General features: G+C 57.5%; 53 protein-coding genes and 5 pseudogenes (1 of these 58 only partly in view). 32 read left to right on the top strand and 26 right to left on the bottom strand.

Going from position 1 to position 56,699, the window contains the following annotated elements; genetic code table 11:
* The 9 genes from ABIE49_RS29095 to ABIE49_RS29055 form a co-directional block, all read left to right on the top strand.
* Positions 1-35, top strand: partial view of a response regulator gene (locus tag ABIE49_RS29095; RefSeq protein WP_192740492.1) — the 3' end only. 355 nt of this gene lie to the left of the window's left edge; only the last 35 of its 390 coding nucleotides appear in the window; its start codon lies off the left edge, out of view; it ends in the stop codon at positions 33-35.
* The gene (locus tag ABIE49_RS29090) at positions 32-1,339 is read left to right on the top strand and encodes an Hpt domain-containing protein (protein ID WP_354067039.1); all 1,308 of its coding nucleotides are present in this window, start codon (positions 32-34) and stop codon (positions 1,337-1,339) included. Before ABIE49_RS29095 ends, ABIE49_RS29090 begins: the two co-directional genes overlap by 4 nt.
* Positions 1,281-2,231: a chemotaxis protein CheA gene (locus ABIE49_RS29085; RefSeq protein WP_354067038.1), complete on the top strand. Its 951-nt coding sequence runs from the start codon at positions 1,281-1,283 to the stop codon at positions 2,229-2,231. Before ABIE49_RS29090 ends, ABIE49_RS29085 begins: the two co-directional genes overlap by 59 nt.
* Positions 2,228-2,500, top strand: a complete 273-nt coding sequence (locus ABIE49_RS29080; protein WP_192740494.1) for a hypothetical protein — start codon at positions 2,228-2,230, stop codon at positions 2,498-2,500. The genes ABIE49_RS29085 and ABIE49_RS29080 overlap by 4 nt, the downstream gene beginning before the upstream one ends.
* Positions 2,501-2,556: 56 nt before the next feature.
* Positions 2,557-2,940: a response regulator transcription factor gene (locus tag ABIE49_RS29075; RefSeq protein ID WP_192740495.1), complete on the top strand. Its 384-nt coding sequence runs from the start codon at positions 2,557-2,559 to the stop codon at positions 2,938-2,940.
* The gene (locus ABIE49_RS29070; protein ID WP_354067037.1) at positions 2,937-3,473 is read left to right on the top strand and encodes a chemotaxis protein CheC; all 537 of its coding nucleotides are present in this window, start codon (positions 2,937-2,939) and stop codon (positions 3,471-3,473) included. Before ABIE49_RS29075 ends, ABIE49_RS29070 begins: the two co-directional genes overlap by 4 nt.
* Positions 3,474-3,571: 98 nt before the next feature.
* Positions 3,572-5,899 (top strand): hybrid sensor histidine kinase/response regulator, encoded by a 2,328-nt coding sequence (locus tag ABIE49_RS29065; RefSeq protein WP_192740497.1) that lies wholly within the window; start codon positions 3,572-3,574, stop codon positions 5,897-5,899.
* 99 nt (positions 5,900-5,998) lie between these two features.
* Complete coding sequence (locus ABIE49_RS29060) at positions 5,999-6,370, top strand: response regulator (protein ID WP_192740498.1); 372 nt, start codon at positions 5,999-6,001, stop codon at positions 6,368-6,370.
* 239 nt (positions 6,371-6,609) lie between these two features.
* Positions 6,610-6,828 (top strand): hypothetical protein, encoded by a 219-nt coding sequence (locus tag ABIE49_RS29055; protein ID WP_192740499.1) that lies wholly within the window; start codon positions 6,610-6,612, stop codon positions 6,826-6,828.
* Between the two features lie 430 nt (positions 6,829-7,258).
* Here ABIE49_RS29055 and ABIE49_RS29050 read toward each other — a convergent pair whose 3' ends face one another.
* Both ABIE49_RS29050 and ABIE49_RS29045 read right to left on the bottom strand, forming a co-directional pair.
* The gene (locus ABIE49_RS29050; protein WP_192740500.1) at positions 7,259-8,434 is read right to left on the bottom strand and encodes a zinc-dependent alcohol dehydrogenase; all 1,176 of its coding nucleotides are present in this window, start codon (positions 8,432-8,434) and stop codon (positions 7,259-7,261) included.
* Positions 8,435-9,365: 931 nt separating this feature from the next.
* Positions 9,366-11,344: pseudogene (locus tag ABIE49_RS29045) on the bottom strand (AI-2E family transporter).
* 505 nt (positions 11,345-11,849) lie between these two features.
* On the opposite strand from ABIE49_RS29045, the gene ABIE49_RS29040 reads away from it, so the two are divergent.
* From ABIE49_RS29040 to ABIE49_RS29020, 5 genes are all read left to right on the top strand, one after another.
* Positions 11,850-12,203: a hypothetical protein gene (locus tag ABIE49_RS29040; RefSeq protein ID WP_192740502.1), complete on the top strand. Its 354-nt coding sequence runs from the start codon at positions 11,850-11,852 to the stop codon at positions 12,201-12,203.
* Positions 12,204-12,214: 11 nt separating this feature from the next.
* A complete protein-coding gene (locus ABIE49_RS29035; RefSeq protein ID WP_192740503.1) occupies positions 12,215-12,358 on the top strand; it encodes a hypothetical protein in 144 nt (47 codons plus the stop codon).
* 271 nt (positions 12,359-12,629) lie between these two features.
* On the top strand, positions 12,630-13,088 hold the full coding sequence (locus ABIE49_RS29030) for a TspO/MBR family protein (protein ID WP_192740504.1): 459 nt from the start codon (positions 12,630-12,632) through the stop codon (positions 13,086-13,088).
* A gap of 249 nt (positions 13,089-13,337) precedes the next feature.
* Positions 13,338-13,661: a hypothetical protein gene (locus tag ABIE49_RS29025; protein WP_192740505.1), complete on the top strand. Its 324-nt coding sequence runs from the start codon at positions 13,338-13,340 to the stop codon at positions 13,659-13,661.
* 1,132 nt (positions 13,662-14,793) lie between these two features.
* The gene (locus ABIE49_RS29020; protein WP_354067036.1) at positions 14,794-15,255 is read left to right on the top strand and encodes a DUF421 domain-containing protein; all 462 of its coding nucleotides are present in this window, start codon (positions 14,794-14,796) and stop codon (positions 15,253-15,255) included.
* 202 nt (positions 15,256-15,457) lie between these two features.
* Here the strand turns inward: ABIE49_RS29020 and ABIE49_RS29015 are convergent.
* Together ABIE49_RS29015 and ABIE49_RS29010 are read right to left on the bottom strand one after the other, a co-directional pair.
* Positions 15,458-15,613: pseudogene (locus ABIE49_RS29015) on the bottom strand (L,D-transpeptidase); the annotation flags it as partial.
* A gap of 593 nt (positions 15,614-16,206) precedes the next feature.
* A complete protein-coding gene (locus ABIE49_RS29010; protein ID WP_192740506.1) occupies positions 16,207-16,704 on the bottom strand; it encodes a DUF4142 domain-containing protein in 498 nt (165 codons plus the stop codon).
* A 388-nt stretch (positions 16,705-17,092) separates the two neighbouring features.
* On the opposite strand from ABIE49_RS29010, the gene ABIE49_RS29005 reads away from it, so the two are divergent.
* The 4 genes and pseudogenes from ABIE49_RS29005 to ABIE49_RS28990 all read left to right on the top strand — a co-directional run bounded on the left by ABIE49_RS29005 (position 17,093) and on the right by ABIE49_RS28990 (position 19,854).
* A complete protein-coding gene (locus ABIE49_RS29005) occupies positions 17,093-17,542 on the top strand; it encodes a phosphatase PAP2 family protein (RefSeq protein WP_354067035.1) in 450 nt (149 codons plus the stop codon).
* 58 nt (positions 17,543-17,600) lie between these two features.
* Positions 17,601-18,027 (top strand): annotated as a pseudogene (locus tag ABIE49_RS29000) (pyridoxamine 5'-phosphate oxidase family protein).
* A 220-nt stretch (positions 18,028-18,247) separates the two neighbouring features.
* On the top strand, positions 18,248-19,222 hold the full coding sequence (locus ABIE49_RS28995; protein ID WP_192740507.1) for a tripartite tricarboxylate transporter substrate binding protein: 975 nt from the start codon (positions 18,248-18,250) through the stop codon (positions 19,220-19,222).
* A 195-nt stretch (positions 19,223-19,417) separates the two neighbouring features.
* Positions 19,418-19,854 (top strand): annotated as a pseudogene (locus ABIE49_RS28990) (Dps family protein).
* A 71-nt stretch (positions 19,855-19,925) separates the two neighbouring features.
* Here ABIE49_RS28990 and ABIE49_RS28985 read toward each other — a convergent pair.
* The 3 genes from ABIE49_RS28985 to ABIE49_RS28975 form a co-directional block, all read right to left on the bottom strand.
* Positions 19,926-20,933, bottom strand: coding sequence for a transglycosylase (locus tag ABIE49_RS28985; protein WP_192740508.1), 1,008 nt, complete (start codon positions 20,931-20,933; stop codon positions 19,926-19,928).
* Between the two features lie 458 nt (positions 20,934-21,391).
* Complete coding sequence (locus ABIE49_RS28980) at positions 21,392-21,793, bottom strand: response regulator (protein WP_354067034.1); 402 nt, start codon at positions 21,791-21,793, stop codon at positions 21,392-21,394.
* A 415-nt stretch (positions 21,794-22,208) separates the two neighbouring features.
* Complete coding sequence (locus tag ABIE49_RS28975; RefSeq protein WP_192740510.1) at positions 22,209-22,529, bottom strand: hypothetical protein; 321 nt, start codon at positions 22,527-22,529, stop codon at positions 22,209-22,211.
* A gap of 87 nt (positions 22,530-22,616) precedes the next feature.
* On the opposite strand from ABIE49_RS28975, the gene ABIE49_RS28970 reads away from it, so the two are divergent.
* From ABIE49_RS28970 to ABIE49_RS28950, 5 genes are all read left to right on the top strand, one after another.
* Positions 22,617-22,820: a hypothetical protein gene (locus tag ABIE49_RS28970; protein WP_192740511.1), complete on the top strand. Its 204-nt coding sequence runs from the start codon at positions 22,617-22,619 to the stop codon at positions 22,818-22,820.
* A gap of 460 nt (positions 22,821-23,280) precedes the next feature.
* Entirely contained in the window at positions 23,281-23,697 is a 417-nt protein-coding gene (locus ABIE49_RS28965; RefSeq protein WP_192740512.1) for a hypothetical protein, read from the top strand.
* A gap of 665 nt (positions 23,698-24,362) precedes the next feature.
* Entirely contained in the window at positions 24,363-24,563 is a 201-nt protein-coding gene (locus ABIE49_RS28960) for a hypothetical protein (RefSeq protein WP_192740513.1), read from the top strand.
* Between the two features lie 55 nt (positions 24,564-24,618).
* Entirely contained in the window at positions 24,619-26,205 is a 1,587-nt protein-coding gene (locus ABIE49_RS28955; RefSeq protein ID WP_192740514.1) for a recombinase family protein, read from the top strand.
* Between the two features lie 58 nt (positions 26,206-26,263).
* Positions 26,264-26,467, top strand: coding sequence for a hypothetical protein (locus tag ABIE49_RS28950; RefSeq protein WP_192740515.1), 204 nt, complete (start codon positions 26,264-26,266; stop codon positions 26,465-26,467).
* Positions 26,468-26,537: 70 nt separating this feature from the next.
* Here the strand turns inward: ABIE49_RS28950 and ABIE49_RS28945 are convergent, their stop codons facing one another.
* Positions 26,538-26,825 carry a PilZ domain-containing protein gene (locus tag ABIE49_RS28945; RefSeq protein ID WP_192740516.1) on the bottom strand — a complete coding sequence of 96 codons (288 nt, stop codon included), beginning with the start codon at positions 26,823-26,825 and terminating at the stop codon, positions 26,538-26,540.
* Between the two features lie 266 nt (positions 26,826-27,091).
* On the opposite strand from ABIE49_RS28945, the gene ABIE49_RS28940 reads away from it, so the two are divergent.
* Positions 27,092-27,352, top strand: coding sequence for a hypothetical protein (locus tag ABIE49_RS28940; RefSeq protein ID WP_192740517.1), 261 nt, complete (start codon positions 27,092-27,094; stop codon positions 27,350-27,352).
* Positions 27,353-27,858: 506 nt separating this feature from the next.
* Here the strand turns inward: ABIE49_RS28940 and ABIE49_RS28935 are convergent.
* Positions 27,859-28,575, bottom strand: coding sequence for a hypothetical protein (locus tag ABIE49_RS28935; protein WP_210337569.1), 717 nt, complete (start codon positions 28,573-28,575; stop codon positions 27,859-27,861).
* Between the two features lie 238 nt (positions 28,576-28,813).
* On the opposite strand from ABIE49_RS28935, the gene fabI reads away from it, so the two are divergent.
* Together fabI and ABIE49_RS28925 are read left to right on the top strand one after the other, a co-directional pair.
* Complete coding sequence (gene fabI, locus ABIE49_RS28930; RefSeq protein ID WP_192740525.1) at positions 28,814-29,620, top strand: enoyl-ACP reductase FabI; 807 nt, start codon at positions 28,814-28,816, stop codon at positions 29,618-29,620.
* Between the two features lie 303 nt (positions 29,621-29,923).
* A complete protein-coding gene (locus ABIE49_RS28925) occupies positions 29,924-30,145 on the top strand; it encodes a methyltransferase (protein ID WP_192740518.1) in 222 nt (73 codons plus the stop codon).
* 144 nt (positions 30,146-30,289) lie between these two features.
* Here the strand turns inward: ABIE49_RS28925 and ABIE49_RS28920 are convergent, their stop codons facing one another.
* From ABIE49_RS28920 to ABIE49_RS28885, 8 genes are all read right to left on the bottom strand, one after another.
* Entirely contained in the window at positions 30,290-31,276 is a 987-nt protein-coding gene (locus ABIE49_RS28920; RefSeq protein WP_192740519.1) for an ABC transporter substrate-binding protein, read from the bottom strand.
* 239 nt (positions 31,277-31,515) lie between these two features.
* Positions 31,516-32,496 (bottom strand): ABC transporter substrate-binding protein, encoded by a 981-nt coding sequence (locus ABIE49_RS28915; RefSeq protein WP_192740520.1) that lies wholly within the window; start codon positions 32,494-32,496, stop codon positions 31,516-31,518.
* Positions 32,497-32,790: 294 nt separating this feature from the next.
* Positions 32,791-34,551 carry a B12-binding domain-containing radical SAM protein gene (locus ABIE49_RS28910; RefSeq protein ID WP_192740526.1) on the bottom strand — a complete coding sequence of 587 codons (1,761 nt, stop codon included), beginning with the start codon at positions 34,549-34,551 and terminating at the stop codon, positions 32,791-32,793.
* A 182-nt stretch (positions 34,552-34,733) separates the two neighbouring features.
* Positions 34,734-36,173 (bottom strand): IS1182 family transposase, encoded by a 1,440-nt coding sequence (locus tag ABIE49_RS28905; protein WP_192740893.1) that lies wholly within the window; start codon positions 36,171-36,173, stop codon positions 34,734-34,736.
* A 177-nt stretch (positions 36,174-36,350) separates the two neighbouring features.
* The gene (locus ABIE49_RS28900; protein ID WP_354067033.1) at positions 36,351-36,479 is read right to left on the bottom strand and encodes a hypothetical protein; all 129 of its coding nucleotides are present in this window, start codon (positions 36,477-36,479) and stop codon (positions 36,351-36,353) included.
* A 108-nt stretch (positions 36,480-36,587) separates the two neighbouring features.
* Positions 36,588-36,812 (bottom strand): hypothetical protein, encoded by a 225-nt coding sequence (locus ABIE49_RS28895; protein WP_192740873.1) that lies wholly within the window; start codon positions 36,810-36,812, stop codon positions 36,588-36,590.
* 316 nt (positions 36,813-37,128) lie between these two features.
* Entirely contained in the window at positions 37,129-37,467 is a 339-nt protein-coding gene (locus ABIE49_RS28890; protein ID WP_192740874.1) for a helix-turn-helix domain-containing protein, read from the bottom strand.
* A 73-nt stretch (positions 37,468-37,540) separates the two neighbouring features.
* A complete protein-coding gene (locus ABIE49_RS28885) occupies positions 37,541-38,296 on the bottom strand; it encodes an outer membrane protein (protein ID WP_192740882.1) in 756 nt (251 codons plus the stop codon).
* 551 nt (positions 38,297-38,847) lie between these two features.
* Here ABIE49_RS28885 and ABIE49_RS28880 point away from each other — a divergent pair.
* Together ABIE49_RS28880 and lpxD are read left to right on the top strand one after the other, a co-directional pair.
* The gene (locus ABIE49_RS28880) at positions 38,848-39,579 is read left to right on the top strand and encodes a hypothetical protein (protein WP_192740875.1); all 732 of its coding nucleotides are present in this window, start codon (positions 38,848-38,850) and stop codon (positions 39,577-39,579) included.
* A 404-nt stretch (positions 39,580-39,983) separates the two neighbouring features.
* Positions 39,984-41,054: a UDP-3-O-(3-hydroxymyristoyl)glucosamine N-acyltransferase gene (gene lpxD / locus ABIE49_RS28875; RefSeq protein WP_192740876.1), complete on the top strand. Its 1,071-nt coding sequence runs from the start codon at positions 39,984-39,986 to the stop codon at positions 41,052-41,054.
* 221 nt (positions 41,055-41,275) lie between these two features.
* Here the strand turns inward: lpxD and ABIE49_RS28870 are convergent, their stop codons facing one another.
* From ABIE49_RS28870 to ABIE49_RS28850, 5 genes are all read right to left on the bottom strand, one after another.
* Positions 41,276-41,596, bottom strand: coding sequence for a hypothetical protein (locus ABIE49_RS28870; RefSeq protein WP_354067032.1), 321 nt, complete (start codon positions 41,594-41,596; stop codon positions 41,276-41,278).
* Positions 41,597-41,835: 239 nt separating this feature from the next.
* Complete coding sequence (locus ABIE49_RS28865; RefSeq protein WP_502915931.1) at positions 41,836-42,252, bottom strand: response regulator; 417 nt, start codon at positions 42,250-42,252, stop codon at positions 41,836-41,838.
* Between the two features lie 61 nt (positions 42,253-42,313).
* A complete protein-coding gene (locus ABIE49_RS28860) occupies positions 42,314-42,532 on the bottom strand; it encodes a hypothetical protein (RefSeq protein ID WP_192740878.1) in 219 nt (72 codons plus the stop codon).
* A gap of 83 nt (positions 42,533-42,615) precedes the next feature.
* The gene (locus ABIE49_RS28855) at positions 42,616-42,912 is read right to left on the bottom strand and encodes a GlsB/YeaQ/YmgE family stress response membrane protein (RefSeq protein WP_192740879.1); all 297 of its coding nucleotides are present in this window, start codon (positions 42,910-42,912) and stop codon (positions 42,616-42,618) included.
* Positions 42,913-43,510: 598 nt separating this feature from the next.
* Complete coding sequence (locus ABIE49_RS28850; protein WP_192740880.1) at positions 43,511-44,719, bottom strand: sensor histidine kinase; 1,209 nt, start codon at positions 44,717-44,719, stop codon at positions 43,511-43,513.
* Positions 44,720-44,854: 135 nt separating this feature from the next.
* Between ABIE49_RS28850 and ABIE49_RS28845 the strand changes: the two are divergent.
* Positions 44,855-44,944: pseudogene (locus ABIE49_RS28845) on the top strand (Hsp20 family protein); the annotation flags it as partial.
* Positions 44,945-45,029: 85 nt separating this feature from the next.
* Here the strand turns inward: ABIE49_RS28845 and ABIE49_RS28840 are convergent.
* Both ABIE49_RS28840 and ABIE49_RS28835 read right to left on the bottom strand, forming a co-directional pair.
* Positions 45,030-48,131: a DEAD/DEAH box helicase gene (locus ABIE49_RS28840; RefSeq protein ID WP_354067648.1), complete on the bottom strand. Its 3,102-nt coding sequence runs from the start codon at positions 48,129-48,131 to the stop codon at positions 45,030-45,032.
* A gap of 643 nt (positions 48,132-48,774) precedes the next feature.
* A complete protein-coding gene (locus tag ABIE49_RS28835; protein ID WP_354066552.1) occupies positions 48,775-50,145 on the bottom strand; it encodes a transposase in 1,371 nt (456 codons plus the stop codon).
* 410 nt (positions 50,146-50,555) lie between these two features.
* On the opposite strand from ABIE49_RS28835, the gene soxC reads away from it, so the two are divergent.
* From soxC to ABIE49_RS28820, 3 genes are all read left to right on the top strand, one after another.
* Entirely contained in the window at positions 50,556-51,827 is a 1,272-nt protein-coding gene (gene soxC / locus ABIE49_RS28830; protein WP_192740789.1) for a sulfite dehydrogenase, read from the top strand.
* Entirely contained in the window at positions 51,814-52,353 is a 540-nt protein-coding gene (locus ABIE49_RS28825) for a c-type cytochrome (protein WP_192740790.1), read from the top strand. The genes soxC and ABIE49_RS28825 overlap by 14 nt, the downstream gene beginning before the upstream one ends.
* Positions 52,354-52,545: 192 nt before the next feature.
* Entirely contained in the window at positions 52,546-53,784 is a 1,239-nt protein-coding gene (locus ABIE49_RS28820) for a vanadium-dependent haloperoxidase (RefSeq protein WP_192740791.1), read from the top strand.
* 526 nt (positions 53,785-54,310) lie between these two features.
* On the opposite strand, the gene ABIE49_RS28815 is transcribed toward ABIE49_RS28820, so the two are convergent.
* Both ABIE49_RS28815 and ABIE49_RS28810 read right to left on the bottom strand, forming a co-directional pair.
* Complete coding sequence (locus ABIE49_RS28815) at positions 54,311-55,999, bottom strand: caspase family protein (RefSeq protein WP_192740792.1); 1,689 nt, start codon at positions 55,997-55,999, stop codon at positions 54,311-54,313.
* Complete coding sequence (locus ABIE49_RS28810; RefSeq protein ID WP_192740793.1) at positions 55,902-56,513, bottom strand: DUF3592 domain-containing protein; 612 nt, start codon at positions 56,511-56,513, stop codon at positions 55,902-55,904. Before ABIE49_RS28810 ends, ABIE49_RS28815 begins: the two co-directional genes overlap by 98 nt.
* Between the last annotated feature and the right edge of the window lie 186 nt (positions 56,514-56,699).

The raw sequence follows: 56,699 nt of genomic DNA, 5'->3' as shown, positions 1-56,699 counted from the left end.
AATACGCTGCCATTTTCTGCGGGGCGGCGCGATGAATGAGTTCGTCGAACAGTTTCTCCTCGAGTCGAGGGAGCTTGTCGCCCAAGCAACCGACGATCTGATGGCACTTGAGGAGAAGCCCGGCGATCGCGAAAGGTTAGATGGTGCGTTCCGGGCTTTTCATACGCTGAAGGGCGCTGCTGGGATCGTCGAGTTCGCCGCCATGTCAAGAACGCTGCATGCCGCCGAAGACATTCTGGCGAAGCTTCGCGCATCCCATGAGCCAGTTGCCTCAATGGTCCTTGACGAATGTCTGACGTGTCTCGATCTCACCTCGCGATGGTTAGATCACATGCAGGCAAGCGGCGAGATGCCAACTGCCGCGGACATCGAGGCGGACGATATGATCACTCGACTGGTCAGTTCGATGGACATCGGTGAGGGCGAGAAAGGCGTCGCGCTTCCAGCGAACAACGATTGGTTGGACCGGCTTCGCGGGGCCGCGGGAGGCCATTTCCCGGAGGCAGTCTCAGCAGTGCGCTACTTGCCGGATCCGGACGCCTTCTTTCAAGAAGACGATCCGCTTTTGGTAATCGCGTCCCTGCCCCAACTTTTGACCGTCGAGTTAGCGCTTTCAAATCGAACGGTCTCTCTTGAGAACATGAATACGTTCCGTTGCGACCTAGAAATCTTGGCGTTGACAAAAGCGCCCGCCGCGGAAATTCGAAGCGCACTCCTGGCTGTCGCTGAAAGGGCGGAAATCCGCGAGTTAACGGCGGCTTCGGTTTCCACAGTAGCGGAAGATTATCTCACGCAAGCAACATCGGTTCTCAAGGCGCAGGTAGTTCTGTTGCGTAATAGCGGCGTCGAAGGGCTTTTAGGTCGCCTTTCTTCTGCGGGGCGTACCGCCGTCAACGCTCTGCACTACCTTGGCAGCAAGGAAGCGATTACCAAGGTAGAACTCGCAACTTCTGCCGCACAAGCACAGCGAAATGTTGAACCCTTGATTGTGGCTATCGAACGCGCCTTAGAAAGCAAGGCCGACTCCCAAACAATCATCTCTCCAGCACCGATCGTAGCGCCACGCGCATTGCGGATCGACATGAACCGGATCGATGCCCTCGTGAAGCTTACGGGTGAGTTGATCATTGTAAAAAATGCGATAGGACACGCAGCGAAGCGAATGCAGGGCAATGAAGATCTAGCAACCGTTAAATCGATCTTGCGCGATCAACATGCCCTGTTCGATCGATTGGCGAGCGAACTGCAAGGGGCCGTTCTTCGCATCCGAGTTCTTTCCGTTGCGCACCGTCTTTCGCCGTTTTCCGAGGTTGGTACGCGAAATCGCCGGCAGCGTTAACAAGACCGTGAGACTGATCACGGAAGGCGAAGACACTGAAGCCGACGCCACCATCGTCGATGCCCTTTTTGAGCCGTTGCTCCATGTGCTGCGCAATGCAGTAGACCACGGCATCGAGGCATCGGAGCGTCGCATTTCGATCGGCAAACCATCTATGGGGACGCTAATCCTGCGCGGCCGACGCGTCGCCGAGAATGTCCGGATCGAAATCGAGGACGACGGTGGCGGGATTGACGTTGACCGGGTGCGCGCGGTCGCCAGCGCTCGAGGCGTTGCTTCAGAGGAAGCTTTGGCGGCCATGGCCGACGGCGAGATAATTGACCTGATCTTTGCGGCCGGCTTTTCTACCGCGGAAACTGTGACAGATTTGTCAGGCCGCGGGGTCGGCATGGACTCCGTCAGGACGGCCGTGGAACGTTTGGGCGGATCGGTTACCCTGCAAAGCGAGCCTGGAAAGGGCACTGTTGTCAGTCTGATTCTACCTTTCAGTCTGATGATGACGCGAGTAATGACCGTGGAAGTAGTCGGTCAAGTATTCGGGCTGCCGCTCGACAGCGTCGTGGAAACCACAATTGTCAATCGCGACATGATCGTCGCGATCGGATCGGGCCGAGCATTCATCCTGCGCGATCGGACGATCCCCCTGCTCGATCTCGCAGAGACACTTGGCCTCGCCCGCGTTCCACAAAGGGAACTTCCGGCGAAGATAGTCGTTGTGACGGCGGCCGGGCAGATTGGCGGAATTGAGGTCGACCGGTTAGGGGAGCGCTTGGACGTTATGCTTAAGCCCATGGAGGGCCTGTTGGGAAGCATGCGGGGCGTCGCAGGTACAACGCTACTGGGCGACGGGCGCGTTCTGGTCGTGCTGGACGTACAGGAGATGTTTAGATGACCGTTGTATTGCACGACGCGCAGACCATCCGGCTCATCGGCGCTTGCCCCGCCGAGGACGGAGAAACCCTTTTGCAGCAACTGCTGGCCAATCCAATGGCCCAGGTTGACTGGCACGGCTGCGAGAGCGCCCACGGCGCCGTGGTCCAAGTTCTTCTAGTCTCCGGCCGACCACTTCAGGGGCCCCCAGCCGGCGAGTTCCTCCACCGCTTCATCGGCCCCGCTCTAGAGCGCCGGAGCACCCAGTTTAACCTTTCGCCTTCACGCTAAAGATGCGAAACCATTGATTAATTTGGAAACCCTACGGGTCCTCTGCCGGAGAATTCATGCCCTACAAGCTCCTGATAGTCGACGACAGTAAGCTCGCCCGGATGTCCGCGGCCAAGGCGTTGAACACCCTGTACCCGGACTGGAGTCGCATAGAGGCGGCCAATGCTGACGAGGCCCTCTCGCTTGCCAAGCAGACTGCATTCGACGTTGCCCTTTTGGATTTTAACATGCCCGGGCGAGACGGGCTTGAGCTCGCTGCGGAGTTGCTGGCGCTTCACCCTTCGACGCCGCTTGCCGTAGTCTCAGCCAACCACCAGCAGGAAATTGTAGGGCGGGCAAGAGAAATCGGAGCCGTTTTTCTCATGAAGCCCCTGAACGAGCAGGCATTGAGCGCGTTCCTACAAGACGCGGTGCGACGGCTCGAACAGGCGAAGGCATGACCGCGGGGTCCGCAGAACTGCTTAGTGAGCTACAACTCGACGCACTGACCGAACTCGTGAATATCGGTGTCAGCCGCGCCGCATCCAGCCTGCGTGAGATGGTCGGCTCACAAGTGCATCTGTCCGTGCCGAACGTTTCGCTCGAGTCGCGGGCCGGCGCTATAGCCATTCTGGCCGAAAGGGAAATTTCGAACCTGGTCGCGGTCCATCAGGTCTTTGAGGGAGATATTACCGGCCGGGCGCTCCTGATCTTTCCTGAAACAAAAAGCCTGGAGCTGGTCCGGGCAATCACCGGCGGTGACCTGCCACTCGAGGATATCATCGAGTTGGAACAGGAAAAAAGCATTGGCGGAAACAGGCAATATTCTTCTCAACAGTTGCCTGGCGACGATTGCGAACATGCTCCAGCGCAGTTTGAAAATGTCGCTTCCCGAAGTGCTCCGCGGCAACGCCGAAACCTTTTTCAGTCTCGCGCCTCCTCCAGAGGCGGGCGACGTCGTAATGTTCCTGTACATCAACTTTGCCGTCCGTGAGCGCGACATCAGCGGCTATATCGCGATGATTATGGATCTCCCGTCCCTAACTGCTTTAACGCATCTGCTGGACGACTTCATCCGACGAGCAACCCTCAATGATTCGGCTTGAAGACGAGCAGCTAGTTGCCGCTTTCGACGCCTTGGATTCTGGCGTCGTCGTGTTGAACCGCGACAAGCGTGTCGTCTGCTTCAACTACTGGTTTGAGTCCGCGAGCGGTATTTCCTCCCAGGAGGCCGCCGGCAAGACACTGGAAGAGTTGTTTGCAGGGCGCCCTCTGGCTCGCCTGACAACCTCGATCTCCGAAGCGTTCACCTTAGGCTCGTCTGCCTTTCTGACCTATATGCTCAACCGGGATCTACTGCCGCTTCGGACGAGAGCTGGTGTGCCGTTGATCCACAACGTTTCCGTGCGTCCTTTCGGGCCGCCCCCCTACCCTCACTGCCTCCTCCAAATTTCCGATGTCACCGCTGCCGCTCATCGCGATCGCATCCTTCGCGAGCGCCAAAACGCGCGCTATGATGCTGTCGTCGAAAGCGCATCAGATGCCATCCTTACGTTGGATGCGAGCGGCGTGGTTCAGTTCGCCAATTCCGCATCGCTTCAAGAAACGAGTTTCGAGCGCGCCGAATTGGTGGGGCGTCCGTTGGATCATTTGTTCGATGACCCTCGGCGATGGCAGGAACTTTGGGACCAGGTCCTGTCTGGAAAAGCGTCGTTGCGGGCAGTTGAATTGGTTGCGCGCCGCAAGGATGGTTCGCGCACTTTCCTTGATGTGTCTGCCTCTCGCTGGTTGAGCGACGGGCGCGTGTTCGTAACCGCGATACTGCGGGATATCAGTGAGCGACACGCCGCAGAAGAAGAGCTTCACGAATTGAATGCGAGCCTTGAACAACGCGTCGCGGACCGGACGCAGGAGCGCGACAGAATCTGGCAGGTCAGTCGGGATATGCTCGGCGTCGCAAGCACCGACGGCACCTGGATAAGCATTAACCCAGCCTGGACAACCGTCCTGGGATGGTTGCCAGACGAGATTCGCGGGAAGACGTCGGAATGGCTTGAACATCCAGACGACCGGCGCAAGATGCGGGACGCTGTTGCTTCCCTCGCACTTCCCGAAGAAAGCGCGATGTTCGAAAGCAGCTTTCGCACGAGGCGGGGTGAATACCGCATACTGTCGTGGACTGCAGTGAACGTTGACGGCCTTCTTTACTGCGTGGCGCGCGATGTGACGGAGGAACGCCGCCAGCAGGAGGCGCTGCACAATGCGGAAGACGCATTAAGGCAAGCCCAGAAGATGGAAGCCGTAGGGCAGTTAACCGGCGGCCTAGCGCACGATTTCAACAATCTCTTGACAGGGATTTCAGGTTCTCTTGAACTTCTTCAGATTCGGATAAGCCGTGGCCGGTACAATGATGTCGAACGCTACATCTCGACGGCGCAAGGAGCTGCAAATCGCGCCGCCGCGCTCACGCACCGTCTGTTGGCCTTTTCCCGGCGTCAAACGTTGGATCCGAAAGCAACGGACGTAAACCGGCTGATCGAGAGCATGACGGACCTCATTAACAATACGTTGGGTCCGGAAATTGCGATGACTATGACAGTCTCACCAGATCTCTGGACAACGCTGGTTGATCCAAACCAATTGGAAAATGCCCTTCTCAATCTTTGTATCAACGCCCGCGACGCGATGCCGGACGGCGGCAAATTGAAGATCGAAACGGCAAATCGTACGCTCGACAATTCCGATGCGTTTCTGTTTGAAATGCGTCCCGGCGACTACGTCGCTTTGAGCGTGACCGATACGGGAACAGGCATGAGCGATGAGGTCGTCCAAAGAGCCTTCGACCCATTCTATACGACCAAACCTCTCGGGCAAGGAACCGGTCTTGGTCTCTCAATGATCTACGGCTTTGCGAAGCAATCCGGCGGGCAGGTTCGCATTTCATCCTCCCTTGGCCACGGCACGACAATTTCACTGTTCCTGCCCCGCCACTCAGAGCAGGAACAGATCGCACACGAATCCATCGATTTTTCATTGGCACCGCGGGCTGGTGCCGGCGAAACCGTACTTATTGTCGATGACGAACCTTCGGTCCGCATGCTTGTCGCAGAGGTTCTTGGCGAACTCGGATACACTGCAATTGAATCAGCAGACGGAGCGAGCGCCTTACAAGTCCTCCGCTCCGATACGCGTATCGATCTCCTCGTGACCGACGTAGGTTTGCCCGGTGGCATGAATGGACGTCAGCTCGCTGATTTCGGCCGGATTGCGCGACCGGCATTGAAAATCCTGTTCATTACGGGTTACGCCGAAAAAGCGGCCATGGGTGTTGATGGTCTGGACAACGGAATGGCTATCGTCACAAAGCCGTTTGCGATGGAAGGTCTGGCGGCCCACGTAAAGGAACTTCTGCTGCGTTAGGCTTCTTAGAGGCAGCCCTCTGACCGTATGGGCTCGGTTGAGGCGGGAACGCGGACGCTTCGTCGCCCAGTCTACCTACTGAAACGGATACGATTAAGAATGACGAGCCCACCAAGCTACTCAGTGTTACTCGTCGAAGACGAAGTAATGATCCGAATGATGGTGGCCGACATGCTCGAAGAGCTTGGCCACGCCGTAGCAGGCGAAGCGGGTGAGATTGGCCAAGCCATCCAGCTCGTCCAATCGATAGAGTTTGATCTTGCCATCCTCGATGTGAACCTCAATGGGCAGATGATTACGCCAGTGGCCGACGTCATCAAAGAAAATAGGCGTCCGTTTATTTTTGCCACCGGGTACGGCGCGGCCGGCGTCCCTGACGGCTACCGTGATCAACCAACTCTTCAAAAGCCATTCACGATAGAAAAGCTCGCCGAAATGATAGACGAAGTGCTGAAGGGCTCGGTCGCCTAAGTGCGTCTTAGACAAACTGCTTTTAGTCCACCATCAGTCCCGGCATCAGAATGGGATGTCTTCTTCACACCTGACACCTCGGTGCCCAAGCTGCCGCCACGAAGCTTGACTGCACGCTAGAGTTCAGCGGCTCCAAGCCATGTATAGCGGATCCCCACACCGTTCCAATCAGGCGTTGGAACCCTTGCCATTTTTTCCCGTTGTATAAAGTAATTCCACCCTTGCTCGCGTTAAGAACCATGAAGGACTTTGCGGATGCGTCATTTTCTCCGGAAGCGATCCAGGTGATGGATATCGCGCTCCAGGATGCCGTCAACGCACTTCCGGAGCCGGTCAGTTCACACATCATCCATCGATTGGCAGAAACAATCCTTCGACTCGTCCGGGATGGCGAATGCGATCCACTCGTTTTGCAGCGGTTAGCGTTGCTTGAGCTCCAGATCGGGCCGGACAGTTGACGTTGGCGGAGGGACCTTGAGCAATTTTTGGAATAATGTCAGGCGCCAGATTGCCAGTACTCGCCATCCAATAATGATTTTGGCCGCGATAGCGACGTTTTTGGCTTGGGTGGTCACCGATGTGCTCAGAGCGACTTTTGGCTAACGCTACTTTTCGCGCAATTCTGGAGGCCCGCGGAAACGTCGGACGTCGCCCTCTGACGGAGGAAACCGGGGCGAAAGAAGGTTCGAGAGCTGACCTAAGTCGGCAATTCATGGAAGGTGGGATAGAAGCGTTCATGCACAAGCAACATCGGGTCAGAAGCGAAGAACTCCGAAGATGAGGAGAAGGACCACCGTAACGACGGCCGAGAGGATGAGCGAGCCGAAGCAGCCCAGCTTGTTTGAAAAGAAGAAAAACATGTGACTTCGCCGAACCTCCAGCTGGACACTATTGTCCCGGCCGCAACACGACCTTGATCACACCGTCCTTCTTGTCCCGGAACTTCTTGTACATTTCCGGCGCGTCTTCGAGGCTCGCAGGATGCGTTACGACGAAGCTCGGGTCGATATCGCCAGCTTCAATGAGCTTCAGAAGCGGCTTCGTATAGGCCTGCACGTGGGTTTGGCCGGTCTTGATCGTGAGCCCCTTATTCATGGCTGCGCCGAGCGGTATTTTGTCGCCCATGCCTACGTAAACGCCGGGTATTGAGACCGTACCTGCCTTCCGGCAACACATGATTGCTTCGCGGAGAACGTGAACCCTATCCGTCGCCAAGAATGCTGCAGCCTTCACTTTGTCGAGCACGGCGTCGGTCGCGCCGTGACCGGATGCCTCGCACCCGACCGCATCGATGCAGCTATCCGGACCACGCTTGTTGGTCCGTTTCATGAGCTCATCGTAGACATCGGTTTTCGAGAAATCGATAGTCTCGGCACCGCCGGCTTCAGCCATGGCCAGCCGCTCGGAGACTTCGTCGATTGCGATCACGCGTCCGGCTCCAAGCAGCAGCGCGGAGCGGATCGCAAATTGCCCTACAGGACCGCAGCCCCAGATTGCCACGGTGTCGCCCGGTTCAATCTGCGCGTTCACGGCGGCCATATAGCCGGTCGGGAAGATATCTGACAGGAACAGCGCCTGCTCGTCAGTCACGTTGCCCGGTACCTTAAGCGGGCCCACATCAGCCATCGGAACGCGGAGATACTCGGCCTGACCGCCGGCGTATCCGCCCAGCATATGGCTGAAGCCGAACAGCCCAGCGGGCGATTGGCCCATGGCTTTCGCGGCCATTTCGGCATTGGGGTTGGTCCGGTCGCAGCACGAAAACAGACCTTTCTGGCAGAACCAGCATTGGCCGCAGCTGATGGTGAAAGGGACGACGACGCGATCGCCGATTCTTAGATTTTTGACTTCGGAGCCGAGTTCAATCACCTCGCCCATGTTCTCATGGCCGAGGATATCCCCGCTTTCCATAGTGGGCTGGTAGCCATCAAGGAGATGTAGGTCGGAGCCGCAAATTGCGCAGGCGGTAATCTTGATCACCGCATCTCGCGGGTGCTGAATCTGAGGATCGGGCACCGTGTCGACGCGTACGTCGCCTTTGCCGTGCCAACACAATGCGCGCATAGTCGTTCTCCTTTGCGGAAACGGCATGCACAACCCTGGTCCATGTCGCCTGAGCGCAACATGCTCATGCCCCAAACGTTCCAAAATGCAGCAAGACGATTCATAGCCGCAAAGCTCGACAGCGCGCCTCTTCAAGCAAGCCAAGGCTAATCGTCGGCGGCCGCGCCGTTTGCCATCAACTGCTCCGACTTTATGCCCCGCTCCTTTGCTTTTAGAACCCCCAAGCGGCCCTCTATGGCTGACGACGAACGCCTAAGCATGAGCCCAATCGAGAGGACTGACTTCCCCGCCGCTCGCAACTCGAGAAGCCGCCGGTCGTCCTCCTGGGACCATTTCGTATTGCTTTTACGCGCCATTGATCGAGTCCAGTTGTACGGTGGATAGGATTCAGGGTCGTTAAAAAGGCTCCGGAATTGTCCGCAGCCTGACATACCTGCGCCCTTCGATCCGGTCCCGGTTCAACTTCGACGCTGATCCGCGAGTTCCTTATAGGTAGCGAATTATCCAGCACAACCGACCATGGGCATATGCGTGTCAACGTGCGGACTGGACGTGCTGAAGCGTCTGAGCGTTTCTCGCAGGCTCGGTTCTAGCCGATCGCCCATCGGCGACGACTTTGGCACCTCCGACCCAAGCAAGAATATATGCGCGGTAAAATTACGACTAAAACGCCCGCCGCGCCGTTGCCCGAGCTACGCTGTATTTCGCAGACAGCAACCGATCAGACCATGGCCAAAGTTAACATCACCGCCGTCAGGAGTTTCGCCAGCGCGAACATCCTGCCAAGCAAAATTTGGTATCCGCCCATAACGGCGAACAGCGCCCAACTAGCCCGATCGATACAATCGCATTTTCGGTGGAAAGGACGAGCGGTGCCGCGCAAGATACTCTGCCAACCGAAAATTCGATGCTGCGGCAGACGTTGCCGGAGTTAAGCCGCCGTTGTTGCAGATAGTTCGTCGTGCTTTGTCTTCAGGCTGTCGACGTTCAAGCCCGTGACCTCAATTGCCAATTTGATCGCTTCGCCGAGGTTGCTCGCGATCAGATCCGCCTTTGCTGCCTCGCGGAGCCGCTCCAACTCTGCCTGATCAATGTCCTTAAGCCAGCAGCACAGAATTATGGCTGCTCTCGGCAATTTTCGACGAAGACGTCGAACGGCATAGCGCATATGAGCGGGTCCAGTCCCATCCAAATAGACTAGGCATACTATCGAGACACCGTCTGTCTGGAGCCGAAAGATATTGGAGGTTGTCAGCGCTTCGGGTCCCTCGACGCGAGCCGCCAGCCCATGTGCAGAAGAAAGCTGCGCCAGCATAATGGCGGCAGCTTCATCAATTAAACTACGCCCCACCCATGCATAAAATCGGACATTCGCTCTGCCATTCGCTTGGCAGATCCTCCTTGCTGACGATTGGCAGATTTGCGTTTGGCGCGTCTTCAGCCACGCTCTCCACCGCCGAGGTCGCTTCTGCGTCCGAAGTTGAGCGGACTTTTGGCGCCGGACGATCGTCCTGATCAGAAAGGTTGTTGGCAAACTCGATCGCCGCATCTCTAATTTTTGTCAAACGTTCCTGATCGAGAGCGCCGCGATCTGCATCAGCTTGAGCCAATTGCAAGCCCTTCAACGCTACTTCATCGTAATAGGAACTAAGGGATCTCTCCTTCAAGAACTCTTCCGCCTTATCGGAAGCTTCGGTTGGATCTCCCGCAAGCATCCGCTGATAGAAAATCTCAGGTGGGGAAAGCGCGGGCCGGTCACCAAACATTACGTCAAGAAATGCTAAGCGTTCCACATGCCGCCCGAGCACCACTAGGCAGACAGTTAAGGGAGTCGCCAACACTAGCCCGCATTGGACCCCAAAGCGCGGTCCAAAACGTGGCAGACGCGACAACGGCCACTGGGGAAAGCCCGGTGCTGTGACCATAGACCATCGGCTCGATCACGTGCCCAACAATCGGCTCCACTATTAGAAAGAGGCCAAGAGTCCAGAGCAGCATCGACCACGTTGGATCCACGGCAACGGCAAGAGCCAATGGAAAGGCCGCGGCGATAGCTGCACCGATGTAGGGCACGAATCGCAAAACAGCCGCTAAGATTCCCCAGAGGATGGCACTTGGAACACCTATGAACCATAGGCCAGCGCCAATGACTACGCCGAACGCTCCGTTCAATAGGAGTTGGATTAGGAAAAGCCGACTGAGGCGCCTGGCCGCGTCGTCGAGTGCTGCCGTTGTGCGTTGCAGGTCATGCGACCCTGCGAGCCGAATGAGCCGGCTACGGAGGTCTTCCCGTTGAAGCAAGATGAAAATCACAAAAATGATAATGATACCCGTCGTAGCGAGTGGGTGCAGGAGTGGCGAGATTAACGCCTGCAAACTTTCCAGAGCGCCTGGATCCGGTTGCCGCACCTCTACGGGCACTGGAGTAAGTGGCGCTTTGGGGTTGACTATCGTATTCGCACCGAGTGCGGACCCGGCGTCTTTCGGCTTATCGAGTTCTTTGCTCAAGTCCTTCAGCATCCCAGAGGCGCGTTCGAGTGTGCCCCGGCCAGCCGTGGTGTCTCGAAACAGCTGTATCTTCTCACTTATCGTAGATTGATAGCGCGGCAACTCACTAGCGAGTTGCGTTAATTGCGATGCAAGGAGGCTGCCTATTGCAAAGAGCAACGCAAAGGCAAGGACGACGACGCTTACGACCGCAATTGCGCGAGGAACGCGCGTTCGTTGAAGCAGTCCCACAAGGGGGGCCAGGACAAAACTAAGCAGAATTGCCAGCGCAATCGGGATGACGATGTCGCGTCCGAAATAGAGCGTCATCACGATGATTACAGCCAGAACCGCGGTTGCTACCGCACTTTGCAGTGCAATCAATTCCTCTGAGGTGCGCGCTTTGAATGGCTGATTGGCCATCTTGACCTCTGTTTAACGCCAGAAGACTGGTCCGGGCTTCGGACCGTCTTCTATCCCGCTGAACTTTTCCGATGAGACGGCCAGAACAATGTCTTTGATGGCTGACGTTACTGGGCCGGTTGTCGTTTGATGGATCATACGTCCGTTGCAAGAACTCCAATGAATACTGTGAGCCATGCGGGCCAATTGCCGGCCTTGACTCAAGAAAGTTGAGAAAGTGCTCTCTCTGCGGTGGGCTATGGTCATCGGGGCGCTCGACAGTGCATGCACGATATCCTGAAGGACCAAGGAGATGTTGCAGCGCAGGTTGAACGAGCAAAACTGTCCTTCGTTCCTGTGCCTAAGGTGCAATCGCGCGTTAGAAGAGATGAAAGAGGTGCGGCGTCCTAGGTCGGGGAAACGTTCTCGAACCGCCGCGTTTGTTCCCTGCTAGGCTACCGCATGATCCCATCGTGGCGGTCAGAATCAGCTACGTTGCTGCTACGCACTCTGGAGGGCGTACGTCATGGACACCGAGAAGAAATCGAGCGAACAGACTACGGAAGAGCCCAAGAAGGATATCGGCGAGATCGTTGGGGAATTGGTGGTCAGCGGAGCCACCGTGTTGGCTCACACAGCGGCCGAGGCCGTGGTCAAACGTGTGAGGAAAGCGACGGCGAAAACCGCCCCGGTAAAAGCCATAACAAAGGTCGTGAAGAAGGCAAAAAAGTCGTCCCGCGCATCAAAGGTCGCCAAGAGCAAAAATAGGTCCAAAGCGAAATCAGGTACGAAGATAGCCGGCAAGAAGGCTAGTAAAAAGGCTGGTAAGAAATCAGCCACTAAGAAAACGAAGAAGACGTCGAAAAAGTCAAAACGCTGAAGGAGAATGCTGTGGCTAAGAAGGCTAAGAAATCCGTTACCAAGCAGGTAGTCAAGGCCGCGAAGTCGATGGCTAAAAAGGCAAAGAAGGCTGTCAAGAAAATGATGCCCAAGAAGACAAAAAAGGCGAAGAAGAAGAAGAAGTCCAAGCGCTGATAATCTGATGGATTGATTTAGAAAGTAACCGGGCGGCGTTTGGACAGGAGCAATCCTACGCCGCCCGGCCTTGGAGGATCGTCTCCATGGCTAATCGAGGCCGCTTTTTTCGGAGTTGGCTTGTTTTTCAAGGTGGCTTTCGGGTCATCTCACACTCTCTGCTCAAAGCGCGGACGTAAAATTTGCGCCTAATCGGCAGGCGCCTGCATGGTTGGGCTGCAATTGCCACGCTCTGCCATCGACTTTTAACTCCGGCAGCCAAGGCTGAGGCATGGCAAAACGGCACCGATCTCTCGCTCTTTTCATCGTTTTGGTTGTCGGTATCGGCTGGGCGGTCGGCGCTACCAACTTGCCGGGTGCATGGTATGCCGGGCTGCATAAGCCACCCTTCAATCCGCCAAATTGGATCTTCGCCCCGACCTGGACGGTCCTCTATGTGATTATCGCGGTGGCGGGGTGGCGAACCTATCTGCAAGACGATGCGACCGCTCTGCCAATGCAGCTCTGGCTAGCGCAAATGATCTTGAATTTACTTTGGTCGCCAATTTTCTTCACGCTTCACCATATGAGGTTCGCCCTTGCAATTATCCTGACCCTATTGGCCGTCATTGTGAGTTTTTTCTGGGTGCAATGGCATGAGAATCGAGTGGCCGCTGCCTTGTTTATTCCCTATGCGGGTTGGGTCGCCTTTGCATCAATTCTCAACTATTCCCTTTACCGGCTTAACTGACGTCGCGTGGCGAAGGTGAGATTCCGAAAACTATGCCAGTGGATTAATAAGCGACGGTTGGAAGGCCAGCCGACGATCTCGGAAATAATTGCTGCGGCCCTTATGGTCCTATACTGAACGTACGTCAGTGTCACGTTTGTCATGCGAATATGAACGGCTGTTCAATAACTTACGCCAATTTAATGTCGCACATCGGAACGTAAGCTATGCGCATCAATTAGCACTCCACATGTAACCGGGAGTGTTCAAATGAACAAACTAGCTATCGTATTCGCCGTCGGTGCAGCAGCGCTGCTCGGTGGTTCCGCCGCAAATGCTGCAGACAATGCAGCGAAGGCGAAAGCGTCAACCAGCGTAACCCAGCAGTCTACCGATATCAGTTCTCAGCGTCGGCATTATCGTCACTACGGACATCGTGGCTATCGTCCGTATTACGGCAACAGCTACGGCTATTACGCGCCCCGTCCCTACTATGGTGGCGGATACGGCGGCGGACCGTACTATGGCAGAGGCTACGGTTATGGTGGCCCGAGCGTTTCGTTCGGCTTCGGCGGTGGCCCCGGCTGGTACTAGAAACAAGAAGCCCGCAGCGATGCGGGCTTTTTCTTTGCTGCGAAAGAAGAACGCCGCGGGCGTAGCCTCGGTCCGAAAAAATCACCGGCCTTGGCAGAGTTATAGGCGTAAACGTTCGACCGGCAGCTCTCCACGCGGAAGTCTCGTTCTTGGGATCCAGCTTGCGACCAGCTGGAGGGGACGCATTGGACGTTCGTTCATCCTGCATGGTGTCTCTCATTCACGCCGTCCGCGCACTCATATCGTAACAGGGCACACGCACGGGACAGGTGACCACGCCCCCCGCGGGGTAGACGATCAGCCGCTTCCCGCTCGCAGTATACGCTCCGTGCCGCAGGAACGTTTTCCCTATTCGAAATGTTGGGTGACAGGGTTTATGGAGAAGAAATTAAAAAAGAGCGTAATGCTAGTCCGGATCTCGGGCTAGGTATGACAGTACTGCGGGAATGGGTGGAACCGTTTTACTAGCGGTGCTTTTTCTAGTGTTCTTTTCGAGTGGGTCGCCACATCGCCGACACGGGCGGCCGATCGAACCTGGAATAGAGACAACGGTGTTCAGTTGGTTCAAGCCAAATAGGCAGCGAGAGATTATCCGGAAGGATCGCAAACACCTTGAAGCCAGGGCTCGGCGGCTGCTGACAAGGTACTTGTCTGCGGATGGCCCATCGAAGGAAGCGATATACGAATTGGTCGCTGGGGCAGTTGCTGGCTGCCAGCCTGATATTTCTGACCCGGAGTTGGAGGGCGTGCGGCTCGCTCAAGCCTCTGCCGATATAGCCCTCAACGTCGTTAGGGTGCGTGAACATCAGACATTCGATGATAAAGATCCCTTAGCGAGATCGATCACTGATGCTTACGCAACGGTTGCCATTGCATACGGCCGTGCCTCCGCCGCCTATACGGTTGATGAAGAGATGCAAAAGCTAGGGACGGCGGCTGTGCACCTACTTACCATCGCAGCCTCGTATATGGCGGCAAGGGACGCTGCGCACGAGTGATGACGGACTATGCTCTTCTCTGGTGAAACATCGCTACTGCGAGGACGCTGTGGACAAATTACTCCTGATCGAGTGGGCCGAGCTAGTAATTCCGACTCATTCGATGGCGGAGATGATATTGCGGTGGTACAGTGATGTACCTGTCCCTTTTCATCATCTTACGATTTGTGATGGTGCGTCAGACATCAACGATCGGGATTGCCGACATTCTTGTAATTGTCGTAATAGCCGATGCCGCACAGAACGCATTTGCCAAAGAATACAAGTCGATTACCGAGGGAATCGTCCTGGTTCTTACCATCGTGTTCTGGAATCTGTTCCTGAACTGGATAAGCTACCGGTTCAATGCGTTCGAACGGCTCCTATCCCCTTCTCCGCTTCCACTCATAAAGAACGGCAAGATGAATCGCCGCAACATGCGCCAGGAGTTTATTACCGAGGAGGAGCTAAAGGGGCAGTTGCGACAACAAGGAATCTCGGATCTTGGCGAAGTGCGAGAGGCTTGTCTGGAAGCTAACGGTGAATTGAGCGTCATTAAGACAGACTCGTCGAAGGACAATTCGAAACCGCCAAAATCAAAGGCGAAACCCGTCTGAAGGATTGACGTCATCGACTATTGTCATCCTTCTCGTCGCATCACTCGAGAAGTTCGGGCCACAGACCACATCAAACTTTTGCTTTTATTGAGAGCCTGCACGAACGGGCGCATGGACCAGTCGGTCAACTTTTCCTAGCCTCGCCATCGATGAACTCGACCGGCGCTCCTTTCTTGACGATCTTCAGGAGCCAAGCCGCATCTCAATTTGTTAAGCGCCAGTTAGTTAAGCGGACACAACCGTGCGATTCGGATTTACTTATCTTGCTAGGGTTGGGCGTGCCGTGAATGCCAAAGCCTCCCGCAGAGAGCCCAATCTAATACGTCCCGACAGCATTGTTTGGTGCCGGCTCAGTCGTGACTCCTACGCTTCAAAACATCCAATCTGCGTAGGTTTACGGGTGCGAGAACCATTCGTACGTATCGTCTAGGCAAGCCGATGTCAGTGTTCTGATGGCATGCGCTGCAAATGCAATCGTTCGGAAAAGGCTAGACGGGGGTGTCGGGAACCCACGTGATTGCGGACCGGGGACGCGCGACCCTACTGAGCAAATAAGTTTCAGCGTAGTCCTGAAACGCATCTAGATACGGCTTCGCTCACTTGCTTCTGTAGTTCCGCCCGGCGACTTAAAGTCTCCGGATCTACCGATTGTTGATTGCGGCCCATTTTTGGCCTCCATCCAAAGATTTTCGTTCAAGGAAAAGATTCCATACAGCATAGCAATGACCAAGCCGGTAAACATTACTAGCACTCTTCGGCGGGTCATCGACGGCTCCGGCACTTCTCGCAGTAACGGCAGCAGCTTCCTTCGCCCTGTTCTTCCAGCTTGTCCTTATTGAAAGCCGCCGCGGCTATTAGGCTGAGTACATTGCTCACAAGAAGACTTCTATCTGAGAGAACACTCCCTCAATTCAAACGCCGGTGAGGCTGAGAGCTTGCCGGCGGCTAGTCTTACTTGCCGACCTTCAACGCTTTTGCGGCATCGAGGTGTTTCCGTAACGTGTCGATTTGACCTGAGGCATATTCGCCGGCCGGATCCTTGAGCTTAGACGCCTTCATGTATTCGGCGATATCTTTCTGATGATCGGCCACCATGAGGGTAGCGAACATTTTGTCAAAACCTGGACCGGACATTTTAGACATCTTGTCATAGTCGGCATTTTGCTTCGCATTTGCGCCGGTTGGTGGGTTTATCCCCACACCCTTGGCAGCGTCCAAAGCCTTCCGATTGGCGGCGGCGTGATCGGCAGAAAGCATCTTGCCATACGCTTTCACGTCATCGCTTTGACCATTCTTCTGTGCAAGGTCTCCCATGCTAACTTCGGCGAAATTGCCTTCGATTGCCTTCTTGAGGAAGGCCTGGCTGGGTTTGTCTTTCGCCTGGGCGCTGGCCATAGCGGCCGTCAACAGGATGATTACTGCCCCAAGGGACGATAAGATTCTTTTCATAGGCACTCTCCTACAGACTTACTTCCTGAACGCACTATTTACCCAAGAGGTTCCAAATCTTCACAAGGGCGGTGGACTAATGAGGCAACTCGCTCTCGTGAGAGTTCTCATAACCGGGAAAATGTGGCAATTGGCCTCCCGGGGAAGGGAAACTTTGATTGGCCGGCACGATCTTTCAGCAAGCCTCATTGGACGCTGCTGCTTAGGGGTAGAGCATCGAGATGCCCATTACGAAGGAGAAGGCATCGAACAATGCCAAACACCGGCCTGATCATCGGCATCACAATTGCCGTAGTTGTGTGCGGCGTTACGGCTGCTGCAATGCTTCTTCGTCTGCCGGGATGAGAACAAGAGCCGACCAGCCGAACATATCGAACAGGCCCTAGACGTGGGTGCCGACGACCACGTGCTTTGCGTGGTTGCTATGGGCTGGTGGCTTTACGCGCGGACCCGGGACGTATCGGTGCGACGCGCAAGCGATCATGTACTGGTAACTACCATCGTCGCTTCCATCCTTCCCCACGCGCTCAAAAGAGTGTTCGATCAGAAGCGTCCAGACCGCCTGACCGTGGTCGGTCACCTGCATGGAATCCCCCTGTCTGGAAAACGTCTCGATGCGTTTCCGTCACGGCACGCCGTCCATATCGGTGCGCCGGCATCGGCGGCGACCGGGCTGCCGCCAGCCCAGCGGAACGCCGTCTGGGCCGTCGGCGGTGGTCTAGCCCTGACGCGGATCGTCCTCCTCGCTCATTGGACGAGCGATGTCGTGGCCGGCCTCGCTGTTGGAGCCGCGTTAGAACGCTTGCTCCGGTTCGTGACTGGATTCAAGCGGCGCTGACAAAGAATCGGAACGCTTGCTGTCCTCGTCTGTTTGCAATCGTCATAACGGAGAGCCAATGCCAATCCACAAGACAATCGGAGAGATCTCAAAGCGAATGGCTGGGATCGACATTGCGATCCTATCTACGCATACCGAGGGCGGTCAGATCGCCAACCGGCCGATGAGCAACAATGGTGATGTAAAATATGACGGCACGTCGTACTATTTCACCTACGAGCATGCGCGAACCGTCACCGACATAGAAGCCAACCCCAAAGTTGCGCTCGGATTTACCGGTGAAGGCGGGATCTTTTCCGATGCGATTTATGTGGCAGTCGAAGGCACGGCGGAACTCATCCGCGATAAGGCTGTATTCAAAGCCCACTGGACAAGCGACCTCGATCGCTGGTTCGACAAGGGAGTCGACACACCTAACATCGTGCTGAAGGGCGAATCGAATCACCTACTGGGACGGCGAGGAGGAAGGCGAAGTTCGGATGTAGGGGATCGACGTCGCTACCCGTGGTGGCGGCTTCGTTGGTGATTACGGCAGCGGTTTAGGGACGATGCTAACGTTTTCGCCAAGTTGACCTGCCGTGAGCGTGAACCTCGCCAATGAAAGTTCTTCGAATAGATCGCCGGCGAGTTACAATATGCGCGAAACTTATCGTTGGGACACCTCGGCGGCGTGCCCGGCTAACAACACAATTGGACGGATTTGTCATGCATAAGAACGTCCTCGCACTAGTCACGGCATTCGGTGTCGCAGCCTGCGGATCAGCCTTGGCGGCATGGCCTGACGATAAACCGATCGAAGTTATCATCGGTTTTGCGCCCGGCGGGGCGACCGACGTAATGGCGCGCAAGCTACTGCCTTTCGTCGAAAAACGGCTCGATGGAAAGGCCAAGTTCGTAGTACTAAACAAGCCGGGTGCCGGTGGAGAGATCGCGTTCGCCTCGATTGCTCGCGCCGCGCCCGATGCCTACGCGATGGGTGTGGTTAACGTGCCTGGCTACAACTTCCTACCGATGACGAGGAAAACTCAATATAGCATGGATGAAATACGGTTGGTTGCCCGCATAGTTGACGACCAGAGCGTGATGGTAGTGCGTGCGGAAAGCAAATTTGGAAATCTTGCTGACGTTCTGGCTTCGCTGCGTAGCAGGCCAGGTTCGGTAACGTTCGGTCACAACGGTGCGGGGACGAACGGCCATTTGGCGATCCGCATGCTGGCGAGCGCTGCCAAAGTCGAGCCCAACGAGATTTCCTACAGAGGCACAGCAGCGCAAAGAACCGATCTTCTGGGTGGCCATTTGGAGGTCGGGATGGTCAGCCTTAGCGAACTTCGCGAGCTGCTCGGCGGCAATAAGGGGCCACTCCGCGCCATTGCGATATTGTCAAAGAAGCGCTCTCCGGCACTCCCCGACGTGCCGACGGCAGAGGAAGCAGGCGCCCCGATCATCATGACGGCGGAGCGCGGCTTTGCCGTGCCAAAGGGCGTTCCCGATGACATAGTCAAAAAGCTTGAAGCCGCAATCGCTGATAGCATACGGGATCCCGACTACATCAAGAGCTCGCCCGGCGACGAGCCCGTTCTCGCTTTCATGCCTGGCGCGGAATGGCAAAAGCGCCTCGACGACATGTCGCAAGCCCTGCGGCCGCTAGCTGACGAGCTGAAGGCAAGCGAGCAGAAATGAGGAAGCCTTATCGCCAAGAGCGGACATCATTGGCGTGACAGTCCACAACTCCGCATAGGGCGCGCCCCATGGGCTTCCGCATACGCACAAGGACCAGTTGAATGCGGATCTCCTGAGCTTCATTCGGGGTGCTTAGATGTCCAGATCGACCCTTCTTACTACGGACGGCAATTCGAACTCCCGGAAGCACTCGCCATGCCCTCGGGAATCGCGGAATCGGCCGTGCGGGAAATTGCTGCTTCCCTCGCGGTCTTGCTCGCGGAAGTTTTCGCTCTGTACCTCAAGACGGAAAATTTCCATTGGCATGTTTCCGGTCCTCACTTCAGGAGCATCCATCTCTTGCTGGACAAGCAGGCGTCCGACCTGCTGGCCATCACGGATCCGATCGCCGAGCGCGCTCGCGCTATCGGCGGCAACAGGCTTCGTTCCATAGGCCATATTGCACGGCTTCAGCGGCTGGTCGACAACGAGTTGCCGAACTCAGTTCAGATAACCGGTCGCTGGCGATCAGGATGCGGGCAACCCACCAACTCCGTGAAGAAAGGGGAGACAAGTCCACTGCAAGCATGTTGGAAAACTGGATTGACGAGACTGAACGAAGGACTTGGGAGTTGTTCGAGTCCACGCGATGATGTTGGAATGAGTTTTTGGTCGGCTGTCCGGTTAGCGCCGCCAGTCGGCCAGGGCCCTGCTATCAGCGGAATTATGGGGTCGTCCCGCCGTCGGCGGTCGCCATATATTTCGTGTAGAATTCGGCCACCCGCGCGCGCCACATGCCGACGAACGCCCTCGATGTCACTTTGTCCACTGATTTCCAATCCTTCTTGAGGGCCGGAAGGGTATTGCCCCAGATCGCGCGTCTGCACCACTTCGCGCCCTTCTCCCTGCCTTCGCTGGTGGCGCACATGGATTTCCAGGCGATGCGATCGGGCTGGCTGATGTGCTCGGCGGCGCCTTCCCATCCCTGCTGATGAATCAGGTAGAGATCGCTCAGGTCCGGCTTCCGGTGCGTGATCCACTCGAACAGGATGCCTTCGGTAATGACTTTGTAGGCAGCCGCAACGGCGTTGTCCCGGGGACTGCGAATCTGCCCAAAGCCGAATTTGCCGAACTCCTTTTCGCTCAGCTGAAACAGTCCGATATACGACCCGGTGCGTCGATTGGGGTTGAAGCCGGATTCGATCTTGGCAACCGCTTTCATGAAATTGAAATCCAGACCGAAAGCGACGGAAGCGCGCTTGATCTCCTCGATTGGCGTTCCGACCGGGATGTCCTTGAATGAACGCAAGACGATCTCCGCCGGCTTCTGGGCGGGCGGCAGTTCGGACCAGACGTAGTAGACTAGATACCGGAAATCCTGCGTCGCCGGCGTCGTCTTGGGGGCATTATTGGACGCATCTCGTGCTGTCGGCAGCGGCTGGGCAATATCCGGATCGCCCAGCGACGCCAATTTTGGCCCGGTGGAATCGGCGGCGATTTCGGCTCGGGCCATCAACGGTCCAGAACCCGCTGAAGCCACCGAGGCAGACGCAGCCTGAAGTGCTGCTGCAAGTTTGGCCGATGCCTCCACGTAGAGCGCGGGCGCTACCACGTTCGCAGCCGCTTCCGGCACTGCATCAGGCACGGTCGGCACCGGCCTGTTTCCGCTGGCCAGATAGAATCCGATGAATGCGGTAAGACCCACGATGCAAGTGGTCGGCAAAGCCTTCATTGCCCCAACTCCATGGAAGGCTCCGTAAGAAGCCTATTCGCGCGTTCTTTGGCCTGCAGTGAGTCCCCATGCAAAAATCTTAATATTAATATGTGGAGCAAGCGAAATCAGACTTTCAGCTCGCCACGCGTCGGATCTCTTCCCGCTATGTGCCACAGGCAACATGGAGCCCCCAGGGCCATCTATCGATATCGCTCCATCCGGAAGAACGTTCAGGATGAGTCGGTATGGTTAATGATCGGTAAACTTCAGCTGAAGCGGCAGGACAAGGTCAGCTTTGCACCAGAAGCGGCCGTTCCATAATCGCGCGTTCCGCGACTTCGAGACAACGTCGGTTGCACCTTGAGCGTGATCTGCCCCTTCATCATTTCGCGCGAGAGCGATTCGAGCCCGCTGAAAGGCAAAACGCGGAAGCTGCGCAAATGCTGTTACAGCAAGGCAACATCAAGCAGATACGCTCAAGCTCCTATGTTATCACCGGCGATCACATTCGAACCGGCCAACGCTTCCGCGAGCGCAGTTTCGAGATCTTTCGCTTGAAAAGGCTTCTGCAGCACAGGGCGATCTCCATACTCTGGACGCATCCCCGTCGATCCATACCCGGTCGCAAAGATGAAAGGCACGTTGTTCTGGCGGAGCGCGTCGGCTATTGCATAAGTGTCCTTGCCATCGAGGTTCAGGTCGAGGACCGCTACATCCACTATTTCCTTGCCGATAAGCTCCAGCGCGCGCGGAACGTTGGTGGCCGGCCCGACCAGCTCGCAACCAAATTCGTCGAGCATGTCCTCGATCAGCATCGCGATCATCATCTCGTCTTCAACGACGAGGACCTTGCGATTCGATTTTTCCCGCTTGCTCAAATACTGCTCCTCCGCGTATCCGGACATTATGAAAGAATGTCCGGCACGCTTCCCGTAATCGTGCCCAAAGGCGCCAAGATCCTGCAAACGACGCCGGTCTCGCGATAATCGATGAACGCTTCTCCGCGTCCAAGGGCCGCCTGACGGGCCCCGATCGCACATCATTTCGACATTCCTACGGAAGATAACGTCTAGGTGAACGAAACCGATTGCCCTTCCCCACGCAGTCGTCCGGAAACGAAGCCGGAGCAGTCTCCTCGTCACTGAAAACAGGGGATTTTCAAAATGATTGCTTTCACAGTAACCGCCATTTTGGCCGTCTGTGCCGGAACGTTGATCGCGCTGGCGTCGAGCGAATTCGGCCCCGAATTAGTCCTCGCCATTGTCAGCCTCGTGTAGGGGTTCGTGTGCGCGGTCAAAGAAAACCCGCCGGCGCGACCCGGCGGTCTGTCCGCGGCATCGACGATTCTGAGTTGGCCCGAGTGGTCGCAAGAGATTCCAGCGCAGCCAACGGCTGGCCGCCATCGTTGAGGATCACTTGGGCTGCTTGAAACGCCGCCTCCGCCGACATCGCGATCTTAAGCACCGCCACCTGTTCGCGACCGCCTTCACTGGAGAGTGTCGGCTGGGTGATGACGAAGACGAGCCGGCGGTTTGGGCCGATGCGATCAACGCGGCCCAACGCTTCGCAGAAGACCTCGTGCACGCCGTAAGTATCAATGGGGGTCGACGACATCATGTCCCTCCCTTCCAGCTGGTCTGAGTTAGGGCCGAACGGAAGTTAGCGCTTCCCCTCGGCTCGATATTTCTGTAAACTTAAATTATGAAGAAGTCAATTTCTGTAAACAAAAAGTCCGTCGGACGCCCGAAAAAGAAGGGCGGAGTGCACCCGGTCAGCGCGGTGCGGCTTCCGCCGACCATTTCCGGTGCCGTCGACGACTGGGCCACGAAGCAAGAAGACAAGCCCAGCCGCTCCGAAGCCATCCGCCGCTTGGTTGAGATCGGGCTGAAGGCGAAAACCAAATGACCATGGATCGCCTGGAGGACAGAGAGGTGGCGCTTTGACTTTTACCTATGCTGCCGCTGCGGCTGCTGGCCTGGCGCTATTAGCCACAGCCTTCATCGTCCCCACGTCGGGCCAAGGGCTCTTGAAGGGCGTACTCGCTGCCGTAGCGCTCGCTGTCGCCGCAGCCCTACTCTTGGCGGCGGCCCGACAGTTCGGCTGACCAGTAAGGCCGCCACGACCGGCAGCCTCTTCCTTACGGCGGCGGCACCATCAGAAACCCCAGCGCGATCACCGCAACCAACCCGACGATAACAACGGCGGTAATGGCACCGGCGGTTATCTTGGCTTTCTCATGCTTGACGGGCATTTCAACGCCTCAAGTTGGCGGCTCTGACGTCATAGGTTTCCTTGGGTCGCCGACGTCGTCAAGCCGCAATCTGTAGCGGCTTCCCTTAGGCGCTCTGCCGCGCTTCAATGAACCATGGGCACCAAGTCACGGGAATCCATCTACGGCGCGTCGATCCGGGCAGCCGCTCAGGATGCGGTCCGCGCGCGCAAGGCCGCCGACCGGTTGGCCTGCGAGGCCTGGAACAAGCGCATGCTCGGCTTCCAGGGCCCTGCCCAGCCCTCGCCCGCGTTCGGCGACGCGCTCAACGCTGGCTACCTCTACCTCGAAGTCAAATGCCTCGGCTGCAAAACGCATCAGACGGTGGCGCTGAACACCGTCCGCCGACCGAAGGCGACCCCAATTCATGAACTGGAGCGGTACATGCGTTGTCGGGACTGCTCGCAGGTTCGCCGCTATCCCTACAAGCGCAGCCATCTCGTGACCCTGCGGCCGACCAAGATATCGGCGAACGATCCACCGTCAACTTGGTGGCCGGGAGAACGGGATTAGACACAACAAACCGAACCGGGTGCGCCGTGGAATTACCGTTGCGCTCGTCCTATGGTTGCGCTTGAATCTTGCGAACCGGGGGAATCACTGAAAATGCGTGTCCTGTTAGCCACGACGCTTTGCGTGTTTTTGGGCGGCTGTTTCGCCACCAAGCAGGAGGTGGCGACGCGCTTGAGCGATCAATACATTGGGAAAAATGTTGACGCTCTGGTAGTTCAGTTTGGACCGCCAACGTCATCGTTCAGAATGAACTCTGGCGAGACATCCTACGTCTGGCAGCTAGCCGCCGAAACCGAGATTGAGATGAGCGGGAATAGACGTTTTAGCAGCGGGACCGTCAGCACAACCTATTGCAAAGTTAGCGTTATAGCGTCGGCATCTGGCATCGTGACAAGACTCGCGACCGAAGACACAAGTGGAACTGGCCAAGTCATGGGCCCCGATCTGGTTGGAAGCATTTGCGCCAGACGTCTTGGCATGAAGCGGGAAAGCTAAAGCCGCGCACGATCAAGACGCGGAAAAATAGGGCTTGCCACGTCGGGCAAATCACCGGCACGTTGCTTCAATGCCGCTCCCCGAGTTCGCGATGGCGATCCCGAGCGGCCCCAACCCATCCTTCAAATCTACGTAGCGGCCCTGCAATCGCATGCGCCGGAGGAGAAGCCATGTCTAATGAATCCGAAGTCGGAACCGTGCTTGCCAATGCTCCCCGCCTGGAACGGGCCTTTGGTCGTAAATTGGCGGCAGTCATCACGTTAGTCAGCCTGTATTTCGCACGGCGGCCATCAGGAATAGTAGGCCTACTTGCGTCGCTTCTCTTCATCGCTGCGCTGGCTTTGCAGGCCTGGCTCAAGCTTCGCGGCTAGCGTTGTTCTCGTGGCGACGATTTGCTAAATTGTCTTAGCCAACCGGACTCGGTCGATGGCCAATTCGCTTGTGGTGCGCAAGGGAACCGATCTGGCGAAGCGCAACAAAGCGCTTTTCGCCGCCCAGTACGTTCGAATGTCCACCGATTATCAACGCTACTCAATCCAGAACCAAGCCGCGGCGATAGCCGTCTACGCACAGCAGAAAAACCTGACCATTGTCCGAACCTATATGGATGAGGGCCGCAGCGGCTTGCGGATCAAGGGGCGAACGGGACTTATCGAACTGATCGATGATGTTCAATCGGGACGCGCCAACTTCGATCATATCCTGGTTTACGACGTCAGCCGATGGGGGCGCTTTCAGGATACCGACGAAAGTGCGTACTACGAATTCATCTGCAAACAAAACGGTGTCCGCGTCTCATATTGCGCCGAACAGTTTGACAACGATGGAAGCCTGCTTTCAAGCATCGTCAAAAACCTAAAGCGTGTAATGGCCGCCGAATTTAGCCGAGAGTTGTCCGTCAAGATCCACGCAGCCAAGCTGCGCGGCGCCTCACTGGGATTTCGACAAGGTGGCCCGTTAAGCTTTGGCCTGCGACGTGAATTGGTTGATGAAGATCGAGTTTCCAAGGGATACCTCGATCGCGGTCAAGAGAAGTATCTGAAAACAGACCGGGTGGTATTGCGTCTCGGACACCCGGATGAAATCCAAGTCGTCCGACGAATATTCAGCGAGTTCGTCGATCACCGAAAATCAGCAGAGAAAATAGCGCGAGGTCTAAATCGTGATGGCCTTCCCAATCATCGCGGGCGGCCGTGGACTAGGGGTATGGTGAAATACATCCTGCTCAATGAAAATTTCATTGGTAACACCGTATACAACCGCGAATCCTCTCTACTGCGCGGAAAGGCGACGAAGAACGCACCCAACCTGTGGGTCAGAAACAAGGGTGCGATCCCAGCGGCAATCGATCCCGACGTGTTCCACGATGCGCAACAGCGCATGAAGCGCCGGTGGGAACATCTCAGTGACGACGAATTGTTGTCGAGATTGAAGACCCTTCTCCAAAAGGAAGGCCGCCTCAGTCAGGCCATCATGAATCGTACCTTGGGCGTTCCAAGCGTCAATGTTTACGATGAGCGCTTCGGCAGTATGCGAAACGCCTATCGGCTGATTGGCTATAAGCTCGCGTGGGATACAGACTGGATCGAACGAAAGAGTGAGTTTAGCGCGCTATTGCAGAACAACGCCGCCGACCTCATTTGTCGACTTGAGGGGGCTGGAGCGGTAGCCAAGTTCGAGCCTGGGGAGGACGTGCTCAGGATCAACAAGCGTTTCGTTTTCTCGCTTCGCCTTGCCCGCTCTTGGCGAGCGCCAGATAGAAAGTTGATCTGGACGATCAATCGCCGCACTGTTTTGCCCAGGGGCTATATCGTCGCGATCCGGCTTGATGAAGGGAACAACGGCATACTCGATTACTTTCTAATACCGACCAAGGCAATGACAACGTCGAAAATTCGCTTCATGGATGCGGGGCTGCAGCGGTTTGACGGGTGTCGTTTTGGATCAACCGCGCAGCTCGCCAAGGCAATCATTCATCGAATCAATGGCGACGCGCGCGGTCCGACTCGCTGACATTTTGCCATCCTTGCGCGCTGGCATAGGCTCGGTGAGCACATAGGAGACTTAACAGATGTCAGACCAGGCGGTTGAAATTCTCATTACCAATGCGATCCACACGGCTTTTATCAAGTACCCCGAGGGCGATGGCGGCCCGAACCTGGATTACGAATGGATCGCGCCGGACCAAAGCATACATATCGCCAAGGCCATCCTTCAGGATCTGGCAGCCAACGGATATCAGATCGTGAAGAAGGGCGCCGCGTCGGGTGGCTGACAGGGGCTGGCAACGCTAGTTCGACGCGGGCAAGTGCCCGCCAGTCCTACCCTGGTGCCGAATGCCGCTCTTAGGAGGTTTTCTTCTTCTCGCCGGGCTTGATAAAATGGACGCCAACCTGATCGCCATTGACCCAAGCGAGTTCGCACCGCCGATATGCTTTTCCCATAGTCGACAGCACCAGGAAAAACTCCTTCATGGCAAGACCTTCAACCGAGCCGTCGATTGAAAGTCTGGCGCCGGTATCCGACGCATCCAGCATTGTACAGGGTCGACGCCAAGTTCCGTCGATCGCCATCATGTTGGCCGTAAATCCCTTCTCGAATACGACCCTATGTGCCTTGCGCTTTTCCGTCATGACCGCTTTGCTCGCGCCCTGCGAGAAAAGCCGCCATCGGTGTCAGTCCGACGACGGCTTTTCAAAACACGCTCAATCCAGCAGATTCAGCCTGCGCCAGTTTGGTTAAGCATGGGTAAACCCGGAGATGCGCCCATGCATGACGCTGGCCTTCCGCTGCCGACGCAATCGACTAGTAGACGGGCATGCTGTTTCTGTGGCGCCACGATCGATATGGCGGTAACCGATCGTCACGTTCAGGATGCACACATGGATTTGCGGCACGCATGAAGTTCAGCACTGATCGACCCTATGCCGATCCGGAAGCCGCCGCGCGCAAGCTGCTGGAGATCGCCAAAGCGACCGAGCCGGTAGACGGAAAGATTTACATCGAGAAGATAAACGCGCCGATGCTGTACCAGGAGCGCGCCACCCCAGCCGAATACAAAGCCGGGCTTGATCTGGCGATATCGCGCGGTTGGCTGTTGCTGCACGAGTCCGGAACCTTCGTGAGGTTTACGCCGGCCGGTGCCGGACTGTTCGCTTGAGAACGCGAAAAGCCGCCCCTTCAGTTATAGCACGCCCACAAAGGCAGAAACGATCAAGATTGCCGCTCCCACCGCTAGGATTATCACATCAACTGTTATGCGTCGCTTGGCAGATTCGGTCATGGCTGAACCCTCCATCCACGGGAAACCGCGTTGTCCGACCTATCGCGACCGAGCACTGTGCGTCAGCTCACATACATATCAGAAAGTTCACCCAGTGCCTGACGGTTGGCAACGCAAGTTCGGTGCGTCGCAATCGAAGAACTAAGACCGCTTTCTAAATCGCACCACCCGCCCCGGCCCGCGGGCGCGCGAGAACGCGGATCAGATCGCGTGCAAGGCTTGGAACATGCTGCATGCTCGGCTTTTATGGGCCAGCGCACCCCTCGCCCGCCATCGGCGATGCGCTCAATGCGGGCAAACCAAGGTCATGTACTAAACCGGCCGTCTATAATTTTGGCTTTTGCTCCAATGGTCTTGCCCTACCCGCGCCGGCGCGCGGCTATCTATGATCTATCAAAATTGAAGCCGGCTTGAGGCCCGTGAGCGTGAATAATTTCCAACACCTCAAGAACTTCGGTCTTTTGTTCAATCAACTCACCCTTCATGTCATAGACGTAGGTGAAGGCAACTTTGCAACGCAAGCTGTCGCCCGAGTACAGCGGAATGCGGCCACCGTGAAAATTTGCCAGCCACCCCTCGTCTAAAATGGGTGCCGACAAATTGAACTTGCCGTGGCTGAACTGCCACATGGCCTCACCCAACAAATCGGGCTTCCGTATTCCAAGGATTGCTTGGCCCTCGCTCCGAGTTTGCCGTGTGTCCTCAACGACGATGGTTTCAGCGGGCGCCCATGTGCTGGCTAGATTCACTTCGTAAACACGGCCGTCTGTTTCGACCGTCAGACGATCGCCTGGCGCAAGAAGCCGCTTCGCGTCTTGGATCTTGTCCAAAGAAGAAATTAGGCGCCCTTCGTGGATGGGGGGATAATCCGGCAAATGTTTGATATCGGTGTCGCGCGCTAGCTTATTTAGTTCGCCCGCCAGGGCTGTCAGCCCATCTGCTCCCGTTGCCTTGTCATCGTTGAGAAACTCGAGCGTCACGTATTTTGCTTTTACCAAAGCGGCTCCGACGGCCTTCTTCCAGTCGAGAGACTTGATTGCCTCGAGCCCAAGCGATCCAAAAAAATTGCCGAACCACACGATGGTCCAATTGCGCAGCATCGTGCGCGTTGAAACCTTTCCACTTGCCCAGGCGGTCGGCAAGGGCTCGACGGTTCAGCAGTTCTTTACGACCCTCGGCAATAACCGGTTCGAAATCAGCGTTGCTCCGTGGGGTGAGGGTCAGTTGAAAATGAACGACCATGAGATAGCAAGGACCGCCGAGGCTAAGGATCGACGCCAAGCCTTCGCGATCTTGAAACAGGCTGCCGAACGATACGCGCGCGGTGAGCCCCTCGAAATGCCGAACAATGGCAAGGCTAGGTTGATTCCGGCCGTAAAGGCAAAGCTGCTGGAGGGCAAGAAGGGACTTGTGGTAGGCATTGCGAACGATCAATCCATCGCATGGGGTTGCGCCGCCGCCTTCCGAGCATTTGGCGCCGATCTGGCCGTCACCTATCTCAACGACAAGGCCAAAAAGCACGTTGATCCGTTGGCGCGCGCGCTCGAGTCATCCATTGTGATGCCGCTTGATGCCCGGGTGCCCGGACAAATGGAGGCGGTATTCGAGCGTATCAAGAAGGAATGGGGCGAGCTGGATTTCGTCGTGCATTCGATCGCGTTCGCGCCGCAGCAGGCACTTCATGGGCGTGTGGTCGACGTGCCCTTGGATGGGTTTCTCACCACCATGCACGTCTCGTGCTGGACATTCCTTCAGATGGCTCAGCTGGCTGAACCATTGATGAAGAAGGGCGGAACCCTCTTTACGATGACGTATTACGGCAGCCGGACCGTCGTGAAGAATTATAATATTATGGGCGTTGCCAAGGCGGCCCTTGAAAGCGCGGTCAGATACGTATCCGCGGAGCTTGGACCGAAAGGCATTCGCGTGCATGCCATCTCCCCTGGCCCTCTCGCCACCCGAGCCGCCTCTGGCATTCCCGAGTTTGACAAGCTGCTCGAAAAAGCCAAGGCCAAGGCCCCGGCACGCGGGCTCGTGAGCATAGAAGACGTTGGAGCTGCCACGGCGTTTTTAGCCCACGACGTAGCCCGGCTGATCACCGGCGATACCATCTACATCGACGGGGGATATCACGTTGTCGACTAGCGCTATCCTCATCTGGCGATGCTCGGGAAAGTAGGATCGCCGCAATGTCAATTTACTCTCCGACTGGCTTCGCAACAAAAAAAGGCCCCGGACGACGTTCGGGGCTTCAAGTTCGCCGGAGGTTAGCCGCTCGTCGGTAGCGAGCGGCTACAGGTGCCCGTACCCACGAAGACGGCGGCTGAGCATTCGTGGTGGTGCTTCGTATCGTTCACCGAACCACTCAACTTGTGAACAAGTCAGCTCGAGCCACGAACGGGCCACGGCCGGCATCCCCGTTATGCAAAGGGGACGTCATGCAAGGCAATGAACCCGGCCCGTCGTCTGCTCCTCGTCGAAATGGTGCTGCCCCTCGGCGACACCCCGCATCCAGGGAAAATGCTCGACATGACGATGCTCGTTAGTATGGGAGGTCAGGAGCGAACCGAAGTCGAATACGGGTCGCTTCTGACCAAGGCCGGTTTCCGGCTAACGCGGGTTGTCCCAACCAGCTCTGCGGCGAGCATCGTGGAGGCCGTGGTGGCTTGAGCAAGAGTGGATGTGGGACGTCCATTGGGGGTCATTCACGTCGCTTTGGCTGGACCACAGTGACTTCCGGTCTACCCCGGTGAACGGACATTCTAAGGATAGGCGGGCATGTCTCAAAGGTGCCAAAACCGGAAGTGACAAGCCTTATTCGATCACCTCGTCGGCGCGGGCGAGAAGCAACGGCGGGACTTCAATACCAAGCGATTTCGCGGTCTTGAGGTTGATGGCAAGCAAGAATTTGGTGGGCTGCTCAATTGGAAGATCGGCCGGTTTGGTGCCTTTGAGAATTCGATCGATATAGTGGGCGCCGCGACGCGCCAAGGCGGCGTAGTCAGGACCGTAAGAAATGAATCCGCCACTCTCTCGGGCGCCCGCCAAAAAGATCGGCGGCAACCCTGCTTGCACCGCAAGTTCGGAGACCCGGCTCGTTGGGGAGTTAAGGATCGTGTCACCCGCTACGTACAATGCTTCCGCCCCTCCGGCTTTAGCGGTGGCAATTGCGCCAGGAACTTCCTCTGCTTTACGTACCTCGATAACGTCGAGCTGAAAGCCGAGCGTGGCAGCCGCAGATAGTAAGTCCCTTAATCCCAGCCGATGGACTTCGTTTGAAGGATTGATGAAAGCTGCCAAACGCTTCGCCTGTGGCAAAAGTTCTCGAATAATGCCAAACGCCTTTCCCGCGAAATCGCCTCCAGCCACCAGCGTGGCAACACCAGTTAGGTTTCCGCCCGGATGAGCGAGGCTTGACGCAAGTCCCAAACCGACCGGATCGGCGACGAAGATCATTACAATTGGTATCTCGGAGGTCGCTTCCTTAACGGCGCGCACGGGTTGAGGAGCGAAGGCGACGATGAGATCGGGTTTCGATCGCACAAGATCAGCGGCGAGCGTCGGCAGCCGATCGAAGCGGCCACCCGCTTCCTTACGCTCGATGACGATGGTGGTACCCTCGAGCCAGCCGAGCTTGCGAAGCTCGTCCGATAGAGCGTTGCTAACCGGCCCCGGTGCACACAAATTGGGGCACAGCATCCCTACGTGCGCCACTTTACGCACGGCTTGAGCTGTGGCCGCCGACGCGAAGGCAAGCAGCACAACCAGAAGGACCGGCACCGTAGCGAGAAATCGCCTCATCCGATCACCGTGCCGTCGCACAGGAACATTCCGCAATCGCGAGGCCGAGCACCTTGGCCCCGAGATCTAAGTTATAGCAGCTTCAGGCCGACCGGCGGATCAAGATTGTCCGCTTCGGGTCATTCACGTCGGTCTGACGGTCGGCCAGCCACTTCCGGTCTACCCCCGTCAACGGACATCGCCAGATCGGTTCGGCTTTTCTGCTTCGTGCCATGGACCCATGCACCGCAGCAAGGATACTATTCGATCACCGCGTCGGCGCGCCCCACCAGATAGAGCGGGACGGTAATGCCAAGGGCCTTCGCTGTCTTGAGGTTGATGATTAGCTCCACGTTTGTCGGCTGCTCGACGGGTAGTTTGCCGGCTTCGGCTCCGTCTAGGATCTTCTTCACGTAGTACCCCATTCGGCGAAGAATTTTGTTCACCGATGCGCCGTAGCTGATAAGGCACCCAGCTTCCGCAAACAACGAACTCGTTGAGAACAGCGGAAGCCGATGCGCTAACGCAAGCTCGGCGAGGCGATACCGCACATCGTTAATAGACGGATCACTAATTACCTGCAGTGCATCTAAGTGTCGGCTCGCGAGCGTGGCAAACAACGCTTCAAGGTCGGTTCGCGGCTCCAGTGCGAAGGGGAACACGTCCATTCCCGTGCGATCTCCGTTCACGCGAAGGCTTTCCATCATGACGGGGCTAGTCGGATTTGCAGGATTGAACAAGGCCCCGATCACGCGCGCCTTCGGGAAAATTTCGCGCACGAACTCCAACATCTTTGGGGTCAGGTCCTGGTTCAGACTTGCGGTTCCGGACGTGTGGTTGCCTGGATTGGCGAGACTCGCAACCAGACCAGCGCCAACCGGATCATTCATGACCATCATAAGGACGGGGATAGGCGGATCAAGACGTTGGGCGGCACGTACTCCAGCAGGAGTGTTCGCAACGATCATTCGCACCTTTGACCTTGCGAGTTCATTTGCGAGCTCTATAACGCGGGTATTGTCGCCCCCCGCGAAACGCTCCTCGAGGACATAGTCGCGGCCTTCAACCAAGCCATAGTCGAGGAGACCTTGCCGGAAGGCATTACGCTGAGGGTCATCCCCGACTGGCTGCGCGTGGCCACCGAGAACTCCAATAACGATAGGCGTTTTCTGTGCCAGAACGACAATCGGCCATACCGCCGCTGCCCCGCCGAGAAGCCCGATGAACTCGCGCCGCTGCATTGCCAATCCCAAGGCTCACGATTTGGCATCTTAGCGGCTCAGACAGGTACGTTGATAGAGCTAAAACCAGCATCAAGGGTAATGCTACTGGGCGCGGCCAATGTCGCGGATGGGTCAAACTGAGAAGATCGGGCATTCAACCGGCACGTCGGCTTTCCCCCAACTACGGACATGGCCTTGCACCGCGCAAACTGACGCTTTGTGCCATGAGCGGACTCATTCACTGAGTCACCAATCCACCATCTCGTGAACGTGCGCGAGCAATTTTGCACGGATTTGAAAATACCAAGCAGGCTACCGGGCTGCGAGCTTGGGCTTTTGCGCCTCTTCTATGTGTCGCCGCTGATCGAGAAAAGCCTGGCTGGACCTGGTTTTGTACAATTCAAGGCTATCGACTTCATTGACTACCGGTGTCAGCGCCTTATCCATATATTTGAGCCGCTGCGGATCGTTTTTGACCTTGTACGCAAGCCGTTCCAGACGGATCGCGAGTGCTGCCCATCGCACGGCCTTCAACGCGGTTTCCGCAAAATAGCGTGGATAGAATAACCAAACCGGTTCGACCGGCAGATGCGGCCGGCGCTCATCCCGACGCTTTAACCGTAGAACGCCGCCCTCGAGCGGGTGAACGCGCTCGATCGGATGGTAACCCTTGAAATAGAGCACATAGGTCTTGATCTTGCCGACGCTGTTGCCCATGGCCGCAGCACGCCGCATCATGGATTCGATGTGCTCCCAACTGTAGTAGGTGTTCCAGGCCAGCTTGTAAGCGCCTTCCCACTCCGCCTTGGACATGTTGGAATGCGCGGCCGTGACGTGATCCAGATCGTATTTGTTGAGGTCCGGATCCATCACGACGCCCTTCGAATATAGTGTCTTATGGTCCTCCGAACCGGGCAGCGGTGTGAGGAAGAAAAACTCCAGAATGTCGATAGGCAATTCGTTCTGGATGATTTCAATGTCGCGGAAGATAGACGCCGGCGTGTCGTTCGGGAAGCCGATGATGTAGCCGCCAATCGTCATGATCTTGGCCTGCTTCCAGGCCAGCATCATTTCGCGGTAGTCGGTGATCTTATTCTGACGCTTCTTGGCGCCAAGCAGGCTATCCGGGTTGATATTTTCCAGGCCGATGAAACATCGGCGAACTCCGGCCTGAGCGCATTTGTCGATGAAGTTCGGTAATTTGTGACAAAGTGTATCGACCTGGATCGTGAAGCTTAGCGCCCAACCCTCCTTTTCGCGAAGCGTGATAATCCGGTCGAGCAGCGCCTCCCAGTCCTTGTTACGCGCAAAATTGTCGTCCGTGATGAAGAACGCGTAGATGCCTTGCGCAACGTTTCCGCGGATCACTGCTTCGATGTCGTCCGCGGTCCGGCGCCGCGACTTTCGCCCCTGCACATTGATGATCGTGCAGAACGAACACTGGAACGGGCAGCCGCGCCCGGCATCGAAGCTGGTGGTGTGGCCTATAACCCGCTCGATTTGCTGGCTGGGAATGATCGGCAGTGGCTGACATTCGAGGTGTGGCAAGTCGGCGAGGAAATTATACAGCGGCTTGAGTTCTCCTTTGACCGCGTCCTGCAACACGCCTTCAAGCCGGCCCTCTGCCTCGCCGGCGAACACCGACACGCCGAGTTCCATCATCTCCTGCACGCCGGGATCACACTCCGGCAACATCGCAAGGGTGCCGGACACATGGAAGCCACCGATCGCGACCTGGACTCCTCGGCTACGAAACTGTCTTGCGATATCGAGTGAGCGTGGAAACTGGTTGGACTGCACGCCGACCAGCATCACCATGCCGGCATCAGCCGCTTTGATCTTGCGCGTCAGATCCTCGACAGAGACCCTCCAATTGGTCTCGTCGATCGCCTCAATGTCGATGTCGAAATCGGCGCCGAGAACCTGGCGCTCGCGACATTCCAGCGTGATGCCATAAAGGCAAGCGAGCGAATTTGAAGGCAGCCCGCCGCGCCACCAGCGAATGACATACCCGTCATCGTCGTAATGCGACGGCTTGATCAGGACGAGTTGAAATCTTTTGTTCGATTTCATCGGAGCAGCATCCAAACTCGATATGGAAAGTACCGACCTAACTAGATACCTCTGCGCTCCGACTGTAACATCACTGTCCGAAGATGGGTAATTGAAATAATGATCAATGTCCGCTCCGGGTCTTGGTCGTGTAAAAACACCCTTCCCAAGGAAGTCGGTGAGAAGCCAGGACCCGTTCGGTCTCAGGCCACGATCGCAGCCATCAGCGGCTTGGTCCCGACGATGTTGATGACCCGTGTCAGATTATAGGCCAGAACGGAGAGAGCCATCTCGGCGGCTACTTTTGGAAGCGTTTTGGTGACGAAGTGTGTCGCTCCCATGCGGGCCTTCATCGTGCCGAACGGATGCTCGACCGTCTCGCGACGCTGGCGCATGGCGAGCGGGTTCGCATCAAGGCGCTGCTGCACGGCATCGAGCAGGTGCTCATGCTCCCATCGTGGAATCCGCCGCTCTGGCCCTGTCGTGCACTGGGACTTGAGCGAACAATTTTGACAGGCGTTGGTCCAGTAACGCCTTATCCGCTTGCCATCTTCCTCGCTAGTGAAGTGATATGGCAGTTGCTCTCCGGCCGGACAGCGATAGGCGTCCTCCTCTGGCAAATAGACAAAGTCCTGCTTGCCGAAGCGCCCATCCGATTTGGCGCCCGACGTCTGCGGCTTGGGCAGAGTTACTGTGATGCCGGCCTCGTGGCAGGCGAGGATCTCCACGCTGCTGAAGTAGCCGCGATCGGCAACGGCCTCGAGCGTCTCGGTCTTGAGAACAACCTTGGCCTGCTTGGCCATATTGGCCAGTTGGGCCCGATCTGAGCCGCTGTTCGTGACCTCATGCGTCACAATCAGATGATGCTCGGTATCCACGGCGACCTGCACGTTATAGCCGACGACGCCGGAGCCGCGCCCGCTCGTCGCCATCGAACGGCTGTCGGGATCGGTCAGTGAGATTTGCTGGTCAGGCGAAGCAAGCATCTGCTTCTCGTAAACGGCAAGCTTGCCCATTTCCTCCTTCAGCTTCGTCAGTTTCTCGGTAAGCCTCGTTACCTTCGCGGCCAGTGCCTCCGTCGGCTCCTGCCGGTCGGCCGTGTCAAGTTGGCTCAGATAGCGTGCGACGCTCTCCTCCAGCTGGGTACGCCGCCGCTCCACCTTCGCCCGCGTGAAGTTCTTGTCGCGATTGTTCACGGCCTTGAACTTGCTGCCATCGATGGCAACGCTCGCCGTCGCCAGCAGACCCATCTCGCGGCAGAGTTCGACGAAGCGCGCACATACCTTGCGCAGCGCCAGGCCGTTGTCTTTGCGGAAGTCCGCGATCGTCTTGTGATCAGGTGCGAGCCGACCCAGCAGCCACATGACCTCGACATTGCGCCCGGCCTCTCGTTCGAGCCGCCGGCTCGACTGAACCCGGTTCAGATAGCCGTAAATGTAAAGCTTGAGGAGAACCGAGGGGTGGTACGATGGCCGGCCTGTCGCTGCCGGCTCCACCCCCTCAAAGCTCATCTCAGCCAAATCCAGCGCATCGACAAACACATCGATCACGCGAACAGGGTTGCTATCGTCAATGAAATCATCGAGGCATTCGGGCAATAACGTCGACTGCCCACGGTCCGCCTGCTCAACGAAGCGCCTCATCAGCTTCCCCCGCAGAATCACGAGAGAATCATACCAAAGCAGCCGCGTTTTCACACAACCAGGGTCATTTGCGGAAGTCGCCGCGCACTGTTGCGAGGTCCGCTTTACCTCGATGAACGGACGTCGTCAGGCCGCTTCGGCAGGTCCAGAAGGTGCCAAAACCGGAGGTGACAAGCCTTATTCGATCACTTCGTCTGCGGTGGCAGCAAGCGAGGTCGGGATTTCAAGACCGAGCCACTTTGCCGTCTTGAGATTGGTTACGGTCAGGAATTTGGTGGGTTGCCCGTCGCGTCTACGCGCCAACAACAGCCGCTCAGGGGCCTCCGCTCGCTCAAAGCAAACGCCTCAAAAACACTAACGGCACCTTCGCTTCGCTATGGCGCGTCAGCGTCCATGAAACTCCGACATCACAACTTAGCGGCTGGTTCCTGGCGCACCCGGAGCGGTTGGAACATCAGGCGCCGCCGGCAGATGCGACACAGAACCGGCAGTCGTCTGAGGAGAGGGCTTTTCGCTATGTACTTTGAGGCGCCAAGGACCCCACATGGCGATAAGCACGACAACGGCGAAGGCCGCGATAACAACCATCATGCCGGTGCTCAGACCGCTTCCGCGACCGTCAACATGATAGTTTTTCATTGACTGTCTCCTCAGTCACTGACCAAAAAAGCAACAGTTCTTCAAGCGTAAGGTTCCGGCCGATTGTACGATGAAGACGGGGCGGGACTATTCCGTCATCCCTCACGTGAGGGTTTCGCGGTCGGCAGGCGACTTGACAGAGTTCAGGATCGTCCTCCCCCTACTAGCAATAGTAGGATCAGCCTTGTTGAAAGGGGTGTTCGCTTTGGGTCATTCGCGTCGCTTTGACCGGACCACGGTGACTTCCGGTCTACCCCGGTGAACGGACATTCTAAGGATTGGCGGGCATGTCTCAAAGGTGCGGGTCGCGGCACCGTCACAGGCTCTTGGCATTCTCAACCGATTTCAAGAGCGCTGCTCCTGCATTCCGGCGCATCTTGACATGTAACTGGAAGCCCATCGCGTCGAGTACTCTAACAATTGTCGTGAAGTTCGGTTTTTGTGGATCGCGTGCAAACGCACGATGAATGCTTGTCCTCGCAATCCCAGATTTGTCCGCAAGATGAGAGATATTGTAAAGGTGGGTGGCCGCGCCAATGGCATGACAAATCTCGGAAACATCCGATTTCTTGAACGCTTCATTTATGAGATCGGCAGCCGCGCGTCGCGAAGCCGGCTGTGGGCGAGTTGCGCACCCGACCGATTTTTTGGGCATGTAATCCCTCCAACAAAATAGGCCGGCATTTCTGCCGGCCTACTGTACTGGAGATTTTGCAATAAAGGCGAGATCAGTACCGCGCAGCGACCGGTGCCCCGTAACCGCCGAAGCGGTAGTTGATGCGCAAGGTTACCATATCCACGTCCTGACTGATCCGATTGAGCGCGCCCGCAACAATCGGATTGGCGACCGAGAACGAATTGTTCGCGTCGCCCATGAACAGATGGTTGTACTCGACACCGAACGACCAGTTTGGTGTGAAGCCGTACTCCAGTCCAACACCGATAGTGCCGCCCCAGCGGGTTGCGCTAGCTGAGGCCAGTTCAGCGCCGGTAAGGGTACTGAGGATGCTAAAGCGGTTGCTCGTCACTGCCGCGCCGCCCTTTACGTACAGCAGTGCTGCGTTCCAAGCGTAGCCGATCTGGCCGGTAAAGAGGCCAATACCATCGGTCGTGGTGCGAGTGGAAAACGCAGGATTGATAATGCTGATGCGCTGGTTGCTGAGGTCCGCCCAATCACCCTGAGCTTCCAGGCCGAACACCCAGGTGCCCGACTGCCAGCGATAACCGATCTGTCCGCCAGCGAGACCGCCGGACCGCTCCCGGCAACCGTCAGCGACGACGACGCCAGCCACCGTGACAAAATCCCAGCAATTGCGGCTCTGTCCCCAGCCACCGTTGGCGCCAATATAGAACCCGCTCCAATCGTAGATTACCGGAAGCGGTGCCGCCATAGGCCTTGCCTTGACGGCCATGTCGGCGGCGGACGCAGGAGCGCCCATGCCCAGCGCAATCAGACCTACCGTACCCATCAGAGACTTCTTCATCGCATATCCCCTTCCGGTGTAGCCGACGACTTTCCAGCCGCGCGGCGTGTACATGTATTCCCATTCCACGACACAGTATGAATGATTTGATTGCTTCGACCTGTATCCGGATTGCCACAGGCGAACTTTGATTGGGAAAAAATGGCAAGCGTCGTGTCCTATTGAACTATGCAGTTTGTGCCATTCCCTTCCGCGCGGAATTGGCACGCCGGGAAAAGTGGGTAACCGATCCAACTCGGTCAGACTGACGCCAATCCCACCTTCCGCTTTGCCCGCGATAGCGGACTCAACACGGACATCGCGGCATGTCTCAAACGCGAGGAGTTTTGCGCGCGTGCGAATGGTAACCGTGAACCTGTGGGATGGTCAGCAGGCTCCAAAAAGTGCGACCAATTGGCACGATTTGCCATTTTGATCTCATATGAAATGAAGTGTTGCCGTTAAGGCACGGCACTTCATAGCCGACCATGCGGTTATCCTTTAGTCCGGGATCGGCGCCGAGTACTCGTACCTATTCCGAGCGAGAGTTTGACTGTGTTGTGCGGAGATGCATGTTGCGATCTGTTCTTGCACTCGGAATTTGCTCGCTGGCATGTGGATTGAGTATCCCCGCGTCTAGCCGATCCGCGGAACTCGCTTCCGACCAACCGCGAAACCCGGAAGCCGACTATTCCTATTTTCTAAGTCCGTTCAAATTGGCTAATCAACCTAATCTCAAGCAGTCGGTGTTTGGGTTTGCAGGTCGCACAAACTCGGGAAATCTCGGGGAGACATTTGCCTTCGGCGTTGGTGCACCACGGACGATGTTTTATGACAATTACATCGTAGGCGGAGCCTATCAACGCGACTTTTTTCAGTTCAACAGTGGAATTCTGATTGGCGCGGAGATCGGACTTGCTGATCGGTTCGGCAACTACACGGTTTGTTGTGACACCGTCGCTTACTCAAATAAAATGAAACATTCAGCAGAGCTGTGGGGCGGCATCTCATTTCGACACCAGGGTGTCGCATTGTTTGATGCGGTTCGGATTTCGCCAGGCTTTGTGTTTGGACTAAGCGCAGTATCAAATCCGATTGGCCAAGAGGGCCTGAATCAGATCGCCCATCAGGGCAACAGCCATGTTCTTTTTTACTTGGGCTTTGACCTTGCGTTTGCCTTGGCTACCCTTCCCGATACCGAATTGGTTATCCGCATCCAGCACCGCTCCGGTGGATACGGCACGCTCGGTGGCATGAAGGAGGGGAACAACGCAAATGTAATCGGGATACGGCAGCGTTTTTGAATGCCGTGACAATTCCGGATAAGATGCATGTCCGTCTTGGGTCAAAAACAGAAGTCGCGGCATTGCGGTGGGAAGTCTGCTTTACTCCCGAAGGCGGACATTGAACGGACATTCCCGGAGGTCCGTTTAGTGCCAATTTCGGATGGCGACGTGCTATCTTATGACCCGACGGGCTCGAATAACGAGGGCTCGGTACCATAGTAGGAACGGGTCCGTCGAGCTTATATCTCGTCGCCTTCGCTCCTCGCCCTGCGGGACGATCTGCTCTCGCCAAAACTCGGTCGTGCTGTCTCCCTTCGCGCTGCTTGACGGGTCGAACGTCGCTCTCTCCGAAAGCATGGCAATAAAACTGGCGATGCAGGTTACCGAGAACTCGATTCTCCGTTTTCAATTAGGGGTGGGATATGGGTGAACGCAGATTCTTCGATAGCCCCGCTGGCTTGACAGTAGCCAAAATCATATCGCTGACGGGTGCCGAATGCCATGATGCAAGGCGGCTTTCCCACCTGATTACAGATGTGGCGCCACTCGAACTTGCCGGGCCGAATGACCTCGCTTTTATCGAAAGCAATAAATACGCCGACGCGCTTGCGACAACGCGCGCGGGGGCCTGTCTAATGCTTCGGCGCTTCGAAAGCCGCGCCCCAGGTACTCTCATCCTGTTGCCGACGGAGCAGCCCTATCAGGCCTTTGTTGACGTACATAGTGAACTGTATCCGCGATCCCTTCGCCCGACATCCCTTTACGAAACTGGCGAAATTTCTCCAGGCTCAACCATCCATCCAACTGCGCGCCTTGGGAGCGGAATAACGATTGATCCGGGAGCTGTGATCGGGCCTCGGGCTGAGATAGGAGCGGGAAGCATCATCGCCGCAACGGCCGTAATCGGGCCTGACGTGTTGATCGGCCGCGACTGCACGATTGGCGCAGGCTGTTCGATCACCCATACGCTCATAGGTGAGCGCGTCATAATCCATCCCGGATGCCGTATTGGGCAGGACGGTTTTGGTTATATTGCGGGTTTACTACAGCAGAAAGTTCCCCAAACTGGACGGGTAATTATCCATGACGACGTGGAGATCGGCGCCGGGACGACGATTGATCGTGGCGGCATAAGGGACACGATCATTGGAGAAGCTACAAAGATCGACAATCTATGTCAGGTCGGCCACAACGTAGTCATTGGCCGCCATTGTATTATCGTCGCACAGTCGGGTCTCAGTGGCAGCGTGACGCTTGAAGATTTTGTCGTCCTAGGTGGCAGAGTTGCCATCGCATCCCACGTCACGATCGGCAGGGGTGGAAGGGTGGCAGGGGGTTCAGGAGTTATGAATGACGTCCCGCCGGGAAAAACCTGGGGCGGCTATCCGGCCCGACCAAGAATGCAGTGGTTGCGGCAATTGGCTACGCTGGCTCGACTTACGAAATCCGGCGATTACGCTGCAGCCCCTCCGACTCTTTCCGATAAGAGCTGAGGTTGCCGCGCGCTCGATTCGGCTCGAGCATGAGAAATCCAGCCATGTCTGTTCTGGGTCACTTTCGGAAGTCAGCTATCGTCGCAGCGAGGTCCGCTCTGCCCTTGTGAACGGGCATAGTCAGATGCGCCGCGAGGGTCTGGAAAGTGCCAAGACCCGTCGTTCCAATCAGGTCGGCCCTTATGCGGGCAAAGCGCAAAGGTTTGCGGACCACCCTCCCATTAGAAGCCACCGCGATTTCTGTTTTGCCATTTAACCCTTAGCCACTTCATTCCTGCTTCGGCCAACGCCAGACCTTTCACAAGAGGCCTTTGCAAAAAGTGGATATCCTGCGCGATCAACAGGAGCCCGAGGGGCAGCATCCAAAGACCCAAGACAGGCAGAAAACTAAAAATTCCGCCAACAATGAGCAACGAAGCAACAACTAGACGAGCCCCGAATGAGGTCGGCTTGCGCAACCAGCGAATCGAACGAGAGACACGGATCGGCACTCGCCGATCAATCAAATCGAAGTACCTATTCAGTTCTGCTTTGGTGTTCACGATTCTACCTCCTGCGTCGTGCAGTCAATGACCCGCCGGTTGCGGCGGACCGTGTCACCTCTGAGCCGTGCCCGACACGTCGCATCCGGGCGCCATTACAAACGGCGGCGCCTGCAGGGTTGACGAAAGCCCCTCAGACCGGTCGGACAGATGCTGGCATGAACGACCGCCGCCAAACCCGAACCGAATGAGTACGGAAAACGGCCTCTCGAAAGCGCAGACCTACTCGCCTGGACTCTCTAATTCATATTTTCGAACGTTCTCATCGCCGCTATAACATTCTCGCCGACATAGGGCTTGGGAATAAAAAGCGCGTTCGCCGGGATTTCCAGCGGCCGAATCTTGCCACTGGTGATGATGATGTGAACCGGAGGCCACCTGTCTCTTACGGCAGCGGCTAATTTCAACCCGTCCATGGAGCCGGGCATGTTGATGTCAGTAAAAACGAGGTGGATATCCTGACGGGCTTCGAGAATGGCGATCGCTTGATCGGCATCGTTCGCAATGACGACGGTGTATCCGGCCACTTCAAGCTCTTCCGCGACGAGCTCCCTGATCACGGTCTCATCTTCGACAACCAAGACTACAGGCATTTCCACCCTTCCGGTGGGCACATCCAGGCCACGACTGCATGCATCAAGCCCGGCGACGAACAATCGTTCCTTTCGACGGATCACATGTCGGGCGGTGGCTCGAAGTCCTCGCTGCGGACCGGCATCAACAGCGTGTCAGGATCTGAAGCTCCATCAATGCCATTCTCTGCAATACAGCGGGGTCTCGCTCGCCGTCCTTCGCGGTGCGGAGTATCGTTTCCGCAATGGCCTGGACATGCGCGGAACTGACGGGATCCGGCAGTGAGGCAACCGCCCTATCCAACGCCACTTTCATGATCGAGATCGTTTCAGGCGGAAACGACGCATTCGAGAAGTCTTTCATCTGGAATCGATCCGGGGCTAAGTTCAGGGTCCTCGTGGTTCTCGCGACAAACGCACGAGCCGTTGCCGAGACGCGGGCATGGGTCACCCCCAACGGCCGCGCCATCTGCTTCCCCATCCACCGCTACCGCGGAGAAGCCGCACCACGAAGAGCAGCAGTACCGCGCCGATGGTGGCGTTGACGATCGCGCTGATGATGCCGCTACCGAGATGGATGCCGAGCCGGGGCAGCAACCAACTGCCTATAAAGGCGCCGAGAATACCGATGATCAGATCGCCGACGATCCCGAATCCGGTCCCGCGTACGATTTGAGCGGCCAACCAGCCTGCAACGAGCCCTACGAACAATATGACCAAGAGGCTTTCGCTCGACATATTCATCTTGCTACCTCAATCGTTGGTCCGAATGGCGTCCATCAGCGTAATCAGGTGTTGCGGTAATCGGTCATGCTCGCCTGCCAGTCTAATCCGCAGCCGCGCACCTATTTCCTCGCAGATCGCGGCGCTACACACTCGGTCGATCTGAACTGCATTGCGAGCTTCTGGACTGATCATCAAGGTCTCCCGTTCGCCACGTCTGCAAGCTGCTTGTGCAAGCTGCTTGCCTAGCGGCGCGCCGTGACCAGGCGAACTTCGCGAACCATCGCCTCGCCGCTATGCAGGCACTGCGCATCGAAGCGGGGTCAGACCTGCTGCGAACAATTTCGCGCGACAGTCGGAAGTTCAAGCCGGTCCGACTTCGCCAGCACGGAGGTCTCGCCCGCGGCCACCTGAGGCGCAAACCCAGGCAAGGCAATAACCGCCGCTCCCAAAAGGCCGAATATGGCCAGGGACGTGAGAGAGTTGTTCATGTGAGGCTGCTGACTGTGGCTGATAGCCGATCCCGCTTCGCTTGGGGATCATGGGAACAACGGTGCGATCCATGGGGAGTTCCCCTGACCGCAACCTATATTTGAGTAACCCCGGCCGCCGGCGCGGCTCAGCTCGTGTTCTCGTCCAAGGGCACGTCAAGCTGGATCATGACGCCGTTAGGCGTGTTGGACGTCACTGCAATGCGGCCCTCAACTTGGGCGATCAGGCTTTTTATCACTTTGAAGCCGAGAGACGCCCGTGGCTTGTCGATATCGAAGTCCGTCGGCAGACCGATACCCTGATCTGATACTTCCACCCGCAAGTCGCTGCCGCGCCGTTCGCCCGAAACGCGGATTTCGCCGACTACATCGGGGTAAGCATGCTTGGCGGAATTCGTCACAATCTCATTGATCAGAAGGCCCAACGGAATCGCCTTGTCCGCGGAAATCATCAGAGGATCGAAAGCGCAGCTTACCTTGTGCGCTACGGTTTCCTGCAGCTTCCGGCAAAGCTCGCCTGCAAAGTCGGCGATGTCGACAAACCCGATCCTGGTGCTGCGCCATAAATGGTCGTGGACCTGGGCAATCGTGATGATGCGCGAAGCCGCGTCTTTCAAGGCATTTCGGACATCTTCCGACTCCGCGTTGCGCCCCTGCACGCGGAGCAGACCCACGACCGACGCCAGGCTGTTCTTGACGCGATGGCTCATCTCGCGCGTCAGCATGGCTTGGTGGTCGAGCGCTTCCTTGAGGTCCGCGTCGGCATGTTGCCGTTCGATGGCAATACCGAGCAAACCAGCGAAGCCGGCAAGGAAGTCGGCATCCGCAGCATCGAACTGGCCAGGGTCGGCACTGTCGACCTCTAGGACACCGAAGGGCAGATTGCCCTCGCCGCCTCTCGCGATCAGGACGTTGATCGCCCGCTTGATCCCGTGATCCGACAGCAGCTTGGGCGTGCGAAAGCGTGTTTCTTCCTGAAGATGATTTGAAATTACCATTTGGCCGGTCTGGAACGCGTAGCCTGCGGGAGATTCCATATCAATCCCGAGCGACACCTGACCGATCGTTCCCGGTGCCCAGCCGACTCCGGCGCAGACCAGCAGCCGCCTGTCGTTAGGCATGTACTCGAGCACCTTGGCCAAGGATGTTTCGAGGCCTTGGGAGCAGAGCTCTGTAGCGCGCTGCAGGATTTGTCCAATGTCCCGGGTCTGCATTGCGGACCGACCGAACTCTCCAAGCAAGGACTGTTGCCGTAACCGGTACGGTAGCTCCTGCCTAGTGGCATCAGTGGCTGCGGTAGGGGCCGATACTGAATCCTTTCCGGGTGGAGTGGGCATTAGTTAGTCCCTCAGAGAGGCCGCCGGCGAGCGCCGCAGGGGAAATGTAGCATGGCGCCACTCCCGGAAGGACACGATTTCTAGCGCCTGCGGACCGCAGCCGACTGTCAGAAGAGGATGGAAAAAAATTAGACCGAACGCCTCGCGGAAGACCGTTACCAGATCACGCTGGCGGTTGCGGGTTTCTCGCCCGATGAAATCTCGATCACTGCAGAGCAGAACATGCCCCTCTTTAGCAGCTTGGATGGCTGCTTTGCGCCAACAGCGGCCATTCCCTCATCGAATATTATGGAACGGCTCTAGCCAACTACTAGTCCAGCAACTCAAGGAAGTCGCTTATTCGTTCGAACGGCTTAGCATTGCGATTGCCGATATAGACCACGCGATCGCCTTCGCGCTCTAGCGACTTCGCTCTCGACTTGCGAAGCCGACCAGGGAGAAACGTCGCCGCAACAGCCTCGGGGCCGACGTCGAGCCTCATAATGCCGCGTCGCTTGCAATCGAGCCTGAGCCTTGCGGCCGCGAAAAAGTCGTGCGCTTCCGGCGGCAGCCTGCCGAAACGACGTGCGGTTTCGTCCTCCAAATCCTCGAGATCATCCTCGGTGCAGCATCTGGCAATACGACCATAGATTTCCAGGCGAACAGCGTCCGACTGCACGTAGCCCGTGGGCAACATGTCGGCGATCGGCAGGTTCAAATCAGGCACCCACAGCTCGGCGCCACCCTCGGTGTCCTTCTCCGACGCCCGCTTGAGAAGATGGCTATAAAGCATCGGCCCGAATACCTGCAGATGGCCAGACTGCTGTTCGGAGAAGAGGTCTCCGGCGCCCCGGAGATCCAGATCACGTTCGCTGATGGTAAAGCCGGCGCCGGGCTTGCTGAACTCTTCCAGCACAGCCAAACGCTTCTCGGATTGTTCGGAGTTCGACTCGTTTAACAAATACGCGAAAGCACGCGTGCCGCCCCGTCCGACGCGGCCCCTTAGCTGATGAAGCTGCGACAGACCAAACTTCTCCGGCCAGCAGATAACGATGGTGTTCGCCCGCGGAATGTCGAGGCCACTCTCCACGATATTGGTCGCGAGGAGCACGTCCGCTTCACCTTCGACGAAGCTCATCATTCGATCGTCGATATCTGCGGCTGGTAACCGACCATGGAGACATACTATGCGAAGGTCCGGAGCATTCAATTTTATCCTTGCCAGCATCGGCTCCAAATCCTGGATACGGGGGCAAATCAGGAAGCTCTGCCCATACCGCCTTTGCTCACGCAGCAAAGCCGCGACGATCGCGGCGTCCGATAGCGGAGCAACCTTGGTGACGATAGGCAGCCGATGAACTGGTGGCGTAGCAATAACGCTCAGGTCTCTGAACCCTGCAAGACCCGCCGCCAGCGTGCGCGGTATCGGCGTGGCGCTCATCCAAAGAGTATGAACGCCCTTCGCAAGACCCGAAAGTTTCGCCTTCTCCGCCGCACCAAAGTGCTGCTCCTCATCGATGATGACAAGGCCGAGGTCGGCAAACCTCACGTCAGTCGAGCCGAGAGCTTGTGTGCCAATAACGACTTTCAGTAAGCCGCGACGGAGTTTTTCTTTCGTATCTCTTATCTCCGCTGCCGTTGCCGATCGCGACAAATTCGCCACTTCGATTCCGAGCGGGCCGAACCGCTTGCGAAATGTCTCGACATGCTGCCTGGCAAGGACGGTGGTCGGAACCGCAACAGCGACCTGTTTTCCTGACAGCGCGACAGCCGCCGCCGCTCTCAGAGCGACCTCCGTCTTGCCGAAGCCGACATCACCGCAGACCACCCGGTCCATCGGGTGACCGGCCGCCAGATCGTCCAGCACGTCCCGGATTGCCTTGGCCTGATCAGGTGTCGTGAACCAGGGAAAGCGCGCGACGAATCTTTCATAGGCCGCCCCCGGAGCGACCAGCTTGGGAGCCCGCCGGCGCCGTCGTTGGGCGATATGTTTCGCAAGCTGTTTGGCCGCTGCTTCGATTTCCTGCTCGGCCTCGCCACGTCTGCTCCACCACGTGCTGCCATCGGCCTTGTCTAACGCGAGCTTACCGGGCTCTACAGCGTAGGGCCAGATCAAGGCGAGATCGGCAGGCGGAACAAGCGCAGCATCATCGCCGGCGAATTCGAGCCTGATCATCTCGCGCTTTGTACCGTTCCCCATGTCGAGGGTCTGCAAACGATCAAGTAAAGCCAACCCACGCTGGAGATGAACGACGGCCGCGCCGCGCTCGGGAATATCCGGGTGATTGAAAGCAACTGTCCAGGCTTTGGCCATCGGTTGCGGATGATGGGCACGGCTGCCGAGCACGTCAGACGCGGTCACAACCAAGGTCTGCTTTTTCCCGGGAGCGAAAAAGCCCGCGTCGAAGTCGGCCAACAGCGCGCCCTCGCGTCTTCTGGCCTCCACCGCCTCGTCCCAGTTGGCGAAACGCTCCGCCCTGACCCCACTCATGCGCTCCATCGCGCGCAGATCGTCTTCGACCGCGGCGACGAAGAGCAAACGAGATCCGGCGCGTTCCGCACGGGCCACGAACGCGCGAAGCGCATTCCTCGGTGCCGCAACCTTCGAGAAGTCGGGCGTGGCTACAAACGCCGCCTTGGCAGGAAGCACACTCGTGCGCTTTTTCAGCTTCTTCCAGTCCCCTCGCCCCAGATACTCGCGTTCCGAATCCCTACGGCCGGCCGACTCCTCGATCGTACTCAGCCAGCTGTCAGCGTGGGCCGGAACTTTTGCATCCGCGAACCATCGTGCCCGATCGCAATAGTCGAGGAAGGTAGCCCGCTGCGCCCGGTCGCCGCCCAGCGCGAGGCGTTCCGACATCGGATCGATAATCAGTTCCTTGAAATCGGAGATGACGTCATGCTCATTCGGATCGACGGCAACAATTCTGCGGATCGCACCGCCGGAATGCTCGATCCGGTACGGCCCGAGAGCACCGGCGGGGAATATCTCGAACGTCGCGCCGTGAAAGAGCGCGGCGCCCGGATATTCAGCCTCTTCGTCAAGATCGTAGCCCAATTCCGCAATGCGTGCCTCGAGGTCGTGCTCGGCATACGACGCTCGCACCTTGAGGCTTAGGCTGATGCGCGACCAACTTGCCGGCAAGGGCAGCCGCTCCATGATCGCCTCTGCCGTCGAGATGAGCAGAATGGGCCTCTTTCTTCTGGCAAGACGGCGCAAGACCGAACTCCGCCTGCCAGCGATCTCGCGCGACGGTTCCAGCCCATCGAAGGGCAACGTATTCAATCTAGGGAATACGAGAACATCGAGCGATGGATCAAGTGCATGGACGATGCCGCCGAGCCGCTCGGCCCTGTTCTCGTCTTCAGCGAGAAACACTAACCCATCACGACCGAGCTTTTTCCACTGCTCGCGAAGATAGAGCGCCAACATGCCGAGGGGCGAGGACGTCGAGATCGCCGAACCCGAGAATTTTTTGCCTTTCTTGGTCGCGCTTTTCCTGGTCGCATCGCTGGCGCCGACCTTCCTACTTTTCTTCACGAGACTTCCATCGTCATTCGAGAACCTGGCTGCTGCGAATCGCCAACAAAATACTAGTTATCCACTTTCTACGCTTCCTTGGATTTATCCGGTCGCAGTAAATCTTGATCTGCCGATCATCCACGTGTCAGTTGGAGTTATCCCATCATAGGCCTTAAGGTCGACATCGACCTAGCTATGGTTGCAGCGGCCGTGGAACTTATGAGCTTATTTACAGCCAAGCCCGGCACCGGACACTCTGACCAAATTCTTTGAAGACCGCCTCTGGCGAGACGTCAGGGGTGGTTTCGTACGTCGGCACACGTCATTGCCGAACTGAATTTTCAGTCGCTTTCGACCAAGAAATGAGAACGCTCAATTGACCTCTTGAGGGGCCTTGAATCCCCGGCGTAAAGTTCCTTCAGCATATGAATGACTGCTTCGCGCCGATTTTGTTGCAAAAGTCGGCTGTGACCGATGATGTCGTTCGGCCATTTGACTTCGGGCGACGGGGTTTGGTCCCTCGACCCTGACACTCTCTACGCAACTATTACGCTTACGCAATACAGAGAGCCCGAGCGGGTGGCGGTCGCGCAACCAGCGATGCGAGCCGCCGCAGGTTCTGGGCGATGGCAGCCAGAACGAACTCATCCTGGGCGCCTCGTGGACCGCGCAGTCGAAGGCGGCCGAGCTTCAGGATGCGCTTGAGGTGCGCAAACCGCATCTCGATCTTCTTGCGCTCACGGCGTGACTGCTCGAAGGCTTCAGTCTCCGCAAGCGAACGGGCAACGTCTCGGGCGTGTTCATGGATGTCGCGCGGGATCTTGCGCGATGGGTCTTTCGGACAGCATTGCGGTTTGAGCGGACATACATCGCAGTCGAGTTTGCTGGCGCGATATAGAAGTGTCTTGCCCTCGTGCACGGTGCCGCTCGTTCCGAGCTGCTTCCCGCCCGGGCAGTGGTAGACGTCGCTGGTCGGATCATATCGAAAGTCGCTGCGCGAGAGGGTGCCGTCATCTCTCTTCGACTTGTCGAACACGGGGATATGTGGCGCGATGCCTTTCTCCTCGACCAGCCAGTTCAGCATCGGAGCTGCCCCGTAAGCGGTATCTCCGACAAGCCGTTCCGGCTTAAGGCCGAAGCGTTCCTCTGTTCGCTCGATCATGGTCTTTGCCGCGCCGACCTCGGCCTGTCGAATGGAGCGGGAGGCCTCGACGTCAACGATCACGCCGAACTTCACGTCGATGAGATAGTTGTCGGAGTAAGCGAAGAATGCCGGCCCCTTGTGCGCCCCGGTCCACTGGGCCGCGGGATCGGACGGCGAGACGAACTTTGGCACAACGTCGCTGGCGGCGCCCCACGCCGTATCGTCGAGGGTCGCCAGATACTCCTTCACAGCGCGGCTTGATCTCGCCGGATCACGATCCCTGCGCCAATCCTGACCTGCGATTGAGCGCTGCTTGTTGGCATCGGCTTGGATCAGGCTCGCATCGACGGCGAAGCCTTCGCCGCCAACCAGACCGGCCGCAATGCACGCCTCGACGACCCGCTCGAACACCCGGCGAAAAATATCCCCCTCGCGAAAACGCTCGTTCCGGGCACGCGAAAACGCCGAATGATCCGGGACAGCATCCTCGATACCGAGCTTGCAGAACCAGCGATAGGCCAGGTTCACCTGCACTTCACGACAGATCAATCGCTCCGAGCGGATCGCAAACACATACCCCACCACCAGCATCCGGATCATCAGTTCCGGGTCGATCGATGGACGACCCATCGACGAATAATGAGGCGCAAGCTCGCTGCGAAGCCACGACAGATCGAGCGCAGTGTCGATCTTCCGCACCAGATGATCTTCGGGGACCGCATCGCCAAGACGAAACTCGTAGAACAGTTGACCTTGGTCACTCTGCAGACGGCCCATCATGGATCGACCTCACCGAGAATCGCGTAACCTCAACGGAATCACGCTTCGCGGCCTGTCTCAACTGACTTTTGCAACAAAATCCGCCAATTGCGGCCATTCGCTCCTAGTCAGGTTGGACCCATCACGGACATGGGACCATTGGCTTTCACTGGATTATTTGTGCGACATCGTAGCCAACACGAAGGACTTTTGGATGGGCGTGGGATACTGTAATCTTCTTTAAGCTGTTTTCGAGACGGGACGGGCCGACGTCTCCGTCTTCGAGACGAATGGCGCCGGGAAATGCCGTCGGCGGGCATCGCGCACTCAATATAACCGACCATCTTTTTTGCTGGTTTATCACCGAGCATTCGCCGTGCGCATGGGCAGGCGAAAATGCTTAATTTGACAGCAACGAGGGAGGGCTGCTCATGGTTAGAAAAAATCATCCCGAACCAGGCGATCCGGCGGCGGGCAATGGAATTCTAAGCCGCCGCATCTTCCTTGAAGGCGCGCTCGTTGCCGGTGCGACCGGCGTGGACGTGTCCCGCGGAGCGGCAGAACCGCTTACGGTGCAGCCATGGATGAAGGTGCCGGGTCCGGGATTTGCGGGCTACGGCCAGCCCTCACCGTTCGAGAGCAAGGTCATCAAAGTCTTTCCGCCGCCCCCCAATCCGGCCGGTGTCGGCGCGTCACGCACGCCGCTGCACATGCTCGAAGGAATGATTACGCCATCCGGGCTGCATTTCGAGCGTAGCCATTCTGGCGTCCCAGAAATCGATCCCGATCAACACCGACTGGTGATCCATGGACTTGTGAAGCGACCGCTTGTGTTCACGGTCGAAGCGCTGTCGCGCTATCCGATGCAATCGCGCATTGCCTTCATCGAGTGTGGCGGCAACAGTCAGGCGCTCAACGCGCCTCAGGCGCAGCCGCTCAATGTGGCCGCAATTCACGGTCTGCTGGGTTGCTCGGAATGGACCGGCGTGCGGCTCTCCACGTTGCTCGACGAAGCCGGCATCGAACCTCAGGCGCGCTGGGTGATCGCCGAGGGCGCAGATGCTGCAGCCATGAGCCGCAGCATCCCACTCGCCAAGGCGATGGATGATGCGCTGCTCTGTCTCTATCAGAACGGCGAGCGAGTGCGGCCTTCGAATGGCTATCCGGTGCGGTTGCTGCTGCCTGGCTTCGAAGGCAACATGAATGTGAAGTGGCTGCGCCGGCTCAAGTTGACCGCCGACCCCGTAATGACCAAAGACGAAACATCGAAATACACGATCCTGCTCAAGGATGAAAAGGCGTGGCAGTTCGTATTCCCGATGGAAGTGAAATCCATTATCACGCGTCCGTCGCCGGGACTCACGCTGAGAGGACCGGGATTTTACGAGATTTCCGGCCAGGCCTGGTCGGGCAACGGCAGCATCCGGCAGGTCGACGTGTCGGCCGACGGGGGACGAAGCTGGGCGGCGGCTGCTTTGCAGGGCCCGATCCTACCAAAGGCGCCGGTGCGCTTCCGCGCAGCATGGCAATGGAAGGGCGGTCCAGCCGTGCTGCAGAGTCGCGCCACCGACGACACGGGCATGGTGCAGCCAACGCGCGCGCAGTTTGCTGACGCGCGCGGCTTGCGTGGGGTCTACCACTACAACGCCATCGCAAGCTGGCGCATCGACGAGAAGGGGGAGGCTAGCAATGTTTACGGCTAAAGCCATTGCAGTCTGCGCGTCCGTGCTGACTGGCGTATCGGCAGCTCTGGCCCAATCCCCGCAGTTCGGGCAACCGATCGAGCCCGCCGATATCGCAGCGTGGGACATCAGCATTGGACCGGATGGCGCAGGTCTGCCGCCTGGTCGTGGCACCGCCATCGAGGGAGAAGCCATCTACGTAGCGAAATGCCAGGCTTGTCACGGCGATAAGGGGATCGTGCCTGGTGTCGCGCTCGCTGGAGCGCTCGTCGGTGGCATGGGCACACTGGCGCCGGACAAAACACCGATAAAGACTGTGGGAAGTTACTGGCCCTACGCAACAACGCTGTTCGACTATGTCCGTCGCGCAATGCCATTCCAAGAGTCGAAATCGCTCACCGCGGACGAAGTCTACGCGGTAACGGCCTATGTCCTCGATCTCAACGGGATCGTCGGGTCGAACGATGTGATCGATGCGCAGTCGCTGCCCAAGGTGAGAATGCCGAACCGGGACGGGTTTATCCCGTTCCCGCGCAATCCGAAATAGCTTCGGGCCGGCAGAGCCACTTTCGGACGAAGCGGTAGAGTTATACAGAATTCGGTAGACAGCCAATCCAGAAGCCAAACAGCGAGGATGCGTCATCTCGACCAATAGTCCACGCCGGGGGAAAGAAGGAGACTGACCGTGCCCACCGTGTGGAGGGTCCGCATATGTGGGCACCACAAAGGGAGGCACAAAATGAGATCCGATTTGAAATTATCGGCTGCAACTTTGCTGCCGGGCATAGTCGCGGCAGCGCTGTTAGCAGCGCCCGCGCGCGCCGATGTAGTCACCGATTGGAACGTCATCACCAATGATCTGGTGGCGAACGACGTCGGCAACAATCCCAAACTCCGCACCTTGGCCATGGTGCATGTCGCCATGTCCGACGCGATCAACACGGTTCAGAATCGTTACACGCGCGTGGTCGCAACGCTTCCGGCCGCACCAAGCGCATCCGCAGAAGCCGCGGCCGCGGCGGCCGCGCAGCAGATCCTCACCCAGGTCTATCCGCAGCAGAAAGCCAAGATCGAAGAGGGCTACGCGGCATCGCTCAAGGCGATCCCAGAGGGGCCCGCAAAGACCGAAGGCGTCAAGTTGGGTATGGAGGTGGCCGCCGCGGTCCAGGCCAACCGCGCCAACGACGGCACCAACGCTCCCGACACTTACAGGCCGCACGCTGCTCCCGGGGCCTACGTGCCGACGACGCTGCCGGTGTGGGAGCAATATGCGCGCGCGAAGCCATGGGTGCTCAACGGCGCCGACCAGTTCCGGCCCGGCCCGCCGCCGGCGCTGTCGAGCGCAGAGTGGGCCCGCGACTACAACGAGGTGAAGAGCCTCGGCGGCACCAAGAGCACGGCGCGCACTCCCGAGCAGACCGAAGCGGTAACATTCTGGGGCAACGTCAATTTCGGCCCTGCCCTACAAGCGGCGGCGCGCGAGCTTGCGAAGACAAAAGAAATGCCGCTCGCTGAATGTGCGCGCCTGTTCGCACTGCTCAACATGGGTCTGGCGAACGCCTACGTTCTCAATTGGGAGTCGAAGTACTACTACAATTTCTGGCGGCCCGTCACCGCTATCCGCAATGGCGACCAGGACGGCAACGATGCCACCGATCGCGATGCCGGCTGGACATCGTTCAATCCGACGCCGATGCATCCTGAATACCCGTCGCAGGCGACCTACAACGCCACCACCGCGGTGGCGGTCCTGGAATCGGTTTTCGGGCCTGTGAACGCCATTCCGTTCACGGCGACCGATGTGCGGGATCCGAAGCGGACCAGGCAGTTCGCCAGCCTGGCCGATATGGCTGAGGAGCAGAAGAATGTCCGCGTCTGGGGTGGTGTGCACTATCGATTCGCGATCCGCGCCAGCGAGGAGGTAGCCCCAAAGGCCACGGCCTACCTGATCGAGAATACGCTCAAGCCGACACGCTAATGCCGTAGCCAAACGTAATACCCGGGCTCGTGACGCGAGTCCGGGTATTCATCAAAATCCGAACTTTGACGGCGAGGCAAAGTGAGCTGGTTGTAGCTATGAGCGCAGTTGCGATTGCCGATTGCTCCAGGAAATTGCCCCAAAAGTTTCCCGCATTACACTTCTGATGAACCCCACGACCCCGAAGTTTCAAAATCGAAGAAGAGGATGCCGAAGCAGGGCAACGAAACTGGGTCTGGCAACCCTCACTGTCAATGCCAGAAACGCAAGCGAAACGCGTTCGAACAGTGCCAACGCCCAAGCATTGATTACCGCAAGTGATCCGATCGTCGGCTCGCAACCGTCTCGACAACTCCGTATTCACCCGCATCTTTACGTTCAACCAACTAATCGGACCAGGATCCACTTTGAGTCAAAAGCTACGCGCGTACATCCGACCGCCCCCAACCTCACCTCCGCTTCACGGTCCGGCAGCGTCTGAAGCTTTCTTCCCGTTTCACCCGACTGCACCCGTCAATGCCCGACCTCACCGGTTGGCCGTTGCCGCTCTGCGGAAGTAGAAGGGCTCGCTCGGCAGCGAGCCATACACGAACGGTTCCTGCTGGCGCCCAGTCGCGGCCAGCACGTCGTCACGAACGAAGCGGAACAGCATCGATATCTCTAAACCCGGCTGCTTCAATCGCTTGAGCAGCGCCTTCATGAACGGACTGTTACCGTCGTCCCCATCATGCGCCACCTGGCCGGCTTTCGCAGCATAAGCGATCATGGTACCACCTTCGGGCTCGACGCGCGCCAAGCCCGCCCCCAGCGAACGCGTGCTGTTAGTGAACCGCATCTGCGGTGCGAATGGATTATTGCGACAGGCGTCCAGCACGATCAGCCGCAAGCCCCGCACACCCTCGATCGCGGAGCCTAACTCATCGATCGACACCGCTTCAAGGCGAACATCGCGATCGGTCTTGAATTGCGCATCTACTGGGGCCAGCCAATTGACGCCTCCCATCTCGAGCCCATGGCCGGCAAAATAGATCACAGACCAGTCGGCCGTTTCGGCGTCCGCTGCGAATGCTCTCAGCGCCGCGAACATCTGTTCGCGCGAGAGATCGCGCAGGAGCGTCACCTTACGGAAGCCAAGCGTATCGAATTCTGCCGCGAGCGCTTCCGCGTCACGACCGGCATTCGTGAGCGGTGCAACGTTCTGATAGGCGGTATTGCCGATGATGAGCGCGACCCGGTTGCTCCGCTCTCGCGCCGGCTCCGCGGAATTCTCAAGCCGCGGCGCCATCGCGTTGTCTAGTTCGCGCACCAGTTGCTCCGCCTCGCGGAACACATCGGCAGCGTCCGGACTGGAGAGCGGCAGCCGTCGCGCGATGGCCAGCGCATCCCGCGCCGCGCCGACATTGTTGGTTCGGGCCAGTGCCACACTCTTGAGGGCATGCGCTTCGGCGTTGTTCGCGTCGATCCTGAGCAGCCCAGCTAACACCGGAAGAGCTTCCGCATAGCGCTTCCGTGAGACCAAGGCTTTACCGTGCAGCAGGCCAATGTCGGCGTGCATCTTCTGCAGTGAAAAGCTGGTGGTGGGCCGGGTGGCGCGTGCCCGCGCAATGTGATGAAGGGCCTCATCGGGGCGGCCGACCTGCAGCAGGAAGTCTGCCCGGTTGATGAAGTTGTAAACATCACCCGATTGCAGTCTCGCCGCCTGGTCGAGATCGGCCTGGCTCTCGGCGATTTTGCCACGTCGGACCAAGGCCGCAGCGCGGTTGCGCAGCGCGCCGGCGCGATCCGAATTGGTGTTGGCCAGAGCGAGCGCGCGGGTCGCGTCCTTGATCGCGAGATCGAACTGGCCAAACCCGCTGCGTATCGTGCTCCGGTTCAGCCAAGCGTCGACGAGGGATGGATTGTCTTCAAGCGACCTATCGCAGCTCGCGAGCGCATTCCGATAGTCGTGCACTAGGATGTAGTGGTAGCAACGCGTGTAGTAAGCGGCGGCGCGCTCGCCGATCGGTATGCCGCGCGTGTTGATGATCGCCATGCAGGCGCCGAGCGCTGCCTCACCGTCTTTGTTGCGGCATGCCTCCCACAGCGTCGATCTCTCGCTAGGAGCCGCGGCAATCGCGTTAAGGGTGGGCAGCGAAAGCACGAGCGGCAGCAGGAAAATCATGCCGCAGGCCGGCAGCAACACGCGCGGATGCGCAATCCGCCGGAGTGCGATCATGGAGTGGTCCTGCCGAGGGCTGCACTCGCTTCTGGCGCGGGTCGGCTGACGGCAGCCATCGGCCGGTCGAAAACCCGCGATGCCAGCTACACATCACGATCATGAATATCCCGATGGCGCAGAAAATCGTTCCGATGAAGCTCAGAATGATTGGCATCAACCAGAGTGACAGCAGGCTTCTGATCATGGCCGCGTCAGGTACTGCCCGGTCATAGACCACCGAAACAATCTCGCCGGTCCGGTAGGCTGGCGGATAGGTTCGAAGGCCGGACTGAAACTTGTGAGTTCCGCCGTCTGCTGTCTCGAAACGCACAATCGGCGAGAATACGTAACCCTTATCGTCGCTTTCGCGCATGCGCACCATCTCGACGACCACGCCCTCCACTTCGAGGGTGCGCGCAAGCCAGCTATTCGTACTCCAGATGGACCAAGCGGCTGCGACAAACAGCAGCAGGCCAATCGGTATCAGCACGAACTTACCAAGCCGGTTCAGAAAAGTCGTCGGGTCTTCCATCGACTGGTCCTGCGGCAGGTACGGGGCGAACGTTTAACTGTATCTGTCTGAGGGGCCGCCGAAAGGTTCAATGCGCAGCCCAATAGTTCGGAGTGGATTTACCTCTCCCAAGTATCCGCGAGTCGCGTGGTTCGCGATCAACGCGATCGTGGCTGACACCTGGAACCGCGCGCCACGGCCGGATGG

The organism is Bradyrhizobium sp. OAE829, assembly GCF_040546575.1.
Lineage (GTDB): Bacteria > Pseudomonadota > Alphaproteobacteria > Rhizobiales > Xanthobacteraceae > Bradyrhizobium.
This window is presented reverse-complemented; position numbering and strand designations above follow the sequence as displayed.

Excerpts from the sequence above, each read along its gene's own strand:
- ABIE49_RS28925 (WP_192740518.1), top strand. The coding sequence starts at position 29,924 with ATGAACCCGGCCCGTCGTCTGCTCCTCGTCGAAATGGTGCTGCCCCTC.
- ABIE49_RS29040 (WP_192740502.1), top strand. The coding sequence starts at position 11,850 with ATGGACACCGAGAAGAAATCGAGCGAACAGACTACGGAAGAGCCCAAG.
- ABIE49_RS29065 (WP_192740497.1), top strand. The coding sequence starts at position 3,572 with ATGATTCGGCTTGAAGACGAGCAGCTAGTTGCCGCTTTCGACGCCTTG.
- lpxD (WP_192740876.1), top strand. The coding sequence starts at position 39,984 with ATGGGTGAACGCAGATTCTTCGATAGCCCCGCTGGCTTGACAGTAGCC.
- ABIE49_RS28895 (WP_192740873.1), bottom strand. The coding sequence starts at position 36,812 with ATGAAAAACTATCATGTTGACGGTCGCGGAAGCGGTCTGAGCACCGGC.
- ABIE49_RS29025 (WP_192740505.1), top strand. The coding sequence starts at position 13,338 with ATGAACAAACTAGCTATCGTATTCGCCGTCGGTGCAGCAGCGCTGCTC.
- ABIE49_RS28860 (WP_192740878.1), bottom strand. The coding sequence starts at position 42,532 with ATGAAAGACTTCTCGAATGCGTCGTTTCCGCCTGAAACGATCTCGATC.
- ABIE49_RS28975 (WP_192740510.1), bottom strand. The coding sequence starts at position 22,529 with ATGTCGTCGACCCCCATTGATACTTACGGCGTGCACGAGGTCTTCTGC.
- ABIE49_RS28945 (WP_192740516.1), bottom strand. The coding sequence starts at position 26,825 with ATGACGGAAAAGCGCAAGGCACATAGGGTCGTATTCGAGAAGGGATTT.
- ABIE49_RS28955 (WP_192740514.1), top strand. The coding sequence starts at position 24,619 with ATGGCCAATTCGCTTGTGGTGCGCAAGGGAACCGATCTGGCGAAGCGC.
- ABIE49_RS28960 (WP_192740513.1), top strand. The coding sequence starts at position 24,363 with ATGTCTAATGAATCCGAAGTCGGAACCGTGCTTGCCAATGCTCCCCGC.
- ABIE49_RS28820 (WP_192740791.1), top strand. The coding sequence starts at position 52,546 with ATGAGATCCGATTTGAAATTATCGGCTGCAACTTTGCTGCCGGGCATA.
- ABIE49_RS28965 (WP_192740512.1), top strand. The coding sequence starts at position 23,281 with ATGGGCACCAAGTCACGGGAATCCATCTACGGCGCGTCGATCCGGGCA.
- ABIE49_RS28950 (WP_192740515.1), top strand. The coding sequence starts at position 26,264 with ATGTCAGACCAGGCGGTTGAAATTCTCATTACCAATGCGATCCACACG.
- ABIE49_RS28905 (WP_192740893.1), bottom strand. The coding sequence starts at position 36,173 with ATGAGGCGCTTCGTTGAGCAGGCGGACCGTGGGCAGTCGACGTTATTG.
- soxC (WP_192740789.1), top strand. The coding sequence starts at position 50,556 with ATGGTTAGAAAAAATCATCCCGAACCAGGCGATCCGGCGGCGGGCAAT.
- ABIE49_RS28835 (WP_354066552.1), bottom strand. The coding sequence starts at position 50,145 with ATGATGGGCCGTCTGCAGAGTGACCAAGGTCAACTGTTCTACGAGTTT.
- ABIE49_RS29090 (WP_354067039.1), top strand. The coding sequence starts at position 32 with ATGAATGAGTTCGTCGAACAGTTTCTCCTCGAGTCGAGGGAGCTTGTC.
- ABIE49_RS28825 (WP_192740790.1), top strand. The coding sequence starts at position 51,814 with ATGTTTACGGCTAAAGCCATTGCAGTCTGCGCGTCCGTGCTGACTGGC.
- ABIE49_RS28940 (WP_192740517.1), top strand. The coding sequence starts at position 27,092 with ATGAAGTTCAGCACTGATCGACCCTATGCCGATCCGGAAGCCGCCGCG.
- ABIE49_RS28810 (WP_192740793.1), bottom strand. The coding sequence starts at position 56,513 with ATGGAAGACCCGACGACTTTTCTGAACCGGCTTGGTAAGTTCGTGCTG.
- ABIE49_RS28850 (WP_192740880.1), bottom strand. The coding sequence starts at position 44,719 with ATGCCCACTCCACCCGGAAAGGATTCAGTATCGGCCCCTACCGCAGCC.
- fabI (WP_192740525.1), top strand. The coding sequence starts at position 28,814 with ATGCCGAACAATGGCAAGGCTAGGTTGATTCCGGCCGTAAAGGCAAAG.
- ABIE49_RS28890 (WP_192740874.1), bottom strand. The coding sequence starts at position 37,467 with ATGCCCAAAAAATCGGTCGGGTGCGCAACTCGCCCACAGCCGGCTTCG.
- ABIE49_RS28970 (WP_192740511.1), top strand. The coding sequence starts at position 22,617 with ATGAAGAAGTCAATTTCTGTAAACAAAAAGTCCGTCGGACGCCCGAAA.
- ABIE49_RS29075 (WP_192740495.1), top strand. The coding sequence starts at position 2,557 with ATGCCCTACAAGCTCCTGATAGTCGACGACAGTAAGCTCGCCCGGATG.
- ABIE49_RS28995 (WP_192740507.1), top strand. The coding sequence starts at position 18,248 with ATGCATAAGAACGTCCTCGCACTAGTCACGGCATTCGGTGTCGCAGCC.
- ABIE49_RS29010 (WP_192740506.1), bottom strand. The coding sequence starts at position 16,704 with ATGAAAAGAATCTTATCGTCCCTTGGGGCAGTAATCATCCTGTTGACG.
- ABIE49_RS28880 (WP_192740875.1), top strand. The coding sequence starts at position 38,848 with ATGTTGCGATCTGTTCTTGCACTCGGAATTTGCTCGCTGGCATGTGGA.
- ABIE49_RS28915 (WP_192740520.1), bottom strand. The coding sequence starts at position 32,496 with ATGCAGCGGCGCGAGTTCATCGGGCTTCTCGGCGGGGCAGCGGCGGTA.
- ABIE49_RS29060 (WP_192740498.1), top strand. The coding sequence starts at position 5,999 with ATGACGAGCCCACCAAGCTACTCAGTGTTACTCGTCGAAGACGAAGTA.
- ABIE49_RS29070 (WP_354067037.1), top strand. The coding sequence starts at position 2,937 with ATGACCGCGGGGTCCGCAGAACTGCTTAGTGAGCTACAACTCGACGCA.
- ABIE49_RS28855 (WP_192740879.1), bottom strand. The coding sequence starts at position 42,912 with ATGAATATGTCGAGCGAAAGCCTCTTGGTCATATTGTTCGTAGGGCTC.
- ABIE49_RS28920 (WP_192740519.1), bottom strand. The coding sequence starts at position 31,276 with ATGAGGCGATTTCTCGCTACGGTGCCGGTCCTTCTGGTTGTGCTGCTT.
- ABIE49_RS29030 (WP_192740504.1), top strand. The coding sequence starts at position 12,630 with ATGGCAAAACGGCACCGATCTCTCGCTCTTTTCATCGTTTTGGTTGTC.
- ABIE49_RS28885 (WP_192740882.1), bottom strand. The coding sequence starts at position 38,296 with ATGAAGAAGTCTCTGATGGGTACGGTAGGTCTGATTGCGCTGGGCATG.
- ABIE49_RS29050 (WP_192740500.1), bottom strand. The coding sequence starts at position 8,434 with ATGCGCGCATTGTGTTGGCACGGCAAAGGCGACGTACGCGTCGACACG.
- ABIE49_RS28840 (WP_354067648.1), bottom strand. The coding sequence starts at position 48,131 with ATGTTGGCGCTCTATCTTCGCGAGCAGTGGAAAAAGCTCGGTCGTGAT.
- ABIE49_RS28985 (WP_192740508.1), bottom strand. The coding sequence starts at position 20,933 with ATGAAGGCTTTGCCGACCACTTGCATCGTGGGTCTTACCGCATTCATC.
- ABIE49_RS28815 (WP_192740792.1), bottom strand. The coding sequence starts at position 55,999 with ATGATCGCACTCCGGCGGATTGCGCATCCGCGCGTGTTGCTGCCGGCC.
- ABIE49_RS29080 (WP_192740494.1), top strand. The coding sequence starts at position 2,228 with ATGACCGTTGTATTGCACGACGCGCAGACCATCCGGCTCATCGGCGCT.
- ABIE49_RS28935 (WP_210337569.1), bottom strand. The coding sequence starts at position 28,575 with ATGCTGCGCAATTGGACCATCGTGTGGTTCGGCAATTTTTTTGGATCG.
- ABIE49_RS29055 (WP_192740499.1), top strand. The coding sequence starts at position 6,610 with ATGAAGGACTTTGCGGATGCGTCATTTTCTCCGGAAGCGATCCAGGTG.
- ABIE49_RS28910 (WP_192740526.1), bottom strand. The coding sequence starts at position 34,551 with ATGAAATCGAACAAAAGATTTCAACTCGTCCTGATCAAGCCGTCGCAT.
- ABIE49_RS29020 (WP_354067036.1), top strand. The coding sequence starts at position 14,794 with ATGTACCTGTCCCTTTTCATCATCTTACGATTTGTGATGGTGCGTCAG.